Annotated in this window: 55 protein-coding genes and 3 pseudogenes (2 of these 58 cut by a window edge); 31 read left to right on the top strand and 27 right to left on the bottom strand. The window is 67.0% G+C overall.

Annotated elements, in window-relative coordinates; all coding sequences use genetic code 11:
* Positions 1-264, bottom strand: partial view of an MgtC/SapB family protein gene (locus H7K45_RS30205; RefSeq protein WP_263999880.1) — the beginning only. 453 nt of this gene lie to the left of the window's left edge; only the first 264 of its 717 coding nucleotides appear in the window; the start codon lies at positions 262-264; its stop codon lies off the left edge, out of view.
* 124 nt (positions 265-388) lie between these two features.
* Between H7K45_RS30205 and H7K45_RS30200 the strand changes: the two genes are divergently transcribed.
* Positions 389-1,825, top strand: coding sequence for a DHA2 family efflux MFS transporter permease subunit (locus H7K45_RS30200; RefSeq protein ID WP_263999879.1), 1,437 nt, complete (start codon positions 389-391; stop codon positions 1,823-1,825).
* On the opposite strand, the gene H7K45_RS30195 is transcribed toward H7K45_RS30200, so the two are convergent.
* A complete protein-coding gene (locus tag H7K45_RS30195) occupies positions 1,822-3,405 on the bottom strand; it encodes a Na+/H+ antiporter (protein WP_263999878.1) in 1,584 nt (527 codons plus the stop codon). The genes H7K45_RS30200 and H7K45_RS30195 overlap by 4 nt on opposite strands.
* A 553-nt stretch (positions 3,406-3,958) precedes the next feature.
* On the opposite strand from H7K45_RS30195, the gene H7K45_RS30190 reads away from it, so the two are divergent.
* From H7K45_RS30190 to H7K45_RS30180, 3 genes are all read left to right on the top strand, one after another.
* On the top strand, positions 3,959-4,087 hold the full coding sequence (locus H7K45_RS30190; protein ID WP_263999877.1) for a hypothetical protein: 129 nt from the start codon (positions 3,959-3,961) through the stop codon (positions 4,085-4,087).
* Between the two features lie 2 nt (positions 4,088-4,089).
* Positions 4,090-4,401: a putative quinol monooxygenase gene (locus tag H7K45_RS30185; protein ID WP_263999876.1), complete on the top strand. Its 312-nt coding sequence runs from the start codon at positions 4,090-4,092 to the stop codon at positions 4,399-4,401.
* 195 nt (positions 4,402-4,596) lie between these two features.
* Positions 4,597-5,526, top strand: a complete 930-nt coding sequence (locus tag H7K45_RS30180; protein WP_263999875.1) for a threonine/serine dehydratase — start codon at positions 4,597-4,599, stop codon at positions 5,524-5,526.
* 19 nt (positions 5,527-5,545) lie between these two features.
* Here the strand turns inward: H7K45_RS30180 and H7K45_RS30175 are convergent, their stop codons facing one another.
* The 6 genes from H7K45_RS30175 to H7K45_RS30150 form a co-directional block, all read right to left on the bottom strand.
* A complete protein-coding gene (locus tag H7K45_RS30175; protein ID WP_263999874.1) occupies positions 5,546-6,919 on the bottom strand; it encodes a hypothetical protein in 1,374 nt (457 codons plus the stop codon).
* Positions 6,916-7,515 carry a hypothetical protein gene (locus tag H7K45_RS30170; RefSeq protein WP_263999872.1) on the bottom strand — a complete coding sequence of 200 codons (600 nt, stop codon included), beginning with the start codon at positions 7,513-7,515 and terminating at the stop codon, positions 6,916-6,918. Before H7K45_RS30170 ends, H7K45_RS30175 begins: the two co-directional genes overlap by 4 nt.
* Positions 7,516-7,704: 189 nt before the next feature.
* Entirely contained in the window at positions 7,705-7,920 is a 216-nt protein-coding gene (locus H7K45_RS30165) for a hypothetical protein (protein WP_372512697.1), read from the bottom strand.
* A 49-nt stretch (positions 7,921-7,969) separates the two neighbouring features.
* Positions 7,970-8,416, bottom strand: coding sequence for a hypothetical protein (locus H7K45_RS30160; RefSeq protein ID WP_263999870.1), 447 nt, complete (start codon positions 8,414-8,416; stop codon positions 7,970-7,972).
* A gap of 142 nt (positions 8,417-8,558) precedes the next feature.
* Positions 8,559-9,584 carry a hypothetical protein gene (locus H7K45_RS30155; RefSeq protein ID WP_263999869.1) on the bottom strand — a complete coding sequence of 342 codons (1,026 nt, stop codon included), beginning with the start codon at positions 9,582-9,584 and terminating at the stop codon, positions 8,559-8,561.
* On the bottom strand, positions 9,581-9,796 hold the full coding sequence (locus tag H7K45_RS30150) for a hypothetical protein (protein WP_263999868.1): 216 nt from the start codon (positions 9,794-9,796) through the stop codon (positions 9,581-9,583). The genes H7K45_RS30155 and H7K45_RS30150 overlap by 4 nt, the downstream gene beginning before the upstream one ends.
* A gap of 194 nt (positions 9,797-9,990) precedes the next feature.
* Between H7K45_RS30150 and H7K45_RS30145 the strand changes: the two genes are divergently transcribed.
* Positions 9,991-10,395, top strand: a complete 405-nt coding sequence (locus H7K45_RS30145; protein ID WP_263999867.1) for a TOBE domain-containing protein — start codon at positions 9,991-9,993, stop codon at positions 10,393-10,395.
* A complete protein-coding gene (modA, locus tag H7K45_RS30140; protein WP_372512696.1) occupies positions 10,392-11,195 on the top strand; it encodes a molybdate ABC transporter substrate-binding protein in 804 nt (267 codons plus the stop codon). Before H7K45_RS30145 ends, modA begins: the two co-directional genes overlap by 4 nt.
* Before the next feature lie 103 nt (positions 11,196-11,298).
* On the opposite strand, the gene H7K45_RS30135 is transcribed toward modA, so the two are convergent.
* The 4 genes from H7K45_RS30135 to H7K45_RS30120 form a co-directional block, all read right to left on the bottom strand.
* Positions 11,299-11,595, bottom strand: a complete 297-nt coding sequence (locus tag H7K45_RS30135) for a DUF732 domain-containing protein (RefSeq protein WP_263999866.1) — start codon at positions 11,593-11,595, stop codon at positions 11,299-11,301.
* A gap of 71 nt (positions 11,596-11,666) precedes the next feature.
* Positions 11,667-12,332, bottom strand: coding sequence for an SH3 domain-containing protein (locus H7K45_RS30130; RefSeq protein ID WP_263999865.1), 666 nt, complete (start codon positions 12,330-12,332; stop codon positions 11,667-11,669).
* Between the two features lie 202 nt (positions 12,333-12,534).
* Entirely contained in the window at positions 12,535-15,282 is a 2,748-nt protein-coding gene (locus H7K45_RS30125) for a helix-turn-helix transcriptional regulator (RefSeq protein WP_263999864.1), read from the bottom strand.
* Between the two features lie 120 nt (positions 15,283-15,402).
* Entirely contained in the window at positions 15,403-16,281 is an 879-nt protein-coding gene (locus tag H7K45_RS30120; protein WP_372512695.1) for a cutinase family protein, read from the bottom strand.
* Between the two features lie 149 nt (positions 16,282-16,430).
* On the opposite strand from H7K45_RS30120, the gene H7K45_RS30115 reads away from it, so the two are divergent.
* The 3 genes from H7K45_RS30115 to H7K45_RS30105 all read left to right on the top strand — a co-directional run bounded on the left by H7K45_RS30115 (position 16,431) and on the right by H7K45_RS30105 (position 19,364).
* The gene (locus H7K45_RS30115; RefSeq protein ID WP_263999862.1) at positions 16,431-17,378 is read left to right on the top strand and encodes an alpha/beta fold hydrolase; all 948 of its coding nucleotides are present in this window, start codon (positions 16,431-16,433) and stop codon (positions 17,376-17,378) included.
* A 52-nt stretch (positions 17,379-17,430) separates the two neighbouring features.
* On the top strand, positions 17,431-18,075 hold the full coding sequence (locus H7K45_RS30110) for a CYTH domain-containing protein (protein ID WP_263999861.1): 645 nt from the start codon (positions 17,431-17,433) through the stop codon (positions 18,073-18,075).
* A 188-nt stretch (positions 18,076-18,263) separates the two neighbouring features.
* A complete protein-coding gene (locus H7K45_RS30105; RefSeq protein ID WP_263999860.1) occupies positions 18,264-19,364 on the top strand; it encodes a CaiB/BaiF CoA transferase family protein in 1,101 nt (366 codons plus the stop codon).
* Here H7K45_RS30105 and H7K45_RS30100 read toward each other — a convergent pair.
* Positions 19,361-20,365 carry an AraC family transcriptional regulator gene (locus H7K45_RS30100; protein ID WP_264000072.1) on the bottom strand — a complete coding sequence of 335 codons (1,005 nt, stop codon included), beginning with the start codon at positions 20,363-20,365 and terminating at the stop codon, positions 19,361-19,363. The two genes, H7K45_RS30105 and H7K45_RS30100, sit on opposite strands and share 4 nt — an antisense overlap.
* A gap of 109 nt (positions 20,366-20,474) precedes the next feature.
* On the opposite strand from H7K45_RS30100, the gene H7K45_RS30095 reads away from it, so the two are divergent.
* The 10 genes from H7K45_RS30095 (at position 20,475) to H7K45_RS30050 (ending at position 31,177) form a co-directional block, all read left to right on the top strand.
* The gene (locus tag H7K45_RS30095) at positions 20,475-21,326 is read left to right on the top strand and encodes a MaoC/PaaZ C-terminal domain-containing protein (RefSeq protein ID WP_263999859.1); all 852 of its coding nucleotides are present in this window, start codon (positions 20,475-20,477) and stop codon (positions 21,324-21,326) included.
* Positions 21,327-21,355: 29 nt separating this feature from the next.
* Positions 21,356-22,564: a lipid-transfer protein gene (locus H7K45_RS30090; protein WP_263999858.1), complete on the top strand. Its 1,209-nt coding sequence runs from the start codon at positions 21,356-21,358 to the stop codon at positions 22,562-22,564.
* 25 nt (positions 22,565-22,589) lie between these two features.
* Entirely contained in the window at positions 22,590-23,021 is a 432-nt protein-coding gene (locus tag H7K45_RS30085; RefSeq protein ID WP_263999857.1) for a type II toxin-antitoxin system Rv0910 family toxin, read from the top strand.
* Positions 23,018-23,905, top strand: coding sequence for an SDR family oxidoreductase (locus tag H7K45_RS30080; RefSeq protein WP_263999856.1), 888 nt, complete (start codon positions 23,018-23,020; stop codon positions 23,903-23,905). The genes H7K45_RS30085 and H7K45_RS30080 overlap by 4 nt, the downstream gene beginning before the upstream one ends.
* A gap of 9 nt (positions 23,906-23,914) precedes the next feature.
* Positions 23,915-24,763 carry an alpha/beta fold hydrolase gene (locus tag H7K45_RS30075; protein WP_263999855.1) on the top strand — a complete coding sequence of 283 codons (849 nt, stop codon included), beginning with the start codon at positions 23,915-23,917 and terminating at the stop codon, positions 24,761-24,763.
* Positions 24,760-26,946 carry an acyl-CoA dehydrogenase family protein gene (locus tag H7K45_RS30070; protein WP_263999854.1) on the top strand — a complete coding sequence of 729 codons (2,187 nt, stop codon included), beginning with the start codon at positions 24,760-24,762 and terminating at the stop codon, positions 26,944-26,946. Before H7K45_RS30075 ends, H7K45_RS30070 begins: the two co-directional genes overlap by 4 nt.
* Before the next feature lie 136 nt (positions 26,947-27,082).
* Complete coding sequence (locus H7K45_RS30065; RefSeq protein ID WP_263999852.1) at positions 27,083-28,387, top strand: NAD(P)/FAD-dependent oxidoreductase; 1,305 nt, start codon at positions 27,083-27,085, stop codon at positions 28,385-28,387.
* A complete protein-coding gene (locus H7K45_RS30060; protein ID WP_263999851.1) occupies positions 28,384-29,127 on the top strand; it encodes a DUF1365 domain-containing protein in 744 nt (247 codons plus the stop codon). Before H7K45_RS30065 ends, H7K45_RS30060 begins: the two co-directional genes overlap by 4 nt.
* Complete coding sequence (locus H7K45_RS30055) at positions 29,124-30,395, top strand: class I SAM-dependent methyltransferase (RefSeq protein WP_263999849.1); 1,272 nt, start codon at positions 29,124-29,126, stop codon at positions 30,393-30,395. Before H7K45_RS30060 ends, H7K45_RS30055 begins: the two co-directional genes overlap by 4 nt.
* Entirely contained in the window at positions 30,392-31,177 is a 786-nt protein-coding gene (locus tag H7K45_RS30050) for a DUF1295 domain-containing protein (protein WP_263999848.1), read from the top strand. The genes H7K45_RS30055 and H7K45_RS30050 overlap by 4 nt, the downstream gene beginning before the upstream one ends.
* Here H7K45_RS30050 and H7K45_RS30045 read toward each other — a convergent pair.
* Entirely contained in the window at positions 31,174-32,463 is a 1,290-nt protein-coding gene (locus tag H7K45_RS30045; protein WP_372512694.1) for a class I SAM-dependent methyltransferase, read from the bottom strand. The genes H7K45_RS30050 and H7K45_RS30045 overlap by 4 nt on opposite strands.
* Before the next feature lie 101 nt (positions 32,464-32,564).
* On the opposite strand from H7K45_RS30045, the gene H7K45_RS30040 reads away from it, so the two are divergent.
* A complete protein-coding gene (locus tag H7K45_RS30040) occupies positions 32,565-33,209 on the top strand; it encodes an alpha/beta hydrolase (RefSeq protein WP_308206449.1) in 645 nt (214 codons plus the stop codon).
* Between the two features lie 8 nt (positions 33,210-33,217).
* Positions 33,218-33,679, top strand: coding sequence for an SRPBCC family protein (locus tag H7K45_RS30035; protein WP_263999846.1), 462 nt, complete (start codon positions 33,218-33,220; stop codon positions 33,677-33,679).
* A 78-nt stretch (positions 33,680-33,757) separates the two neighbouring features.
* On the opposite strand, the pseudogene H7K45_RS30030 reads toward H7K45_RS30035, so the two are convergent.
* From H7K45_RS30030 to H7K45_RS30020, 3 genes and pseudogenes are all read right to left on the bottom strand, one after another.
* Positions 33,758-34,427: pseudogene (locus H7K45_RS30030) on the bottom strand (arsenate reductase ArsC).
* Positions 34,428-34,435: 8 nt separating this feature from the next.
* Positions 34,436-35,530: pseudogene (gene arsB / locus H7K45_RS30025) on the bottom strand (ACR3 family arsenite efflux transporter); the annotation flags it as partial.
* The gene (locus H7K45_RS30020) at positions 35,527-35,976 is read right to left on the bottom strand and encodes an ArsI/CadI family heavy metal resistance metalloenzyme (RefSeq protein WP_263999845.1); all 450 of its coding nucleotides are present in this window, start codon (positions 35,974-35,976) and stop codon (positions 35,527-35,529) included. The pseudogene arsB and the gene H7K45_RS30020, both read right to left, overlap by 4 nt.
* A gap of 98 nt (positions 35,977-36,074) precedes the next feature.
* On the opposite strand from H7K45_RS30020, the gene H7K45_RS30015 reads away from it, so the two are divergent.
* The 7 genes and pseudogenes from H7K45_RS30015 to H7K45_RS29985 all read left to right on the top strand — a co-directional run bounded on the left by H7K45_RS30015 (position 36,075) and on the right by H7K45_RS29985 (position 41,701).
* Positions 36,075-36,431: an Rv2640c family ArsR-like transcriptional regulator gene (locus H7K45_RS30015; RefSeq protein WP_263999844.1), complete on the top strand. Its 357-nt coding sequence runs from the start codon at positions 36,075-36,077 to the stop codon at positions 36,429-36,431.
* Positions 36,432-37,026: 595 nt separating this feature from the next.
* Positions 37,027-37,494 (top strand): MarR family winged helix-turn-helix transcriptional regulator, encoded by a 468-nt coding sequence (locus H7K45_RS30010; RefSeq protein WP_263999843.1) that lies wholly within the window; start codon positions 37,027-37,029, stop codon positions 37,492-37,494.
* 23 nt (positions 37,495-37,517) lie between these two features.
* Positions 37,518-38,264 (top strand): NADPH-dependent F420 reductase, encoded by a 747-nt coding sequence (locus H7K45_RS30005; RefSeq protein WP_263999842.1) that lies wholly within the window; start codon positions 37,518-37,520, stop codon positions 38,262-38,264.
* A 34-nt stretch (positions 38,265-38,298) separates the two neighbouring features.
* Positions 38,299-39,198: a TIGR03620 family F420-dependent LLM class oxidoreductase gene (locus tag H7K45_RS30000; protein ID WP_263999841.1), complete on the top strand. Its 900-nt coding sequence runs from the start codon at positions 38,299-38,301 to the stop codon at positions 39,196-39,198.
* Positions 39,198-40,059 (top strand): annotated as a pseudogene (locus tag H7K45_RS29995) (LLM class F420-dependent oxidoreductase). The gene H7K45_RS30000 and the pseudogene H7K45_RS29995 overlap by 1 nt, the downstream one beginning before the upstream one ends.
* Positions 40,060-40,093: 34 nt before the next feature.
* Positions 40,094-41,008 carry an NmrA family NAD(P)-binding protein gene (locus H7K45_RS29990; protein WP_263999840.1) on the top strand — a complete coding sequence of 305 codons (915 nt, stop codon included), beginning with the start codon at positions 40,094-40,096 and terminating at the stop codon, positions 41,006-41,008.
* A gap of 45 nt (positions 41,009-41,053) precedes the next feature.
* Complete coding sequence (locus H7K45_RS29985; RefSeq protein WP_263999839.1) at positions 41,054-41,701, top strand: nitroreductase family protein; 648 nt, start codon at positions 41,054-41,056, stop codon at positions 41,699-41,701.
* 154 nt (positions 41,702-41,855) lie between these two features.
* Here the strand turns inward: H7K45_RS29985 and H7K45_RS29980 are convergent, their stop codons facing one another.
* The 5 genes from H7K45_RS29980 to H7K45_RS29960 form a co-directional block, all read right to left on the bottom strand.
* A complete protein-coding gene (locus H7K45_RS29980; protein WP_263999838.1) occupies positions 41,856-43,004 on the bottom strand; it encodes an MFS transporter in 1,149 nt (382 codons plus the stop codon).
* A complete protein-coding gene (gene ribB, locus H7K45_RS29975) occupies positions 43,004-44,182 on the bottom strand; it encodes a 3,4-dihydroxy-2-butanone-4-phosphate synthase (protein WP_263999837.1) in 1,179 nt (392 codons plus the stop codon). The genes H7K45_RS29980 and ribB overlap by 1 nt, the downstream gene beginning before the upstream one ends.
* Before the next feature lie 2 nt (positions 44,183-44,184).
* Positions 44,185-45,483 carry an NtaA/DmoA family FMN-dependent monooxygenase gene (locus H7K45_RS29970; protein WP_263999836.1) on the bottom strand — a complete coding sequence of 433 codons (1,299 nt, stop codon included), beginning with the start codon at positions 45,481-45,483 and terminating at the stop codon, positions 44,185-44,187.
* A gap of 369 nt (positions 45,484-45,852) precedes the next feature.
* Positions 45,853-46,347: a flavin reductase family protein gene (locus H7K45_RS29965; protein WP_264000070.1), complete on the bottom strand. Its 495-nt coding sequence runs from the start codon at positions 46,345-46,347 to the stop codon at positions 45,853-45,855.
* A complete protein-coding gene (locus tag H7K45_RS29960) occupies positions 46,347-46,832 on the bottom strand; it encodes an NADPH-dependent FMN reductase (RefSeq protein ID WP_264000069.1) in 486 nt (161 codons plus the stop codon). Before H7K45_RS29960 ends, H7K45_RS29965 begins: the two co-directional genes overlap by 1 nt.
* 291 nt (positions 46,833-47,123) lie before the next feature.
* Between H7K45_RS29960 and H7K45_RS29955 the strand changes: the two genes are divergently transcribed.
* From H7K45_RS29955 to H7K45_RS29945, 3 genes are all read left to right on the top strand, one after another.
* On the top strand, positions 47,124-49,109 hold the full coding sequence (locus tag H7K45_RS29955; RefSeq protein WP_263999835.1) for a dipeptide ABC transporter ATP-binding protein: 1,986 nt from the start codon (positions 47,124-47,126) through the stop codon (positions 49,107-49,109).
* Positions 49,110-49,245: 136 nt separating this feature from the next.
* On the top strand, positions 49,246-50,124 hold the full coding sequence (locus H7K45_RS29950) for an ABC transporter permease (RefSeq protein WP_263999834.1): 879 nt from the start codon (positions 49,246-49,248) through the stop codon (positions 50,122-50,124).
* The gene (locus H7K45_RS29945) at positions 50,124-51,119 is read left to right on the top strand and encodes an ABC transporter permease (protein WP_263999833.1); all 996 of its coding nucleotides are present in this window, start codon (positions 50,124-50,126) and stop codon (positions 51,117-51,119) included. Before H7K45_RS29950 ends, H7K45_RS29945 begins: the two co-directional genes overlap by 1 nt.
* A gap of 124 nt (positions 51,120-51,243) precedes the next feature.
* On the opposite strand, the gene H7K45_RS29940 is transcribed toward H7K45_RS29945, so the two are convergent.
* From H7K45_RS29940 to H7K45_RS29920, 5 genes are all read right to left on the bottom strand, one after another.
* Positions 51,244-51,903, bottom strand: a complete 660-nt coding sequence (locus tag H7K45_RS29940; RefSeq protein WP_263999832.1) for a GntR family transcriptional regulator — start codon at positions 51,901-51,903, stop codon at positions 51,244-51,246.
* A 1,031-nt stretch (positions 51,904-52,934) separates the two neighbouring features.
* Positions 52,935-53,699 carry a Rieske (2Fe-2S) protein gene (locus H7K45_RS29935; protein ID WP_263999831.1) on the bottom strand — a complete coding sequence of 255 codons (765 nt, stop codon included), beginning with the start codon at positions 53,697-53,699 and terminating at the stop codon, positions 52,935-52,937.
* Between the two features lie 4 nt (positions 53,700-53,703).
* Entirely contained in the window at positions 53,704-56,133 is a 2,430-nt protein-coding gene (locus H7K45_RS29930; protein WP_263999830.1) for a N,N-dimethylformamidase beta subunit family domain-containing protein, read from the bottom strand.
* Positions 56,130-56,573, bottom strand: coding sequence for a N,N-dimethylformamidase alpha subunit family protein (locus tag H7K45_RS29925; protein WP_263999829.1), 444 nt, complete (start codon positions 56,571-56,573; stop codon positions 56,130-56,132). The genes H7K45_RS29930 and H7K45_RS29925 overlap by 4 nt, the downstream gene beginning before the upstream one ends.
* A gap of 25 nt (positions 56,574-56,598) precedes the next feature.
* Positions 56,599-57,391 carry the 3' portion of an NtaA/DmoA family FMN-dependent monooxygenase gene (locus H7K45_RS29920; RefSeq protein WP_264000068.1) on the bottom strand. 500 nt of this gene lie beyond the right edge of the window, so the window shows 793 of its 1,293 coding nt (coding positions 501-1,293); its start codon lies off the right edge, out of view; its stop codon occupies positions 56,599-56,601.

Raw genomic sequence — 57,391 nt, 5'->3', positions numbered from 1 at the left:
TCCCGTCACCGACAGCCCCTGTTTCATGATCACTCCGGCGCCGAGAAAGCCCACCCCCGAGACGATTTGAGCCGCGACGCGGAGCCGGTCGCCGGTCTGGTCGAAGCTGTAGGCGCTGAGGATCAAGAACAACGCGGACCCCATGCTGACCAACGCCATCGTCTGCAGACCGGCCATCCGCGAGCGCCACTGCCGTTCGAAACCGATCGCGACGCCGAGCACCGTCGCCAATCCCACCCTGGTCAGCAAGTCGACGGCCAACATGCGTCGAATTCTGCACCCCCGGCGACCGATCGACTGATCGGACACGCACGGCGGTCGATTCGGCCCTTAGGCCTGGTGACGCCTACCCTCAGTAGTCAGGCTAACCAACCCCGAGGAGTGTGCCGTGAGTACCCGAGAACGATCGCAGGCCGCGCCGAAGGCACTGCCCGGTGCGGGCGTCGTCATCGGGCTGCTGGTGTTCTCCGCGTTCGTCATGATCCTCAACGAGACGATCATGAGCGTCGCGCTGCCCGTGTTGATCGTCGACCTGGACATCGCCGCCCGCACCGCGCAATGGCTGACCAGTGGCTTCCTGTTGACGATGGCCGTGGTGATCCCGATGTCGGGATCGCTGCTGCAGCGCTTCCCGGTCCGGGCCATCTTCATCGCGTCGATGTCGTCGTTCTGCGCGGGCACCCTTATCTCGGCGCTGGCGCCCGGGTTCGCCGTGCTCCTGGCCGGGCGCATCGTGCAGGCCTGCGGTACCGCCGTCATGGTGCCGCTGCTGATGACGACGGTCATGAAACTGATTCCGGCCGAGCGCCGTGGGCAGACGATGGGCACCATCTCGATCGTCATCGCCGTCGCGCCTGCCGTGGGACCCACCCTGTCCGGTGTCATCCTCGGGTCGCTGGACTGGCGGTGGATGTTCTGGATCGTGCTGCCCATCGCGGTGCTCGCGCTCGTCGCGGGTGTGGTGTGGCTGCGCGTCGCCGACGAGCGGGAGCAGCCCACCCGCATCGACCCCGTCTCGGTACCCCTGTCGGCAATCGCGTTCGCGGGCTTGGTGTTCGGTCTCTCGGAGCTGGGGGCCTCCGGCAGCGCCGGTGCAACCGTGCCCGCGTGGGTGCCGCTGTGCGTCGGAGCGGCGGCCATGGGACTCTTCGGTGCGCGGCAGCTGCGGTTGCAGCGCGAGGATCGCGCGTTCCTCGATCTGCGACCCTTCACCCACCGCCGTTTCTCGGTGTCGGTCGCCTTGGTGGTCATCGGATTCACCGGACTGTTCGGCGCGATCATCATGGTGCCGCTCTACGTGCAGGACGTGCTGGGCAAGAGCGCGCTGGTCGCGGGACTCACCAGCCTGCCCGGCGGACTGCTGATGGGTCTGGCGGGACCGCTGGTCGGACGGGCATACGACCGTCACGGCGCCCGGCGCCTCGTCGTACCCGGCTCGATCCTGCTGTTCGGTTCGCTCTGCGGATTCGCGACGATGTCGGCCCGCACTCCGATCTGGGAACTCGTCGCGCTGCAGACGGTCATGATGCTGGGGCTGTCGACGATGTTCACGCCGTTGATGACCGACGCGCTCAGCGCGCTGCCCGACCGCCTGTACTCACACGGCAGCGCCATCATGACCACGTTGCAGCAAGTCGCCGGCGCAGCGGGCACCGCCTTGTTCGTCACGGTGATGACCACGGCGTCGGCCTCGGGTGGCGCGCCGGACATGCCCGGCGTGCACGCCGCCTTCGTCACCGCGGCCCTGATCGGCGCCGTCGCCGTGGTGCTGGCGTTCTTCACCGCGACCCGACCGCTGCCGGCAGGCGGCACCCCGACTCACTAGGTCGCCTCCAGGCGCGACTCCTCGAGGTCGAGATCACGCAGGATCCGGTTGAGGATCTCGTTGGACAGGCGGCCCTCCCGCCGCATGTCGACCAGTGCTTGCCGCTGCGCCTGAAGCACCAGTCGCACCATCTCCTGGTAGGCCTGCGAACGATCCTCGTAGCCCTCGTCCTCGACCTTGCCCAGCCGGGCGGCGAAGCGGCGGGCGCGGTAGTCGTACTGACCTCGCATCCGTTCGGCGGTGTCACCCCGCGTCCACTCCTCGGCGTCCAGCGCGTCGATCTCGGCCAGCGCGGCCTTGGCCGCGACCAGGCGGGCCCGGATCTCCTCGTCGGTGTCCTCGTCGTCGTCGGAGTCGAGGCGGCGGACCAAGGCTGGCAACGTCAGTCCCTGCACCACGAGGGTGAAGAAGATGACGACGAAGGTGAGGAACACGACGAGATCGCGCTGTGGGAAGGCCGATCCGTCCCCGACGGCGAGCGGCAGGGCGAGTGCCACCGCGAGCGAGACCGCGCCGCGCATGCCGCTCCACGCCATGATCAGCCGCCACGACGCGCTCAGGCGCCGCGGTGGGCGGCCCGACCGGCGGTCGACGAAGTCGGTCAGCGAGGGGACGGCGAAGAACCAGGCCAGCCGGATGAGCACGACGGCCGCGGTCACGACGACGGCGTACCCGGCGAGCGCAGCCGGCGAGTAGTCGTCGAGGCCCCCGACGATGGCGCGCAGCTGCAATCCGGTCATGACGAAGAGTGTTGCGTTGATCAAGAAGTCGACGATGTCCCACACGAAGTAGCCCTGCAGGCGGGGGCGTGCGTCGAGGACCTCCGGACTGCGGATCGCCATGACGATGCCCGCCGCGACCGTGGCCAGCACGCCGGACGCGTCGACGGCCTGGGCGGGCAGGAAGGCCGCGTACCCGGTGAGCAGCGAGATGGTGACGCTGATCTGCGGGTCGCTGATGTGCCGGCGCACCCAGGCCGACATCAGTCCCACGGCGACGCCGATGCCCAGGCCGGCGAGCACCCCGAACACGAACCGGAGACCGGCGTCGGCGAGCGAGAAGGCCCCGGCCACCGTCGCCGCGACGGCCACTCGGTAGGCCACCAGTGCGGTGGCGTCGTTGAACAACCCCTCGCCCTCGATGCCGCTGACCAACCGCCGGGGCGCGCCGAGGCGGTGCATGATCGTGGCGGCGGCCACCGGGTCGGTCGGAGAAAGGATGGCGCCCAACACGAATGCCGTCTGCCACGACATGCCGGGGATCACCGCGTGGGCCGCCGCGGCGACGCCGGCCATGGTGACCAACACCAACACCACCGTGCTCAGCGTCAGACCGCGCAGGTTGGTCCGGAAGTCGTCGAAGTTGGCGTAGATCGCCGACTTGTACAGCAGCGGCGGCAAGAACAGGGCGAGGACCAGTTCGGGTTCGAGCCGCACCTCGGGCAGCCCGGGGATGAAACCGAACGCCGCACCGCCTAAGACGAGCATGATGGGGTACGGCACCGAGAGCCGGCAGGCCAGCGCCCCCAGCGCGGCTACCGCCAGCAGTAGGCCGGTGACCAACACCTCGACGTGGTTCATGACAAGCCCCTCTCCCCGACGGCCCGGCACCGGTGCGCGTGCGATCATCCTCCCCCGCAGCGTCTGGCGCACTAGACATCCCCCGGCGTGCGATGGTCGCGCCCCCACGTGCGATGACAGTCTCGATTCGTCACCCGCTCGCTACGGAGAAGTCGACGATCAATGTCGCTGCACGACAACGATTCACCACCCCACAGGAGAGCACCATGAAGATGCGGGCCGCGCGCATGCACGACTACGACGAACCGCTGCAGATCGAGGAGGTCGACGTTCCCGACGTGGGCCGAAATGCTCAGACCCCAACGTAGGCTCCGCCAAGCACATGCTCACCCCCGACGACCACGTCATCTCCGTCGACGGCCAGCCCAACGATTCGACTGTCGCGACGAAAAGTTCACCCTGGCAGGAGAATACGGTGCCCACGGCACCGTGAACGTGCGCGACGAGTCGGCCGACCCCCGAGGACGAGTTCGACGGCGACGACCCCGTGCAGGCGTCCTTCCGCGACGGCAAGGCGCACCGCCGCCCGTCCCGCAGCCGTAAACTCTCTGAGGTGAACATGCTGGACTACGACGCCGTGTTCCTCTGTGGTGGCCTTGGCCCGATGGTCGACATCACGGGCAATCCGGAGGTGCAGGCCGTCGGAGAGTCCTTGGCCGACGCTCTGCGAGCGAGGGTGTGAGCGTGGTGCCGGAAGTCGTGGTGATAGTTGCGCACTGGCAGACCAGCGCGGACGACCTGGATACGGTGCTCGGCTTCGTCGCCGAACTCACACCGCGGTCGCTCGCCGAGCCGGGGTGCCTCGGTTACGAAGCGCTCCAAGACGCTGACGACCCGACCCGCCTCGTCCTTGTCGAACGGTATCGCGACCGCGCCGCACTCGAGGCCCACCTTGCCTCCCCTCACTACCAGGAGCTGGTGGTGGGAGGAGTCCGGCCGCTGCTGACCGACCGGCGGGTGTCGACCCTCGGCGTGGTCGACATCGCCACGACCTGAGTGCCTCGTCCCCGTCGCAGCTAGCCCATTCCTGGCACCTCACGGGTCGAACACCTCGAGCAGAATCTCGCAGCTGCCCGATCACCCTGAGCGACGAAGAATTCGACGCCGTCGGCGCCGCTGCCGACACCACGCGAGCGATCACCCTCCGCGGGTCCTCGACGTCGGGCACTCGGCATCGGCTTGAATGAACCGGTGATCGACGACTCGGACGTCAGGCAGGCGGCGCGCCGGTTGACGGGCCTCGTCCGACGGACACCGATGGTCGACGTCGCCTCGGGAGCCACCCCGCTGTGGCTGAAGTGCGAATTCATGCAATACACCGGGTCGTTCAAGGCGCGTGGCGCGCTGAACCGCGTCCTCTCGGCTCGGGAGGACGGCGAGCTGGACCCCGGCGTCGGCATCGTGGTGGCCTCGGGCGGCAATGCGGGACTGGCCAACGCCTACGCCGCCGCCCACGTCGGAGTGCCTGCCACGGTGTTCGTGCCCGAGTCGGCGCCCATCGTCAAGGTCGACCGGATCCGCCGGTACGGCGCCGACGTGCGGCGGGTGGGCACCGAGTACGCCCACGCCTACGACGCGGCCGTCCGCCACGCCGAGGACGTGGGGGCGGTGTTCTGCCACGCCTACGACCAGCCGGCCATCGCCGCGGGCGCCGGAACGCTGGCGCTGGAGGTGCTCGAGGATCGACCGTCGGTCGACGTCGTGGTGGTCGCCGTCGGCGGAGGTGGTCTGCTCGCCGGCGTGCTGGCCGGTCTCGAGGGTCGCGCCAGAGTGGTGGCCGTCGAGCCTCAGACCATCCCGACGCTGAATGCCGCACTAGCTCAAGGGTATCCGGTGGACGTCGCGGTGTCGGGCGTCGCCGCCGACTCCCTCGGCGCTCGACGGGTCGGCGACATCTGCTGGGACGTGGTGAGCCGCTTTCCGGTGACCAGCGTCCTGGTGTCCGACGACGACGTCGTGGCGGCCCGCGCCGCGTTGTGGGACGACTATCGCATCGCCGCCGAGTATGGCGGTGCGACGGCGTTCGCCGCGTTGCACTCGGGGAGTTACGTGCCCGCCGCGGGCGAACGCGTCGCGGTGGTCGTGTGCGGGGCGAACACCGATCCCGCCACGCTGACCTGAGTCGACGTCGCCCGGCGATCTAGTCGTAGAGCCCCTGGGCCCGCAGGTCGGCCAGCATCGCGGTCACCGCCTCGATGATGTCGGCGTCGGGACTTCGGTACCGCGTCCCCAGCCGTAGCACCGCGGCGTCGACGCGTTGAAGCAACGCCCGGAAGGCGTCCCCCGCGGCGACCGCATAGGTGGTTGCCGCCTCGGCCTGTTCGTGGTCGGCGTACCGCGTGGGTAGCACCGCCAGCTCGCGCGTGACCTCCTTGGCCTGCTCCTGAACCTTCCAAATCAAGTTGAGGGTGAAGTCGCGGTCGGGGACGAACGAGGACTTCACGTCGGCCAGTGCGACCTCCAGCACGTGGTCGATCTGATACAGCGTGTCGATCGTGCTCTCGACGGACCCCGTGCGCGCTCGCACCTGGAACGGCGGGACGGGAATCGTCAGCAGCTGCGTCGCCACCTCCGCCCGTGCCCATCGCTCCATTTCCCTGGCGTGGCTCTCCCAACGGGCGACCTCGGCGGCCGCGGCGTCCTGGGCGGCCGTGACCTCGGCGGCGGCAGCGGCGTGGGCGGCGGCCACGTCGGCGGCGGCCGTGCCCTGGGCAGCGGCCACCTCCGCTGCCGCGTCCGCCCGGACCTTCTCCAGCTCCCGGCGCACCCGCTGCACGTCTTCCTCGACCGTCGCGCGCTCGGCCGCCCGTTCCGAGCTGCGGTCCTCGGCGCGGGCCTGGGCCGCGAGGGCCTTCTGCTCGGCAGCGGCGACCTCGGCCGCTGCGTCGGCGCGGATGCGCTCGATCTCGGCCTGCAGGTGCTGCACGGTCTGCTCTGCCGCCGCACGGTCGGCCGCCCGCTCGGCGTTGCGCTCCTCGGCGCGTGCTTGCGCCGCGCGCACCTTCTCCGCCGCAGCAGCAGCCTCCGCCGCCGCCTCCGCACTGATCCGTTCGACGTCGGCCTGCGCCTGCTGCAGCGACGTCAGGTCAGCCGCACGCTCGGCCCGGCGTTCGGCGTCCTTGCGCGCAGAGTCGGCCTCCACGGCGCGGATCCGCTCACCGGCCGCATCCGCCGCACGGGCCGACTCCTCGGCCGCGCTGCGCGCCAAGGAGGCTGCGGCCTCGGCGTCCAGCCTGCCCTGGTGTGCGATGCGCGCTCGCTCCTCGGCCGCGCTACGAAGATGGTCGGCCTCGACGACCTGCATCGCCAGCGACCGCCGTGGCACGGGTGGGCCGTTGTGGTGCCGGTGCTGGGCCAGTTCCTGCTCGGACATCCCGGCCAAGGCGACCGTCTCGGTGCGCGGCTCCAGACCCAGCCGCTCGGCGGTGGCGACGGCGTCGGCCGCGGCGCGCTTGGTCAACGCCGCCCACCGGTCGACGTCGAGATCCTCGATGTGCTGGCGGGTGGTGGTCACCGGCGTCGCCGCCCGCCACTGCTCTCCTTCACCTCGGTGGAAGGTGTTGCGAAGGCAGCTGTTTTGGGCTCCGTCAAGTCGTCGGCCGAACCCTCGTCGGCGGTCGCGACGTCGGCGATGCGTCGCCTGCGAGGCTGGCGCGTGGGCGTCGCGACGTCGGACACCGGACCAGCCTGCTGAGCCAGCACGAGGAGCAGCTGTTCCTGGTGTACCGCCACGGCCCTGGCAAGACTGTCGTCGCCGAGGCGCTCGGCGTCGCGCAGGAGCCCACTCAGCAGTTCCAGCGCCACGGCCGGCCCTAGCCCGAGCGTGGCGTTCTCGCTGACGGCCGGTTCGATCCCGGCGGTGTCGACGACCCACTGCCACCGCTCCCAAAGCAAGGCCTTCTCGGCGTCGCCGCGAGCCCGGTCGTGGCGTCGTTCGTCCTCCACGCGCTGCACCTCGGACCGCTGGCGGGCTCGTCGCGACGCGTACAGCACCGCACCCGCGGTGACGATCGCCGCCGCCAGCGCGGCGACGCCGGCGAAGCCGGGTGAGACCACGAAATCCCGCGCCGGTAGATCACCGAGGACGCCGAGAGGAGGTAGCTGCTGCACCGTCACAGTCTCGCACTGCCGCCCACCCTGCGGGGGCGGCAATCCGGACGGGAATCGGTCGTCGATGCTGTCACGCGACACCGCCCCCACCCGTGCGCGGAGCGCGTGGGCGGGGGCGGTTCGGTGTGCGCCAATGTGCGGGGCGCGACGGTGTCGATCCTACGTGCCGGGCGGCAGACCCGGCCCAGATCAGAGCTGGCCGAGCGGTCGGCACACGTTGGACAGCGCGTTCCAGTAATCGCCGGGCGCGCAGTTGTCGGCCGGGCGCGGTGTCTGACAGGTGTTGGTGATCGGATCCCAGAACTGCCCGTTCACGCAGTTGAGCGGATCAGCCGAACCGGTCCCGGCAGTCAGCAGCGACAGCGCGACGACGGGTGCGGCGACGACGGTCGTACGGAGGGTCACTCTTCGCATGCTGGCGATTAGCCGGGAACCACAGCCGTCAAACGCCGAATCAGGGCTTGGGCGCACCGGTGTAGGGCGGCACGTAGTACGGGTTGTCCGAACGCGTGACGTTGGTGCGTGGGCGTGACCGGGTGGTGGGCGCCGCGCTGGGCGAGGGGGTGGCAGACGTCGACGGGGCCGGTGCCGCGGGTGTCTCGCTGACCGCCGGCGGCGGGACGTAGGTCGGGGTGTAGGTCGGCGTGTACGTCTGGGCCGGAGCGGCGGGCGGGGCCTCGGCGGCCGAGGTGGACGACGGAGCGGGCGGCGGTTCGGCGACCGGTGGAGCCGCTGGAGCCGGTGGCGTGATCGCCGGTGCCGGCGTGGGCTCCGGCGCGACGGGCGCCTCGGACGTCGCGGCGGGCGGGTACTTCTCGTCCGGCGCGTCGGTCGGCACGCTGCGCGGATACCAGATGGTCACCGCCACGACGACCGCCGTCGCGACGATCAAGGCGGTCATCAGCAGTCCCCTGGCCGATACGTAATCCCGCCATTTCCGATTTCCCATCCGCACGCGGCTGAAGGTTACCCGTGCGTCGGAGAACCCGCGGACACGTCGCCCAGCGACTCGGCAGGGACCTGCCAGGTCTCAGCACGGGTGATCAGCGCAGGGCGGCCGCCGCGACCAGCAGGTTCGACGCCTCTGCCCCGAGCTGGCCGGCCGCCCCTGCCGCCTGCAGCCGGGAGAACGCATCGGCCCCGACGGCGCCGAGCGCGGTGACCAGTCGACCACGGCCTCGGTCGTCGAGTCCGGTGACGAGGTGGTCGAAGTTCGCCCACGAGTCACCGGAGTCGACCGCGGACACCACCCCGACGAGGTGGTCATCGGTGGCGCGATCCACGGCGGCGGAGAGCATCTCAGATGTGATCACGCCGGAGAATCCGACCATCGCCGCGTACTCGCCGTCGTCGAGCAGCGCGATCGCGATGTCGGCGACCGTGTCGACCGGCACGGCGGTGACGATGGGGCCGAACCGGTGCGGGTCGAGGGCCAGGGCCAGTTCGGCCAGTTCACCGGCGTCGAGTTCCTCGGCGATCTGGTGGATCTGAGGCTCGGGGAGCTCGGCGATCACGCGATCGAGGTTGTCGTTCCACGTCAGCAGGGGCACGACGGCGAGCAGGTCGTGGGGCGCCGCGACGCCGAGCGCCGCGAACAGCGCGTCCACCTCGACGGCCCCCACGAACCGCGCCATGGCCGCATACTCCTTGCGGCTGAACAACTCCCGGGAGACCTCACCCACCCGCTCAGCTGGTATCGCCCGCACGACGTCCTGTGCGCGCACCGGATCCAGCGCGATCGCCAGGTCGCCCAGGTAAGTCACCGACACCCGGTCGACGAGATCGCGGGCCTTGGCCGGCTCGAGCAGTTCGGCGACGAGCGCCGCCCCTGCCGGCGGCAGGAACTTCTCGGCCAGCCGCCCGGCGATCGGACCCGGGATCGACTTCGAGAGGGCGGCCACCCGCCCGAACCTGTGGCGCTTGTCCTCGGAGAGGCGATGGGCGATCTGGTCGTGCAGCTCGCGGAGATCGTCGTCTGACACGCCGTCCAGACCGTGCACGTCGTCGACCTCGACCCCGAGCAGGCGGGCGATCGACGCCAGCTCGGGGCGCGACGTCGTGGCCGTCATCCGAGCAACGCCTTTCGGACCATCCCGCGCAGCGGCAGCGGGACGCCCTTGAGCGCGGTCTTGACCCCGGCCTCCATCGCCGCGGCCTGGCGGGCGCTGGCGTCCTCGATTTGCGCGGCCAGCCGGGCCGACACCTCGGCCGGGAGCGCTGCGACCGCGGCGGGCGGCTCCGCGCCGAGTGCTGCGGCAAGCTCTGAAGTCGTGTCCGTCACGCCCACTTCCTACCATCGGGACCGTCGACGTCAGATCACCGCCCAGACGTCGCCGGTTCGACCTCACCGGGCCGACGGACAAGACGCCTGGGACACGCGTCTGCGTATACTCTTTTTCGATTCGACCTCAGAAGCAGAGCAATTCGAGGAATTTCTCCGCATCCGCGGTTCATGACGGGTAGGGATGGTGGGCCGTGCAGGCCATTCGGATCAGGGACGCGGCCGTGCTGCTCGGTGTCAGCGACGACACGGTGCGCCGCTGGATCGACAGCGGCAGCCTCACCGCCGAGAAGGACGGCGCCGGTCGCATGGTGATCGCCGGCGACGTCTTGGCCGAGTTCGCCCGCGATCACGCGGTACCCCCACCCGACCCGCATGGCGCCTCGAGCTCCGCGCGCAACCGGTTCGTCGGCCTGGTCACCAAGGTCACCGTCGACCGGGTGATGGCCGAGGTGCAGATGCAGTGCGGGCCGTTCACCGTCGTCTCGCTTATGAGCAGCTCGTCGGCCACCGAACTCGGGCTCGAGCCGGGAGTCGTCGCGGTGGCCGTCGTCAAGGCGACGAACGTCGTCGTCGAAACCGTGGGAGGAACCGCGTGACATCGTTTCTGGGCGTCGCCGTCGCCGCGTTGAGTGCCGCGGCCCTGGTGGCCGGGTGCTCGTCGTCGCAGACTGACACTGCGGCGCCGACGGCGGGCAGCACCGCGCCGTCCTCCTCGACCGTCGCCGGTGACATCACGGTCTTCGCTGCCGCCTCGTTGAAGTCCACCTTCACCGAGCTGGGTGAACGATTCAAGACCGACAACCCCGGTACGAACGTCACGTTCAGCTTCGCCGGCTCGTCGGACTTGGTCACCCAGCTAACCGGCGGGGCGCCCGCGGACGTGTTCGCCTCCGCCGACGAGAAGAACATGACCAAGGCCAAGGACGCGGGCCTGGTCGCGGGCACGCCGGTCGACTTCGCCTCCAACACGCTGACGATCGTCACACCGCCGGGAAATCCCAAGGGCATCAAGACGTTTGCGGACCTGGCTCAACCCGACACTGCGGTGGTGGTGTGCGCGCCGCAGGTTCCGTGCGGTTCGGCGACCAAGACGGTCGAGCAGGCGACCGGCGTGACGTTGGCGCCGGTGAGTGAGGAATCTGCCGTCACCGACGTACTCGGGAAGATCATCTCCAGCCAGGCCGACGCGGGTCTGGTGTACGTCACCGACGCCGCTGCGGCCGGCGGCAAGGTCACCGCGGTGCCCTTCCCGGAATCAAGCGGGGCCGTCAACACCTACCCGATCGCGCTGTTGAAGGACTCGAAGAACACCGCCACCGCGCAGAAGTTCCTCGACCTGGTCACCGGCCCAGATGGCCAAAAGGTCTTGAAGGCAGCGGGTTTCGCGGCACCGTGACGGACCGCCGGTGGCGAAGCCCTTCACGCCCAGACCGGCGACCCACCCGGTCGTCCCGATTTTCTGCCCTCGAAGTGGCCTGCGCTAGTGCTGCAGTCGAACCTCAACCGGCGAAGTCAGGGCATAGGTTGGTGGTGGCGGCGCTGACGAAGAGCGTGCCTTGCCCCGGCGACAGTCGGAAGTCCCGTTCCGCGGCGTCCATAGCGTCGAGCACGGTGACACCGTGGCGCAGCGAGTCGCAGGTGTAGTAGCCCGCCTGCATGGTGTCGGTCTGCGTTGCGCCCGGCAGGATCACGTTCAACGTAGCCAACTCGTCGAGGAAGTCGTCGCGTGGTTCCGCCATCGCCGAGGGCGCGCAGGAGAGCCCTGCGACGATTGCCGCCAACGAGATCGCAGCCATGAGAGCATGTTCGAGTTTCATCGTCACTCCTGGGTGGTGGTGTTCGGTATCGGCGCGTGGGCGGGTGAGGGTCAGCTGATGAAGTCGCCCCACACCCAGCCGTCGCCGCCGGGCACGCTCGCGCCGGTGACGTGACACCAGTTGTCGGGACGGCGCTCCACGAGTTGCACCGACCGACCTTGACGCAGTGTGCCGGTGACGTTCCCGCCGCCTCCCGGCGCGTCGTAGACGTCGACGTCTCCGGTCGCAGTGGCGGACGTACCCGCCGGAGGAGGCGGCGTGGCCGACGAGGAGGACGGGGGCGGTGGCGGTGGCGGTGGCGGTGGCGGAGCCGGGGTGACGCACGTGAACTTGGCCAGCGAATACCAGGAATTGCTTGTCCCCAAATTGTTCACGGTGCTGCCCCTGGCGACCAGGTCGTCGCCGATTTGACCGGTGTAGTGGTTGCTAAAGCCGTTGCTCCAGTTGACGGAGATGTCGATGCTGCGGCCGGTCCGTCGTCCCGTCGAGATGCCTGTCACGTCGGGCTTGCCGGGGACCGTATAGCTGGCGCCGCCGCCGTCGAATCGATCGCCGTTGTCGTTGATCGCGACGAGGATGCCGTTGTCCTGCATCAGCTCGAAGCTGGACGGATAGACGTAGTCGGTGCATGTGGGCGCCAGGGGAAGCGGCGGGAGCGCCCACGCCGTGGGGACTCCGTCGACGGCCGTCGCGGCGGCCAGCGCGACGAAGACCACGCCGGCGACTGCACGCCGGTGATGGTGTCGGGGGCTGTCCGGCGTCGTGGCACGACGACGGAAACGGCGATTTTGGTGCACGGACTGCATGACTTCCCCTTACAGGCTCTTGCCGGGTTCCCGACCTAGAGGCAAGTTAGCTGCGACGGATCCGTCGTGAAATAGGGCGTCTCCCCTATGTTCTCCGGGTGGCAGGCGGCCGTCAGGGTGCGCCGGGCTCCGTCATGACCCTGGCGAGTTCGGATCGCGAGCGCACCCCCAGCTTTCGGTAGACGCGGCCGAGATGGACGTCGACGGTCTTGTGGCTGATGAACAGCTCAGCGGCAATGGCCTTGTTCGACAGCCCGTTGGCCGCGAGCTCGGCGACGCGGCTCTCCGACCGGGTCAGGTTCGACACGTCCCGGGGTCCGGCCATCCGGTCCAGTTCGATTCGAGTCCTGTTGGCCCACAGCGGAGCACCGAGCTGCTCGAAAGTCGTCGACGCGTGTCGCAGCGTTCGCTCTGCGGCGTCGCGCCGGCGATGTCGACGAAGCAACTGCCCCACGAGCAACTGAGTGCGCGCCTGTTCAAGCGGCATAGGCAGCCGAGCATGGTGCTTCATCGCCAACTCAGCTGTCGTCAGCGCGCTGTCGAGGTCGCCGTTCTTGGCGTGCCACATGGCGCGGCATCGGGCTCCCATCGCGAGCATCCAGGGTCGGTCGTTTCGCTCACCGTTGGTCTCCAGCAGGCGGATGAAGGTCACAGCCTCGTCCTGACGGTCGAGATGGATCAGCGCTTCGACACCGTCGGGAACGCACAGCGAGGTGACGATCTCGGTCCCCAGCGGCACCATGCGTCCGCCGAAGAGGGACGGCGCGGCCGCGGCCAATGCCAATTCGTGATTCCCCAGCGAGATCTCCATGGCGGCGATGAAGGCCCGGGTCCCGTCGTCGACGGTTTGCAGTCCCCGTCGATCCGCCGCGGCGGCCACCGCCTTGGCCAAGTTGCGGGCTTCGTCTACGTGCCCGCGCACGGACTCGAGGCCGCACCGCATTGCCTTAGCGGCGATGAGCGCGATCTCACCGTCGAGGAGCTGCGCCCGCGCCGTCATGTCGTCGACGCTCGCCTGCGCGGCCGGATAGTCGCCGCGCCAGAGCTGGGCCATGAACATCTGCAGTGTGACGTGTTGGATGTCAGTTTCGTGACCCCGGTCGACACAGGTCAGTCGGATGAGGTCGTACTCGGCGAGGGCTTCTTCGAAATATCCTGTCCAGCAGGCGAGTTGAGCACGGTGCATAGTGGCACGAAGTGGAATCGGGGTTTGCGCGGCACGGTCCTGCAAATCGATCGACCGTCGAAGGACCTCCTCGTCGACACCCCTGCCCATGGCGAAGTTCATCAGGACCAGCATTCCAAGAGCGCCACTCAACGTCCCCGGGTCGTCCAACTCGTCCGCGTCCTTCGCGGCCCGCTCGACCTTCCCGGCACCCGCTGCGTAGTCGCCCGCGTTGTAGTGCGCGAAGGCCGCTGACAGCGATGCACTGACCCCGAGCGCAACGTCGTCCCTGGCAAGCCCGTAGGCCTCCTCGAACAACGCCACGGCGGCAATCATGTTGTCGTCGAGCATGCGCACCGATCCGAGCAGCGCCACCGCGTGCCCCCGAAGAGGGCTTGGCGGCAACTCCGCCAGCAGATCCTCGAGAAGACTTCGGGCACGCGGTGCGTCACCTGATGCAAACCGTATGCTCGCCAGCTGTATCCGTCGCTCGGGAGTGTCGCCGCCGTGCTGGATGGCGAGCTCCAACAGCTCAGAGGCGGCCGCAGGGGCTCCGCGCCTCACGGCCGACATCGCTGCCACCTCGAGGGCGGTCACGACGGCGGGGTCGCCCACCGTCGCGGCGAGCGCGAGATGCCGAGCGTGCGACTCCGGCTCCGGCACCAGCGTTGCCAACCGACGATGAACCTCACGGCGCTCGGCGTCCGTTGCCTGTTCGTAGACACCCATGGCGAGCAGGGGGTGGGCGAAGACGACGACGTTGCCATCCAGCCGAGCAATCCCCGCGGATGCGGCGGCGTTGACGAAGTGCACCACGCGTGCAGGGTCGGTGTTCAATACTGCGGACACCAGCTCGACCGTTGGCGTGGTCGCAGCGGCCGCAATCAGCAGCGCACGTCTCGCGTCGTGGTCGATTCCGTCGATGTGAGCGCGGACGAGTTCGGTCAACGACTGCGACAGAACCAGCTCTCCGCGCCGCCCGCGCGCTCGCGCGAGTTCGACTGCGTAGAAGGCGTTTCCGCCGGAGATCTGGTGAACACGCATGACGTCGGGGACCGAGAGCCGCACACCCAACTCATCGGAGATCACCAACTGCAGGTCCGTCGCGGGCAGCGGGGCCAGCGTGTGACGACGGAGCGCAGTGGGGTCGAACAGCTGAAGCCACGCGGTCGACCGGCTGTCCGGTGTCCTGATTCGCGTGGTGCCCAGGACCGCGACCGGCCCCCGCAGTCGCCGAACGGCAAACGCAATCGCGGTACGACTGGAGCTGTCCATCCATTGCAGGTCGTCGAGCGCTAGGAGCACCGGCGCCTGACGTGCACAGCGGTTGAGGATGCTCAGCACCGCGGCGCCGACCGCATAGAGGTCGGTGGCTCCGTTGCCGTTCGTCCTCGCTAGCACCTGTGCGATCGCATCCCGCTGCGGCACCGGCAGATCGGCCCCGAGATCACCGACGTCGATCAGCAGGTCACAGAGCGAAGCATAGGCAAACACCGACTCCGCTTGGCTCGCCCGAGCGGTCAGAACCGTGAATCCGCGCGCGGCGGCGGCGTCCCGGGCGTGTAGCCACACCGTCGTCTTGCCAATCCCTGGCTCGCCGTCGAGGACGAGCCCCGCGGGGGTGTGCATCGCCGTGTCGAGCAGCGTCGCGACGGCGCGAGCTTCTGCCGCGCGGCCCACCATGCTGGTCGCCATACCTCGCAGCATCTCACTGCGACGTCGAACACGCCCGGCCTGGCGCGCGACCGGCTGCAGTCGATCACTCAACCGACGGGCCAACGGGTTCCTAGAATCCGGGCCAGGCGAAGAGGAACGTCACGGCAGGCCGCCCACGAAGGAGGGGTCGGGCGCAGACGGGACGTAGCCGGGCGGCATGTGGTCCGAGCCCTGCGGCTGCGACGCGTAGACCGGGGTTGGCGTGCCGTACCCGGGCAGGGTCGGGTCGTACCCCGGCAGCTGTCCAGGAACCGTGGGTGGCGTGAACCCCGGCACGGCCACGCTCGACCCGGCCATCAGCGTCGACGCCACGAAGACCGCAGCCTGCGTGGTGTACACCGGCACGTAGCCGTCGGTGTGCCCGCTCCACGCGTTGCCCTCACCCGCGTGACAGATCGGATCCGTCGGGTTGCACAGATCGATGGCCTTGCCGGTGAACATCGCCGACTGGGACGGCAGCTTGGTACCCGAGCGGTTGGCGACGTTGCCGAAGGTCGCCACCGCCGCGACATTTCCTGCGAACGCCGACGGAAGCGCTGGCCCCCAAGCGATTCCGACGATGGGATTGCCGGCGACGATGTTGACGACGTCCGCCCCCTGGGAGTAGCCACCCAACACGATCTTGGTGTCGGGGCACGACTCAGCCATGGATTTGATGTGCTTGATCGCATCCTTGGCGCCGTCCCCGCTGCCCAGCTGGAGCTTGCCCGCGTCGTAATCCACCCCGTATGTCGCGATGTTCATGCCGACGGCCTGCTCGCGCAGCGAGTCGACGAAGGCAGAGCCGACCTTGCCGATGCCCTTCGGCTCGTCCGTCCCACGCGCGAAGACCACTTCGGCGTCGGCGCAGTCGGCGGCGGAGGCACGCGGCACGGCAACGGGAATCCACTGCTGTGCCGCTATCACCAGCGCCGCGGCGCCAGCACCGGCCAACCGGGCCTTCGTCGTCAGCGAGCTACGCCCGCGATGGTGTCGCACCCGGCAGATGTTACCCCCTGTCAGCGCAAACGCGACATCGTCGACATTTGACGCGCTTCTCAGCGAACCCGTGACACCCCACCCAACTGGACCTTCGGCAAGACGCTGCTAGGGTCGCCGCGTGCCATCACTCGACGCGATCGACGGTCATGACGGAACGCGAGTCTGACCGGACCTCGGCGTCGGCCCCGGTGGGTGCGATACCCCCACTCGACGTCGTCGGCTCCGAGATCCTTCCTCCGGTCGCCGACGACGTCCGCAGGCGTTTCCGCATTCTGGAACGGCTTGCACCCGCAGTGGGCTCGCGGTGGGCGGTGGAGTTGTGGTGTACACCGCCCGTCATGGAATCCGCTCTGCGGCTGCCGCCGGGCGTGCCACCGGGCAAGCCGCTCGAGGCCTTCTGGGATGGGCACCGGGTCGTCGGCGAGGAATGGGGCGAGGGACCGCCGGTATATCTGGTTCACGGCTGGGGCGGCCGACGTCCGCACCTGGCGATGTTCATCAAGCCACTCGTCGCAGCCGGGTACCGCGTCATCGCGTTCGACCTGCCCAGTCACAACGAGTCCGACCACGGCGAGTTGGCCCCGGGACGGACCACGTCCGTCGAGTGCGCGGCGGCGATCAAGGCGATGATCGAGGCACACGGGCCGGCCCATGCGGTGGTCGCCCATTCGCTCGGCGGAAATGCCACGGTGTGCGCGGCGGCCGAAGGTGCCTCCGTCGGGCGGTTGGTTCTGCTGTCGCCGATGGGTGACTTCCCCCTGTACCTGGACTTGTTCGCCGCACGGCACGACTTCGGCCGCCGAATTCGGGCCGGGCTGCAGCGCCGTCTCGAGAAGCGAATCGGAATGCCGCTGCACGAGACCAACATGGAGCACGTCGGCCGCCTTGCCGGGTACCCGCCGCTTCTCGTCATTCACGATCCGGACGACCCCGATGCGCCGTACTTGGCCAGCCAGCGGCTCGCTGCGACGTGGCCGGGCGCGCGACTGCTGACGACGAAGGGACTCGGGCGGCTGGCTCACTACCGGATCCTTCGCCACCGACCGGCGATCACCGCCGGTGTGGAATTCGTCGGTGTGCCGACGGCAACCTGACTCGAGGCGTTGCCTACCAGCGATTACGGTGTCCAGGCGTTACCGTCGCAAGATGTCTGACTCCGATTTCGGCGATTTCGAGTTCGAGCGGAAGTTCTACGTCCGCGAGATGCCCGCTGTGACTGCCCTCGACCCACAGCCCGAATTGATCGTGCAGGCTTACCTGTTCGCCGCCGACGGGTACGCGGTTCGCGTTCGACTGCAGGGCCCCGCCCCCGTCGACTTCGATGCTTCTCCGAACAGTCGCGTCGACGTCACGAGCCTTGCTGACGCCGACGCGATCGGAACCATGACCGCCAAGGGCCCGGCCGCGGGCGGCACCCGCTACGAAGCCGAACGCGAACTCGACCCGGTCGTCGCCGGTCAGATCGTCTCTCGCGCAGACCATGTCATCACCAAAATTCGCTACTCGGCGTGGCTCGGCGAGGACGGCTGGATCGTCGACCGGTTCCTCGGCCGCAACGCACCCCTCTTACTGGCCGAGGTCGAACGCAACACTCCGGTCGTCGATCTGACGATCCCCGCGTTCTGCGTCACCGAGGTGTCCGAGGACGACCGGTTCCGCAACGAGTATCTGGCCCATCACCCGTTCGTCGACTGGGCCGCCAACTACCGTGACGAGCTGTCGAAGACCGGGCCCCGTTTCGTTCAACACCTGGGCACGAACGAAGTCGAAGGCCGCCAGCCCAGGCCGTGACGACGGCCGGTCGCCGTCAGAGTCGCGACTACGGCCCATGGGGGCACGGGCGCTTGCTGAGTGGTTCCATGTCGCCCCCACATGAGCGTTTCACCTGATGCCTCCGTGGCGCAGTGAGCGATTGGGTCAAGGATCCTGTGCGGTCGGGCCATGGCCGCGGCTCGTCGACCACATCTAGCGTCGACGCCATGGGACCGCTTCGAGGAGTCAGAGTCGTCGAGATGGCAGGCTTGGCGCCCGCCCCGTTCGGATGCATGGTGCTCGCCGACCTCGGGGCGCAAGTGGTGCGGATCGAACGCGGCGGCGCGCCGGGCGACGGCCTCGTCCCGCCCGACGGCCCGCTCGACCGCGGCAAGTACAGCGTGGCGTTGAACCTGAAGGACGCCGACGACCTCGAACGACTGCGCGCGATCGTCGAGAACGCCGACGTGTTCGTCGAGGGGTTCCGTCCCGGTGTAGCCGAGCGGCTCGGCATCGGGCCCGAGAACCTGCTCGGCCGCAATCCGCGGCTGGTCTACGGACGCATGACGGGGTGGGGTCAGGATGGCCCGCTGGCCCCGACCGCCGGTCACGACATCAACTACATCGCAGTCTCCGGCGCGCTGGACCTGGTGGGCCGCGCAGGGCAGCGTCCGGTACCGCCGGCCAACATCGTCGGCGACTTCGCCGGTGGCGGAATGCTTCTCGCGATGGGCGTCGTGGCCGCCCTCTACGAGCGGACGACCTCCGGGAAGGGTCAGGTGATCGACGCCGCGATGCTCGACGGATCGGCGCTCTACACCGCGTTCATGCACGGCCTGCACGACGTCGGATTGTGGAACGAGCCGCGTGGGGAGAACATGCTCGACGGCGCTGCGCCGTTCTACGACACCTACGAATGTGGCGACGGCCAATTCGTCGCCGTGGGATGCGTGGAGATCCCGTTCTTCCTCCAGATGCTGGCCCTGCTGGGCATCGACGACCCCGAGCTGCCCTTCCAACTCGACCGGACCGGCTGGGCCACGCTGCGGGGTGTGATCACCGCCCGATTCAAGGAACGGTCCCGCGACGAGTGGACGGAGGTGTTCGCCTCCTCCGACGCGTGCGTGACACCGGTGCTGTCGCCGTGGGAAGCTCACGAGCACCCACACAACCGCGCCCGCGGCACCTTCGTCGACGTCGGCGGTCTGCGGCAGCCGGCACCAGCGCCCCGGTTCAGCAGAACACCACTGCCGGTCCCCGCGGCGCATACGAAGGACGCCACATCGGTGCGCGACGTGCTGGCGGCGTGGGGCCTGCCCGCCCCTTAGGACGAACGGTAGGAACCCGGGGGGCTGCCGGTCCAGCGACGGAACGCGCGGGCGAACGCGCTGACCTCAGAGAAACCGAGCCTGTCGGCGAGCTCCGCGATGGTCTCGTGCCCATTGGTCAACGCAGCGATCGCCTCGTCACGCAGCACCTGATCGCGGATGTCTCGCAGCGACGTTCCCTCCTCGCGCAGCCTGCGCCGGACGGTCTGTTCGCTCATCGACAGCCGGACGGCCACCTCGTCCATCGCCGGAAGTCGTTGCCCCCGACCTGGTTTGATCATGTGGCGGACCTGGTTGGCCACCGAGGTGCCGTAGTCCCGCCGGGACAGCAGATCACCCGGGGCGTTGCGGACGAACTCCTCCAGTTCGGCTTCGGAGCGCACCAGCGGCGCGGTCAGCACACCGGTGCCACACACCAGCATGGCCGTCGGGGCGTCGAACACCACCGGGGCGCCGAAGATCAGGTCGTAGTCGTCGACGCCGGGTGGTCGTGGATAGGGCACCTCGACGCGGTGGAGCGCGATCTGACGACCGATCGCCCAACCGATGAACCGGTGCAGCGACGCCAGTAGTGCATCGACCAGCAGGTCCACCGGGTCGCCGCCCAGGCCACTTAGATCCACCGAGATTCGCAGCTCCTCGCCCACCGTGGACACCGCGGCCGGCGGAACCGCGGGAAGCGCCCGACTGAACTGTCGATAGCGCTCCAACGCCGAGGCCAGGTCGGGCGCGGACACCAGCGCGTAGATCATCATGCGAAACGACCCGCGCGGCATGCTGGTCGCGCCGAGCCCCAGCAATTCGTCGTCGGTGGCCGACCACAGCGCTTGAACCAGCGCGGCGACCTGATCGTCGGTGACACGGGCGCGGTTCTCGGCCAGCAACAGCGGGGAGATGCCCGCACGCTGCAACATCTCCTCGACGTTCCACCCCTGACGCAGACCCAGCCCGACGAAGGCCTGCACACGGCCGATCGGAATCGTGTAGCCCGTCGGGCTCATCTCAGCCACGGCACTGAAACTACCAAGCGAGCCCGCCGAGCGTTCCGGTCAACGATTGCGTACGTTGCGGTCCTCGTCTTCGACCGGCGCGGACCATAGCGTCGCAGACATGCAATCAGACGGTTTTCACCTCGAACTTCTCGACAAGTGGGGCGTGGAACGCGATTTCAAGGTCGACCCCGAACAGTGCGTGGCCTACGCCCTGGCGACGAATGATCCGATCGCCGCACACCTCGACGGCGTCTACGCACCACCGGTATTCGCCGTGGTGCCGGTGACCGTCATGATGGCCGACGCGACCATGTCGTTGGTCCCCGATGAGCTGATGATGCGAATCCTGCACGGTGAGCACGATTTCAGGTTTCATCGGCCCATCGAGCCCGGCGAGGTCCTCACCGTCCGCGCCAAGCCCGTCGGCATCGAGGGCAAGGAGTCCGGGGTGGTGGTGACGACTCTGATCGAAACCCGGGACACTCAGGGCGAACTCGTCAATGAGCAGTACTTCGTCGGCTTCTTTCGCGGCGGTGAGTTCGACGGCTCGGCTGGCGTGAGAAGCCCCGGACACACCTTCCCCGACCACCTACGTGCCGAAGAGCCGGCCGTCACCGTGACCGCTCGGTTCGACGACGACCAGACGTTTCGGTACTCACCGGCCTCGGGTGACCCGATGCCGATTCATCTAGACGACGACTTCGCCAAGCAGATGGGTCTGCCCGGCATCATCATCCACGGCTTGTGCACCATTGCCTTCACCTCCCACGCCCTCATCGCCACCGTGTGTCCCGAGGATCCCGCGCGGCTCGAGCGCCTGGCGGTACGGATGTCGAAACCGGCGTTTCCCGGCGAGACCATCACCACCTCGGCATGGCACGCGACCGACGGAACCTACCGCTTCGAGACGCGGGGCGACGAAGAGCCCGACAAGTACGTCATCACCGATGGCCTTGCCGAGTTCCGCTAGAGCCGAAACCGTTAGGAGACCAAAAGCACGTGAGCAACTCATCCAACAGGGTGTTCGTCGTCGGCGTCGGCATGACGAAGTTCGAGAAGCCCGGGCGCCGTGAGGCGTGGGACTACCCGGCGATGGCCCAGGAATCTGGCGGCAACGCGCTGTCGGATGCCGGCATCGAGTATGGCGCCGTCGAACAGGCCTACACCGGCTTCTGCTATGGCGAGTCGTGCTCGGGCCACCGGGCCGTCTACGGGCTCGGACTGACCGGCATCCCGGTGTTCAACGTCAACAGCAACTGCTCCACCGGATCGAGCGCGCTGTTCCTGGCCGCGCAGGCGATTCGCGGCGGAATCGCCGATTGCACACTGGCTCTGGGCTTCGAGAAGATGCAGGCCGGTTCCCTGGGAACCACATATGACGACCGCGAACAACCAATGCAGCAGCACCTGCTGGCGATGGCCGAACTGCGCGAGATCTACTTCCCGCCGGCCCCCTGGATGTTCGGTGCCGCCGGGATCGAACACAACGAGAAATATGGCTCGTCACCCGACCACTACGTCAAGATCGCCGTCAAGAACCACCGCCATTCGGCGAAGAACCCGAAGGCGCAGTTTCAGCAGGAGTACAGCACCGAGCAGATCGCCGGCGACAAGATGGTCTATCCGGCCGCAGGGCTCACGCGCTCGATGTGCTCGCCGACCTCCGACGGGTCCGGGGCCGCGATCCTGGCCTCGGAGCGCTTCGTCGACGAGCACGACCTCGGCGACCGAGCCGTCGAGATCGTCGGTCAAGCACTCGTCACCGACGTCGCGGGCACGTTCGAATCGGGCAGCCTGGCCACCCTGGTGGGTGCCGACATGACTCGCACCGCGGCACGGAAGGTGTACGAGCAGGCCGGAATCGGTCCGGCCGACGTCGACGTCATCGAACTGCACGACTGCTTCGCTCCCAACGAACTGTTGACCTACGAGGCTCTCGAACTCTGCGGCGAAGGCGAGGGACACCACCTCGTCGACGGCGATGACACCACCTACGGCGGGCGTTGGGTCGTGAACCCCTCCGGCGGGCTGATCTCCAAGGGCCACCCCCTCGGAGCGACCGGGTTGGCCCAGTGCGCCGAACTCACCTGGCAACTGCGCGGCGAAGCTCAGGGTCGCCAGGTCGACGGTGCACGAATTGCGTTGCAGCACAACATCGGCCTCGGCGGATCCGCCGTGGTAACCGCCTACCGGCCAGCCAACCGCTGACCGTCGTCGAGAAGGAGAAGCACTCATGGCAGGAACCAACGTCGACCGCGTCGTCAACGCCCCCGCGGAGAAGGTGTGGGCCGTGCTCACCGACCTTGCCCGCTGGGAGGAGTGGAACACCCTGTTCACCAAGTGGAAGGGCGAGGTTCCCGACACCGTGGCGCAGGGAAGCCAGATGACCGCAGTGCTGACCATCATGGGCATGGCCAACACGATCACCCTCACCGCCGACGAGTTCGAGCCCCCGACCCTGGTCAAACTCAGCGGAACCGGGATGGCGGGCGCGAAGATCAGTCTCACCTTGTCCGTCGAACCGGACGACGAGGCCGCTCGCGTGACGGCACAGGCCGACTTCGTGAGCCAGATGATGGTCGGGGCCATCGGCAAGGCCATCGAGCGCTCTGCCAAGAAGGAACTCGACGCGTCCCTCGAGAAGCTGGCGGCGATCGTCGAATGAGTACGGGCACACTCGCGGGCCGCGTCGCCGTCGTCACGGGAGCCGGCCGCGGGATCGGACGTTCACACGCTCTGCTGTTCGCCGCCCAAGGCGCCATGGTCGTCGTCAACGACGCCGGCGGGTCCAATACCGGTGAAGGCGGCGACACCGGACCTGCGCAGCAGGTCGTCGACGAGATACGCGCCGCTGGCGGCACTGCGGTCGCCAACACCTCCAGCGTCGCCGACTTCGCCGCGGCGGCAGGCATCGTCGAGCAGGCAGTCGCCGAATTCGGTGGACTCGACGTGGTGGTCAACAACGCGGGCATCCTGCGCGACGCGTTCCTGCCGGGCATGGAGGAAGGGCAGTGGGACAGCGTGATCGGCGTGCACCTCAAAGGCCACTTCAACGTGCTGCACCACGCCGCGGCGTATTGGAAGGCCCGATCCAAGGCCGGCGACCAACCCAACGCCGCCGTCGTCAACACCGCGTCGGCATCGGGCACGTTCTCGGTGATTCCGGGCCAGGCCAACTACGGCGCGGCGAAGGCCGGGATCGCGGCCATGACCCTGGTCGCCGCCGAGGAACTCGAACGCTACGGCGTCCGCGTCAACGCGATCGCGCCCGTCGCCCGCACCCGACTCACGCTCGCCACCCCCGGCATGGGGGCCATCTTCGCCGAAGAGGTTCCCGACGGAGAGTTCGATGCCTTCAGCCCGGACAACATCTCGCCCGTCGTCGCCTACCTCGGGAGCGAGAAGTGCCCTCTGACCGGGCAGGTGCTCGCGGTTCAGGGCGGGGCGGTGTCGCGACTACGGGGCTGGACGATCGTCGACGACGTCGAAGTCGACGGCCCCTGGGTGCTCGACGAGCTGCCGTCCCAATTGGACGGCTGGGCTAACTGACCCGCGCCGATGATCAACGAACACCCGGGCGTGCGGTACGCGGGCTACCGCACGCGCGAACTGGGCGTCGACGGAGACGGCCCGACCATCGTGCTGTTGCATGGGTTCGGCCACCCCGCCGACTGTTGGCGCCCGGTGCTGCAACGGCTGGGCCAGGCAGGCAGGTCGGCGATCGCCGTCGACCTGCCCGGCTTCGGCCATGCCGATGACACCCGCCCCGGACCGGGGCTCCCGCAACTCGACGCCTTCGTCGACGGCCTGGTCGACCACCACGGCAGCTCGGCACCCGTCGTATTGGTGGGCAATTCGCTCGGCGCCCTGGCTGCTCTGCGCGCGGCCGGCCGCAGGACGCCCGTCGCCGCCGTGCTGGCAACGGCCGCAGCGGGTTTTGGGTGGACACCGGCCATCCGGGTCGGCACGATGGGCGACCTGCGCTGCGTGGCACTGCTCGCAGAGGTGCCCGCACCCCGCGCGATCCGACGTCCCGTCGTGGACGCCGTCGCCCGCCTGCTGCTCTACGGTCGACGAACCGACGCCGACCCCGACATGATCGCGCTCGTCACCGCGCAGCTGTCGAACCGCACGGCATCGCGTCGGCTGATGCGCTCGGCGGTCGCCTATGCCGGCGAGGTGTCCACCCGTCAGCGCGTCGGACCAATCGACTGCCCCGTGACCTTGGTGCATGGACGTCGCGATCACATCGTGTCCCTGACCGCCAGCCGGCGCCTTCACATCTCGCTGCCCGGCAGCACCCTCGTCGTGCTCGACGACGCCGGACACTGCCCGCACCTCGACGCCCCCGACGACATCGCCGCCATGGCAGCACGACTCACCACCACAGACAAGGAGTCAGAATGAGCACCGACTATCGACTAAGCCTCGGCCTCACCGACGAGCAGCGCGAATTGTCCCGAGCCGTGGACGGACTCGCCCGCCGTCACCTCACCCCCGACGTCCTACGTGGTGCGGTCGAAGCCCCCGAGGTCATCCCCGACTTCTGGCCCCTGCTGTCAGAACAGGGCGTCCTCGGGTTGCACGTCGCGGAGCGGCACGGCGGACAAGGTGCCGGACTGCTCGAGCTCGCCGTGGCGCTCGAAGCCCTCGGACGCACCTGCGCGCCCGGACCGCTCGTCGCGACCGTGCTCGCCGCGGCCGTGCTCGGCACCGACGACGGCAAGGCGGCCACCGCCCTGCTCCCCGGTCTCGTCGACGGTTCGAGCCGCGGCGCCGTCGGCCTCGCCGACGGCTTGACTGGCAGCCGGGACGCCACCGACGCGCTGGTCGTCACCGGCCACACGGCCGTGCTGGGCGCCGGTCTGGCCGAGGTCCTCATCGTGCCGGTCGACGTGAACGGCGAACGCGTCTTCGTCGCGTTGGACGCCGTCGACGTCACCCTGTCGCCCACCGAGGCCGTCGACGTCACCCGCAAGATCCCTATCGTCGTCGCCGATGAGATCAACGTGCCCGCGGACCGCATTCTCGGGATCACCAGCGCTTCCGTCGACCACCTCGCGACGATCGTGCTGGGCGCCGAGGCGGTGGGACTCGCGTCCTGGTGCGTGTCCACCGCCGCCGAATACGCCAAGGTCCGCGTTCAGTTCGGTAGGCCGATCGGGCAATTCCAGGGCGTCAAGCACCGCTGCGCCGGGGCCGCCGTCGTCCTCGAACAGGCCAGGGCTGCCGTCTGGGACGCCGCCCGGGCGTGGGACTCGCGTGACGCGGCCGTGGGCTTCGCCACCGCGGTCGCGCGGTTGGTGGCACCGGACGCCGCGGTGTCGGCTGCCCGCGACTGCATTCAGGTGCTCGGCGGCATCGGTTTCACCTGGGAACACGACGCGCACCTCTACTATCGGCGTGCTCTCACCGCGCGGGCGCTGCTCGGCCGCAGCCGGGACTGCGCCGAAACCGTCGCCGCCGCGGCGCTGGAGGGTCCGTGTCGCACCTTCGACTACGAATTCCCCGCCGGCGCAGACGAATATCGTGCCGCCGTGCGCACCGAGCTCGCACAACTCGCAGCCCTCGGCGACGACGCGCAGCTCATCGGACTGGCCGACGGCGGCTGGGTGATGCCGTTCCTGAGGGCGCCCCACGGACGAGGGGCCGGCCCCGTCGAACAGGTGGTCATCGCCGAAGAACTCGAGCGTGCCGGACTGGTCACCCCCGAACTCGGTTTGGCCGCCTGGCTCATGCCGTCGATCGCCGTCCACGGCACCGACGAGCAGCGTCGGAATCTACTCCTGCCGACTCTGCGCGGTGAGGTGCTGTGGTGCCAGATGTTCAGTGAACCCGAGGCTGGCTCCGACCTCGCAGCGCTGCGCACCGAGGCGGCCAAAGTCGACGGCGGATGGCGCGTCAACGGTCAAAAGATTTGGACGTCACTGGGTTTCGCCGCCGAGTGGGGCGTGCTGCTGGCCCGCACCAATCCAACCGCTGCAAAACATGCGGGCATCACCTACTTCGTCGTGGACATGAGCACCCCCGGCATCCAGACGAACGCTCTTCGCGAAGCCAGCGGCGGAACGCTGTTCTCCGAGGTCTTCTTCGACGACGTCTTCATTCCCGACTCCGGCGTGATCGGAGCCGTCGACGACGGCTGGCGGGTCGCCCGAGGCACCCTCGGCCACGAACGCGTGGCGCTCGGCAAGGGCCTGGCGCTCAACGCCAACGTCGACGACCTCGTCGCCTTCGCCAAGAGCCGTGAGGTGCCGTCGACCCGGCTCGGCGAACTCCTTGCCGAGAACCAGACCATGACGCTGATGAACGGCCGCACATTACTGGCCCAGCTGTACGGCGTCGACCCCGGCGCGGCACCCAACATCTCCAAGTATCTGTCCATGCGATTCGGCCAACAGGTCGCCGACTTCTGCCACGCCGAACTCGGCGCAGCCGGCAGTCACGAGGAGGCGGACCCGCAGTCGCGCAACTGGATCGAGAAGACCCTGTCCTCACGTGCCATGACCATCTACGGCGGAACCAGTGAAGTCCAGCTCAACGTGATCGGCGAACGGGTGCTGGGACTTCCCCGCGACCGGGAAGTGTGACCACGCCCACCGTCGAATTCGTGCCTGGTGGCCTCCATGGAGCCGCAACGATCGACGAACTGCCTGCTCACAAGGGTGGAACTACGTTCAATTGATTCGAGCAATCCGCGGGCCAGACTGCACCGAATGACTATGCGTGGAACGGGCCAACCCAAGTCAGCGCGCGATCGCCGTGATCGGGAGCGGAGTGGCAGGGCTCACCGCAGCACACGTGCTGAGCGAGCGCAACCGAGTGACGCTGTTCGAGGCGGACACTCGGCTAGGTGGGCATGCGCACACTCACCACCTAGATCGCGGTGACGGCACTACGGTCGGAGTCGATTCGGCGTTTCTGGTGCACAACGACCGCACCTATCCCACGCTGTGCCGGCTGTTCGCCGACCTCGGCATCGAAACCGTCGAGACGGAGATGTCGATGTCCGTGCGCGACGACGGCGTCGGGCTCGAATATGCAGGTGCCCGCGGCATCGGCGGGTTGTTCCCCTCGTGGGCCTCTATGACCCGACCGCGCTACGTGAAGATGCTCGCCGAGGTGAAGCGCTTTCACCGGGTCGCCACCCGCTTGCTCGCCACCGACGACACCGGCGACGTGGAGACGCTGGGATCGTTCTTGTCGCGGCACGGGTTCTCGGCCTTCTTCGTCAAATGCTTCATGACGCCGCTGGTATCGGCGGTCTGGTCCTGTGCGCCGGGTGTGGCGATGGAGTACCCCGCTCGCTACCTCTTCGTCTTCCTCGAACATCACGGCATGCTTTCAGTCAGGCGTTCACCGACGTGGCGGACCGTGCGGGGCGGTTCGGCAACCTACGTGAATGCCATCCTGAAAGATGTCGCCGAAGTCCGGTCCGGCGCGCCGGTTCGCTCGGTGCACAGAATCGACGGCGGCGTAATCGTCACTGCCGACGGCGAACCGCGCCGATTCGACGCCGCCGTCATCGCGACCCATCCGCATCAGGCCCTGTCGATGCTCGACGAACCGACCCAAGCCGAGCGTTCCGTGCTTGGGTCGATTACCTACTCGACCAATCCTGCGCTCCTGCACGGTGACGTATCCGTGTTGCCGCGACGCCGGCGCGCTCGGGCCTCGTGGAACTACCTGAAACCCGTTGACCGTGAACAGGTTCTGATCACATACGACGTCACACGGCTCATGCGGCTCGACGGAGCGCGGCGCTTCCTGGTCACCCTGGGTGGCCAGGATCTCATCGATCCGTCGCTGGTCCTAGCGGAGATGACCTACGAGCATCCGTTGTACACAGCGGAATCCGTTGCTGCGCAACGACTGTTGCCATCACTAGACGACGATCAGATCACCTTTGCAGGCGCTTATCACGGGTGGGGATTCCACGAGGACGGTTGCGCCTCCGGGTTGCGGGCGGCCCGACGGCTCGGCGCGGACTGGCCTCACATCGGTCGGTGGCGAACAGCGGTTCCCGCATGACGGCGCCGGCGCTCTACCGAACCACGATCAGGCACCGCAGGCAGGCCCCTGTTCACCACGAGTTCGAATTCCGCAGCTACAGCTGGTACGTCGACGTCGACGAGTTACCGAAACTGCCATGGTGGCTGCGACCGTTCGCTCGGTTCGAGGCCGTAGACCACTTCAATGACGGGCCTGCGGACTCGCTTCGACAGCGCGTCGGCGCGTGTCTGGCCGCGCACGACGTCGACCTCGGCGGCGGCACGGTGACCGCTGCCCTCCAACCCAGGGTCCTGGGATACGTGTTCAATCCGCTCAGCCTGTACTGGTGCCACGATACGACAGGCGAATTGCGCTGTGTCATCGCCGAGGTGCACAACACCTACGGCGACAGACACGCATATGTGATTCCAGCGCAGCAGAATCGATCGGTGATGATTCCGAAGGAGATGTACGTCTCGCCGTTCAACGGCGTCGACGGGCACTACCGAATTTCGGCGCCGCTTCCCGGGGCCGTTCTCGACGTCGTCGTATCGCTGCATCGGGAGGGTCATCCCCCGTTCGTCGCGACGGTGCACGGCGAACGACGGCAATTCACACCGCGGCAGGTCCTCGTGCTCCAACTCGTCGCGCCACTGGCACCGCTGATGGGTACCCTGGCAATCCGTTTCCATGGAATTCTGTTGTGGCTGCGAGGTCTTACGGTGGTGCCGCGGCGGCACGGCGGCGAGATCGACGTCGAAGGGGCGAAACCACGGTGACTGCCGATACGGAAACCACCGCAGGTCCAGTCGACCGAGCTCGGTGGCCTGCGCTCGCCCGCGTGCCACGCGGACCGATGGCCGTACTGTCGGCCCGGATAGCCTCGCAACTCCTGCGTGACGCGGCGCGCAAACTTCCGCTGCGGCTGGTCTATCCGGACGGCTCAGTGGTGGGTGCGGCCGACCCCGCAGCGCCGACACTCACACTACGGCAACCGGATCGGCTGGCTCGCCGCGTCGGGCATACCGGTCTGATCGGCTTCGGTGAGTCCTACATGGCCGGGGAGTGGGAATCCGACGACCTCGTCGGCGTGCTCACCGTGTTCGCAACCTCGCTTGCCGACTTGGTGCCGCGCTACCTGCAGACACTGCGACCGATTGCCTTGGTGCGGCAACCGCGTTCCCAGCACAACAACCTAGATCAAGCCCGGCGCAACATCGGTGAGCACTACGACCTCTCCAATCAGATGTTCGCGCAGTTCCTCGACGAGACGATGACGTACTCGAGCGCGTTGTTCCCCGCTCTGCCGGCATCTTGGGATGACCTCGCCGGTGCTCAATGCCGCAAGATCGACCGACTGCTCGACGCGGCGAGAGTCGGGCCGGGCAGCACGGTGCTCGAAATCGGCACCGGCTGGGGCGAATTGTCCGTCCGGGCTGCCACCCGCGGTGCCCGGGTGCGTTCGATCACCCTGTCATCCGAGCAGCAGCGCGCGGCGCGTCAACGAGTCGCGGCCGCTGGCCTGTCGGACCGCGTCGACGTCGAACTCTGCGATTATCGCGACGTGTCGGGTCGCTACGACGCCGTCGTCTCCGTGGAGATGATCGAGGCTGTCGGTTACTCGTTCTGGCCCACCTACTTCCGCGCCCTCGACCGGCTCGTGAACCCGGGCGGTAGGGTCGCCATTCAGGCGATCCTGATGCCGCACTCGCGGATGCTTGCCAGTCGCAACACCCACACCTGGATCCAGAAGTACATCTTCCCAGGCGGTCTGCTGCCATCCAGGCAGGCAATACTCGGCATCACCGAGCGGCACACCAGCCTGCGCACCGAGGACATGGTGTCTCTGCAGCCGCACTATGCGGAGACGTTGAAGCTGTGGCGGGAGCGATTCGTGGCGAACCGGGACGCGGTATTGGCGTTGGGATTCGACGACGTCTTCGCCCGTATGTGGGAGTTGTACCTCGCGTACTCGGAGGCCGGTTTCCGGTCCGGTTATCTCGACGTGTGTCAGTGGACGTTCGCCCCGTCCGGAGGCCGCTGGTGAACTTCGTGGTGGTGAGCGCCGCGTCCTTCGTGGCCGTCGCCGTCGTTCACACGGTGACCTTTCTCGTCGGTCGGGTCATCGGCCGCTACAACGTCGTCGACGTCAGCTGGGGCATCGGCTTCACCGCGATCGCCGCGGTGGCCGCGGTGCTTGGCAGCGGCGATGTGTTCCGACGGATCCTCCTCCTGGTGCTGACGGCGCTGTGGGGTCTTCGGTTGGCGTGGCACCTGTTTCGCAAGACCAAGGGGAATGGTGAAGATCCGCGCTACCGAAGACTGCTGAACGACGACTTCTCGGCCGGCCATGTCATCCGCCGGATCTTCCTCGTCCAGTCCGCTGCGACCTGGTTCATCGCGCTTCCCATACAGCTGTCGGCCACCCTCGGACCGACACCGTCGCTCCTGTTGGCGGCCATGGCCGTAGGCGTCGTCGGTTGGGCCGTGGGCATCACGTTCGAGGCCGTGGGCGACCATCAGTTGAAGGCGTTCAAGGCCGATCTGGCCAACGAGGGCGCCATCATGGACCGCGGGCTGTGGGCGTGGACGCGGCACCCGAACTATTTCGGCGACGCCGCTGTGTGGTGGGGACTGTGGCTGATCAGCGTTGCCGAGTGGAGTTCTCTGGCGACGGTGTTGTCCCCGGTGCTGATGACCTACTTCCTGGTGTACGCAACCGGTGGCCGGCTGACCGAGAAGCACATGATGGGCCGGCCGGGGTTCGAGGAATATTGTTCGCGCACGCCGTTCTTTCTGCCGCGGCCCCCCAAGAAGCGGCCCGCCTAATCGGTTGCCGCCGCGGCCCAAGGCCGGGTGTGCGGCATCTCGGCCCTACCGTCCACGGTGGGTTTGACGGCCAGAATCTGGTCTACGCCCATGCGCCCCTCGGCGAAGGCCAGTCCACCGCCGACCAGGTAGAGCCGCCACACGCGGGCGACTTCGTCGCCCTGCAGTGCGACGAATTCGTCGTTGCGGCGATCGAACGTTTCGAGCCAATGGTCCACGGTGCGCACATAGTGTTCGCGCATTGCCTCCACGTCGCGGATCTCGAATCCGGATGATTGCAGGAGGTCGACCGTGTGGGCGAGTGGGCGCATGTGCATGTCGGGCGCGATGTATGACTCGATGAATGCACCGCCGCCCGGAGCGGCACCCACCCGGCGCGACATCTGTTGCAGCAGTAAGCGTCCCGTCGGTTTGAGTGCGTCGTACATTATCTGCGCGTATTGCCCGTAGTGCTCTTCACCGACGTGTTCGCCCATCTCGATCGACCCGACGGCGTCGAACTGGGCGTCCGCCTCGGGGAGCGAACCGAATTCGCGGTAGTCCTGTAGGCGCACCTCGACCCGATCGGCGAGGTCAGTGCCAGCGGTGCGCTCGGAGACGAACGCACGTTGTTCGGCCGAGAGCGTGATACCCGTCGCGGTGACACCGTAGTGCCGCGCGGCGTGGATGATCAGCGATCCCCAGCCGCAGCCGACGTCGAGTAGTTTCATCCCCGGCTTGAGGCCGAGCTTGCGGCAGACGAGGTCCAACTTTGCAGTTTGTGCGTCGTGCAGGGTCTGGCCGTCATGGGTGAAGTACGCCGACGAATAGGCCATGTGCTCGTCGAGCAGCAGCCGGTAGAAGTCGTTGGACAGGTCGTAATGGTGGGAGATCGCCGCGACGTCGCGATGCCGCGTATGCCGTCTGCCCGTCAGCCGCGCTTCGGAGGCGGGTGGACGGGGCGGCGCACCCACGACGCCCAGCCGCGCGGCGACCACCGCTGCCTGCGCGAGGTCGCGGGCTCGCAGAGATCGGCTCGCCGGCCGGGCGCGGGACTGCTGCCACACCCGGCGGAATCCCTCGGCCAAGTCACCGTCGACGTCGATGTCACCGCTCACGTACGCCCGCGCAAGACCGAGTTCTCCCGGCGCCCAGAGCAAACGGCGCAGCGCCCGTCGCGACCTGATGACCATGACGGGGCCGCCACTAGGACCCGCCTCACTGTCGTCCCAGGCGCGTATGCGCACCGGCAGTTCGGCACCGGTGACGTCGCGGACGAGTCGGGCAAGGCGGTGGGCAACGCTCACGAGAATATTCTCCATCGCTTCTTGGACAGCAGTACCCCCACTGTGCCTGGCAGCACACGCTCCTGTCCCATCCTTGGCGGGCGTGACTACGAACTCACATCGTGACGGTGCGAACCCAAGTGCGCGGATGTGTGGTGGTGCTTCCAGGTGGAAGGGTGCACAGCGACCGTCCCTCGCGGCCGTGGCAGCTGGCAAACGTCAGGATGATGTTGCTCGCCAGCACCCTGCGGCGGCGGTTGGGCCCGCAGGTCGAGGTACGGCGTCTGCGCTACCGTCTGCGCGGGTGGAACGACCCACGGCGTGATCCCCTGCGGGACGCCGAGAAGTTGCTCGACGAGGTCCGCGGCAGGTTCGAGCCGCGCGACATCGCGGTGGTCGGTCATTCGATGGGCGGCCGCGTTGCTGCCCATTTGGCTGCTCGGGGCGTCGTAGGAACCGTGGTGGCCCTTGCCCCGTGGTGGGTGGGCGACGACGGAGACCTGATCCCGGCCGGGACTCGGCTGCTCGTCGTGCATGGCACCGCCGATACGTGGACCGACCCGCGCCGATCGCGAGCGCAGACGGAGCGGGCCCGCCTGCGGGGAGTGGATGCAGAGTGGGTGGGCCTCGAGGGCGCTGATCACTTCATGCTCAGGCGGTGGCGGGATTGGCACCGCCTGCCCGCCGAGTTCGTGGCGAATCAACTGGTGGGTGCCAACCGCACAGCGGTGCGACGCTCTCCGAATTCATCGGGCGAGAAAGGGTAAACAGCAACATGCCTACCGTGTCGAGAACGTTTTCGGTCGACCTGCCGCCGGACCGGGTCACCGAGTACCTGAAGGACTTCGCCAACGCGCAGGAGTGGGATCCCGGCACCCAGTCCTGCACGCGCAGGGATGACGGTCCGCTGGCCGAGGGAGCCGAATGGCACAACGTGTCGAAGATCTTCGGAGTGACGGCCGAATTGACGTACGTGTTGCAGAGGGCCACCGGCAGAACGTTGGTGTTCGTTGGCCGCAACAAGTCCTCGACGTCGACCGACAACATAACCGTCGACGCCTCCGGCACCGGTTCGACCTTGACCTACCGCGCCGACCTCGAGATGCATGGCGTAGCCAAGCTGCTCAGTCCGGTGATGAAGGTGGTGTTCGAGAAACTGGCGAACGACACCCAGTCGCAGATGACGACGGTTCTCAACGGTCTTGCCGCCGGTGGCGGGACGCAACCGCACAGCTGACTACCGCTGCCGTCAATCGCTCGTCGTTCGAGTGTTGTGCCGATCTTCCAACGACAACTGTCGTCGAACCCTTGGCGCTCACCTGACTGGCGTGATGTGGAGTTCGGCCAGGAGACGACGCACGCGGCCCTCGATGTCGTCACGGATCGGTCGCACCACGTCAACCCCCTGCCCGGCGGGGTCGGTCAAATCCCAGTTCTCGTAACGCTTGCCGGGGAAGAACGGGCAGGCGTCACCGCAACCCATCGTCACGACGACGTCGGCGGCTTGCACGATCTCATCGGTCCAGGGCTTTGGGAACTCGCGGGTGATGTCGATGCCGACCTCGGCCATCGCTTGCACGGCGGCGGGGTTGATCTCGTTGCCGGGCTCGGAACCGCCGGACCAGGCGACGCCCTGGTCGCCCGCGAGGTGGTTGAAATAGCCGAGGGCCATCTGTGACCGGCCCGCGTTGTGCGTGCAGAGGAAGAACACGGTGGGCTTGGTGTCGGTGACCTTGCCCTCGACGCGCGCCAGCGCCGTGAGGCGTTGACGGGCCCACCGTTCGGCCAGCAACGGCAGGAAGTTGGGAACGGTCGCGCGCCCAGCGACTTGGTCATAGGAGGAGTGCAGGAACCGTTCGATTGTCTCCAGAGCGAAGTGGTCTGCGAAGTCGTCGTGCAAGCGCGTCGCGGCTGTTCTCAGCGCGAGCTGCTGGTCAATCGAGATGTCGTACATGCGCGGCTACGGATGCGGGGCTGTCGGTCATGGTGTGTTCCGGTCGGCCGTTGGAATCGAGTCGGGGGTGGACGATGTGAAGTGTCGCCGCAGCGCGAGTGACACGTACACCAGGGCGACCAGAACAGGCACCTCGATGAGCGGGCCGACCACCCCGGCGAGCGCCTGGCCCGACGTCGCGCCGTATGTGGCGATGGCCACCGCGATGGCCAATTCGAAGTTGTTTCCGGCGGCGGTGAACGCGAGCGTCGTGGTGCGCTGATACCCGAGACCGAGCGCCGCACCGAGGATGTATCCGCCGCCCCACATGATGGCGAAGTAGACCAGCAGCGGTAGGGCAATACGAACGACATCGAGGGGACGCGAGGTGATCTGAGCCCCTTGCAGGGCGAACAGAATCACGATGGTGAACAGCAACCCGTAGAGCGCCCACGGCCCGATCTTGGGGACGAATCGGTCCTCGTACCAGTCGCGGCCCTTGGTGCGCTCACCGACGCGGCGTGAGAGGTAGCCGAGCACTAGCGGAACGCCGAGGAAGATGAGCACCGACTTGGCGATCTGCCACGGCGACACGCTGATTGACGTTCGGTCGAGGCCGAGCCAGCCGGGCAGCACCGACAGGTAGAACCAGCCCAGTACCGCGAACATGACCACCTGAAAGACCGAGTTGAGCGCCACCAGCACGGCGGCGGCTTCGCGGTCACCGCAGGCGAGGTCATTCCAGATGACGACCATGGCGATGCACCGCGCCAGTCCGACGATGATCAGGCCGGTGCGATACTCGGGCAGGTCGGGCAACAACAGCCACGCCAGCGCGAACATCAGCGCCGGGCCGATCACCCAATTGAGCACCAGAGACGCCGCCATCAACTTGCGGTCGCCGGTCACGGTGTCGAGGCGGTCATAACGCACCTTGGCCAGCACCGGGTACATCATCACCAGGAGCCCGATGGCGATGGGCAACGAGATGCCGTCCAGCTGAACGGCACTGAGCGCCCGGTCGAGGCCGGGCACGGCGGAGCCCAGCAGCAGACCGGCCACCATTGCGGCGCCGATCCACACGGGTAGGAGCCGGTCGAGCGTGGACAGCCGACCGATGACCGGCTCGTAGTCGGCGGGCGTCGGTGTGCTCAATCGCCGACCTTCGGGCCGCAGTCGCACGCGCAAGCGTCGCCGTCGGCGGTCTCTTGCGCCGGGTCGGACGCGCCGAACGTCTCCGCGTCAGCGAGCTTGGTGTAAACCTCCCACTTCTCGTCATCAGGGGCGGTCACCCACACTTTGTCCTGGGTCGCGAAGCAACAGGTGGTGTTCATCTCCTCCTCGGTGAACAGGCCGGCTCCGGCGAGGCGCGCGATTTCCGAGTGCACCGCCTCGGTCGAGTTGACCTCGACACCTAGGTGATTGATCGACCCACCCTTGCCGGCGTTCTCGATCAGGACGAGCTTGAGCGGCGGTTGGGCGACGGCGAAGTTCGCGTAGCCGGGCTTGACCTTGGCAGGCTTGGTGCCGAACAGCGTCGAGTAGAACTCGATGGACGCGGCGAGATCGTCGACGTTGAGAGCGAGTTGAACGCGGGACATGGGAGCCTCCGAGGTGTGCGACATATGCCGAAAGGGTTGTCGGATATTGGTCTACCGACCTTTTTGACTTATGTCAACAGCCTCGGCATAGTGAGAACGTGCCCAAGACACTGCCCGTCATCGACATGTCCGAGCCGGTGTGCTGCGCGCCGGTCGCGGCCGGACCAGCTGATGACGCCGCGGCGCTCGACGTCGCAATGCGGCTCAAGGCACTGGCCGACCCGGCGCGCGTCAAGCTCATGTCGCTGTTGTTCACGGCCTCCGAGCAGTGCACTACAGGTTCACTCGCCGCAGCCGTCGGGCTATCGGAATCGACTGTGAGCCACCACCTAAGTCAGCTGCGCACAGCGGGGTTCGTCACCTCCGAGCGCCAGGGGATGAGTGTGCATCACAGCGCCCGCCGCGACGCACTAACGGCTCTGTGTCGGGTACTCGACCCAAGCTGTTGCACCTAAGACGCTGCCTTGGTCGCCACGCCTAGGGCGTCGCGTTGAATACACCCCGCACACGAGAAACCCGCCCCGACCAATGGTCGGAGCGGGTTTCCAAGGGTGGAGCTAAGGGGATTCGAACCCCTGACCCCCACACTGCCAGGAGCGTGCAGAGAACCTGAACAGGCTGTTTAGCAGGCGATCTGGTCCGTAGCCGACGTGGTTCAACAAGCGATTGTCGTCAGCGTTGTCGTCAAGAATGTCGTCACTAACGACGGTTCCGTTGGTGCTACCGGGCGGCGTGCATCCGACGTGTCGCTACGAGACCGAGGTGACACGTCTTGGCACCCTTGGCACACAAAGGGGCTCTTGGGAGAATAGGCGTTTGCGCTCTAACAGCAGCCCTGCGCGTCAGATGACTGCGCTTGCCGCGGTGGCATTGAACTGCAGTTCCCGATGCGGGACGGGGGCCGCACTGAAGGGCGCGCTTTGGTTGATTAGCGGTTGAGCAACAGTCGGAGCCGGCAACGAAACGTCGTACCGCTCCCCGTCGTGTCCGCGAGTTCGACCACCGATCCCATCGCCCCTAGTCATCTCGAGTGCTATTGTCTAGTGCACTATGGAATCACGTACTGGAGATTCACCTGAGGCAACGGCATCGGGCTCGAACTACAGCCTGGGCGAGCAACTGTCGTTCGCGCTCTACGGTGCTGCGAACCGGATGGTTCGCCTGCACAAGCCATTTCTTGAGCCGTTGGGACTGACCTTCCCCCAGTACCTGGTCATCCTGGCGTTGCTCGACGGAGCACCCCAGACCGTCGGTGCGCTTGGTGCCCGTTTGGACATGGACACGGGAACGATCACGCCACTGGTCAAGCGATTGGAAGCCGCCGGAATGGTGTCGCGCGTGCGTGATCGCACCGACGAGCGGCGGGTCCTGGTCGATCTGACCGAAGCGGGTCGCGCACTCGAAGCAGAGGTCCGGGGCGTCACCGACAAGATCAAGTCAGCGTGCCAGCTCGACGACGCCGGCCTGCAGGACCTTCGTCGGACGCTCGAGGGCCTCGCGTACCCGGCCGCCGACTGACAAACAATCATTAGGGAGCAAGAATGAAGATAGGCATCATTGGCGCCGGCAACATCGGCAAGACCTTGAGTCGCACGTTGAGTGCAGCCGGGCATGAGGTCAAGATCGCCAATTCTCGCGGCCCGGCGACGATCGACCCCGAGGCGTTGTCCACCGGTGCCCGCGCCGTCGACGCGGCTGACGCGGTACGTGATGTCGAGGTCGTCATCCTGTCGATCCCCTTCAATCGCATGCCGTCCTTCGCATCGGTGCTCTCCGCGGCGCCGGCCGACGCCGTCGTCGTCGACACGTCGAATTACTACCCCCTCCGCGATGACCGAATCGACGCCGTCGACGGTGGCGAGGTCGAAAGCGTGTGGTTGTCCGAGCAGATCGGACGGCCGATCGTCAAGGCGTGGAACGCCATCGGGTCGGCGTCATTCGCCGAGAAGGGGGTACCCGCGGGAACTCCTGGTCGCATCGCGATCCCGGTTGCCGCCGACGACCCCGACGCCCGCGGGCTCGGAATGGCGTTGGTCGATCAGACCGGATTCGACGGTTTCGACGCCGGCCCGCTGTCGGAGTCGTGGAGACAGCAACCCGGTGCTCCGTGCTACTGCACGGACCTCACCAGCGACGACATGGGTGCCGCCCTGGCCACGGCCGAGAAGGATCGACTGCCCAAGCGCCGCGACATCTCCATCGCCGCCATCGCCGAACGAGTCGGCGACGGCACGACGAACCCCGACTCGGACTACGCCGTCCGACTGGTGCGCGCCATCTTCATGTGAGCGTGCGCCCCATCCGCGAAGCGAAGGTATTCACATGACGAATAAGCCTGGCCTCATTGACTTCCCGTCAAAGATCGGCGTGTTCTGGAACAGCGAGCCCTGGCCGATCCGCGACGCGCAGAACATAGCCCGCGAGATCGAGGACCTCGGATACGGATCGTTGTTCATGCCCGAGGGCGGCGGCAAAGACGTGCTCGTCGAATCCGCAGCCTTCCTCGGTGCCACCGAGCGCCTGGTGGTCGGGACCGGCATCGCGAACATCCACGTCCGAATACCCACGATGGCCGAAAGTGGCGCCCGGATGCTGACCGCCCTCTACCCGGGACGGTTCATCCTGGGCCTGGGCGTCAGCCACGCCCCGTTCGTCGTAGGTTCGCTCGGCGGTGCCTACCGCAAGCCGCTGGCGATGATGCGCTCCTATCTGGACGGCATGGACTCGGTGCCGGCCGAACTTGAGTCCGGTACCCGGCCGACGCGTCTGCTGGCGGCGCTGGGACCCAGGATGATCGGACTCTCCGGCGAGCGCGCCGATGGCGCACATCCGTATCTGGTGCTGCCCGAGCAGACGCGGACCACCCGCGCCATCCTCGGAGAGGACCGGTGGATCGTCACCGAACAAGCCATCGCCATCGGCGGCAGCGCCGAGGACCAGCTGCGTCGCGCCCACAACCACTTGGATCTCTACTCTCGGCTGGACAACTATCGAAACTCCTGGCTGCGGCAGGGTTTCGACGAGACCGATGTTGTGATTGGTGGGTCGGAACGGCTGGCGCGTGCACTGGTCGGCATGGGAACGGCCGAGGAGGCGGCCGCCTCGGTGACCGCGCATCTGGATGCCGGCGCCGACCACGTCGTCGTGCAGGTCGCCGTCGACGCGCCGACCGAGGACCCGCTGCCCGACCTGCGCGCGCTCGCCGCGGCCTTGGTCCTGTGATGCGCGTCGGAGTAACCTATCCGCAGACCGAATTGGGCGGAGACCCCGGCGCAATCCGCGCCTACGGACAGCGCGTCGAGGAGCTCGGGTACACCCACATCCTGGCCTACGACCACGTCGTCGGCGCCGACCCAGAAGTCCACACCGGCTGGGACCGGGCCTACGACGTGCACACGACGTTCAGCGAGCCGCTGGTCATGTTCGGCTACCTCGCCGCGGTCACCCAGACGGTGGAACTGGTCACAGGCGTGATCATCCTGCCGCAACGTCAGACCGTCCTGGTGGCCAAGCAGGCAGCCGAGGTCGACCTGCTCAGCAGCGGCCGGCTGCGACTCGGTGTCGGTGTGGGCTGGAATGCCGTCGAATTCGAAGCGCTTCGGACAGGATTTCACCAGCCGCGGTGAACGTTCGGACGAGCAGATCACGCTGCTGCGCCGCCTGTGGTGTGAGCAGAGCGTGACCTTCGTCGGCGAGTATCACCGCATCACTGGTGCCGGCATCGCTCCCCTGCCGGTGCAACGCCCGATCCCGATCTGGATCGGCGCGGCATCGGCACCGGGTTATCGGCGGGCCGGCCGAATCGCCGACGGCTGGTTCCCGCTGATCGAACCCGGACCCAAACTCGACGACGCGCGCGGCGTCGTCGCTCAGGCCGCCCTCGACGCCGGCCGCGACCCCTCGACCATCGGAATGGAGGGCCGGACCATCTACACGGGCGACCTCGACACCGTGGCGCGCGACCTGTCGGCGTGGAAAGACGCTGGCGCGACGCATGTTTCGATCAGCACCATGGACGCGGGCCTGGCGACCGTCGACGACCACCTCACCGTCCTGACCTCAGTGGCCGAGTCGCTGCTCTGACGTCTGGCACATCTCCAACGGAAAGATTGACCTCATGGCAACGCAAATCGATTCCACGAAACCCCTCGTGCTCGTCATCGGGACGACCGGCCAGGTGGGCACGCTCATCATGGCGGAGTTCGAACGCGACCCGGGCGACGTCCGGGTCCGCTACGGCGCACGCAAACCCACCCAGGTCGACGAACTGCGCGCAGCAGGACGCGACGCGGTACGCCTCGACTTGGACGATCCGAGCACCTTCGCCCACGCACTGCACGGCGTGGACAGGGTCTACCTGCTGACCGGCTACACCGTGGCCATGCTGACCCAGAGCAAGACCCTCGTCGACGCCGCGGTCAAAGCCGGCGTCGGCCACATCGTGCACCAGGGAGTATTCGCCAACTGGGACGTCACCGACCCGCACTTCGTCTGGCACCAGATGATCGAACGCTACATCGAAGGAAGCGGCGTGGCGTGGACGCACTTGCACCCCAACGTGTTCATGGAGGGGCTGGCGTCCATGACGCCGGTCGATGATGGTGCGTTCAGTGTCTATTGGGGTGACCGCCGGGTCGGATGGATCGCCGCGCGTGACATCGCCGCCGTGGCCGCCACCGTGTTGCGGCAGGGACCTTCTCGACATGGCGGTAAGGAGTACTGGCTGTCCACCGAGGTGGCCTCGGGACCCGAGGTGGCTACTATCCTCTCTGACGTCCTCGGCCAGGAGATTCGCTGCGACATCCGAGGGCCAGAGGAGTTCAAGGCATCCATCGCCAACGGCAGCACCACCGTCGAGTCGTGGTACGCCGACGCGGGCGTGGAATTCACCCGCCAAGTCATCGACGGGCGGATGGGCTACATCGGCACCGTCCGCGACGACGTCGAATTCGTCACCGGTCGCCCCTCGACCTCGCTGCGACAGTGGGCGATCGAGAACCGCGACCGTCTCACCGCGGGCTCGCAGACCTAACGTTCGGGTCCGTGTCCGGGATTCGTCCAGAGAAGGAGTTCGGCAATGAGTCTCGACCTTTCCGTCGACGAGGTTCTCAGCACCACCCGGTCGGTCCGCAAACGGCTCGATCTGGATCGACCGGTACCACGCGAGGTCGTCCTCGAGTGTCTCGAGTTGGCGCTGCAAGCGCCGACGGGGGGCAACGCCCAAGAGTGGCGCTGGCTGTTCGTGGAGAACCCGGAGAAGAAGCGGGCTATTGCAGAGGTGTACCGGACCCAGCAGAAGTCATTGCTGACCGGCAACTTCGCCCGCCATGGTGACATTCGGGACGGTCAGATGAACGCGATGCTCGGGTCAGCCCTCTACCTGAACGAACACCTGCACGAGGTACCGGTCCTGTTGATCCCCTGTGTAGCCGGTCGCCCCGACGGTGGCCCACCAAACGCCTCCGCCGGATTTTGGGGATCGCTGCTGCCGGCGGCGTGGAGTTTCATGCTCGCGTTGCGGTCCCGAGGCCTCGGGTCGGCATGGACCAGCGCGCACCTCATCGGCGACGGCGAGCGGCACGTCGCAGACATTCTCGGTATCCCTACCGACGGTTGGGCTCAAGGCGGGCTATTCCCGATCGCCTACACCAAGGGAACCAACTTCAAGAAGGCGATGAGACTACCCGCCGAAGAGGTCTCCAGCTGGGACTCCTGGCGCTGGTAGGGATTTGGGCTCAACCCCTCCAATCGGGTGCCGCGTGCCAGCCTCCATGGTATTTGCGGTCATCTCTTGACACGGCCCAGTCCTTCCGTGCCCACCCAGGAGCCACCTGAAGGAGGAATTGTCTTTCGCTTTGAACCCGGTTGACACGTCTCAGTTACGTTGGCGCCGTATGCCTTCCCACAACCCGCGCCAACTGTGCGCTGGCCAGCAACATGACGGCAATGAAAGCAAAGAGCGCGGCGACGCCGAGCTGAGCGCCGACGACCGCGCATCCGACCATCCCCGCCAGCAGGCCGACGCCCGCCGAAACCCGGAACTTCGCCAGTCCGGCAGAGGACTCCCCGACCTGGGCCACCACCAAGACGGGCAGGCTCACCGTGGCCCCGGCCAGACTCACACCGAACAGTGCGGCCGCCACCAGGTACACGGTCTCGTTTGCCGCCACGGTCAGCAGCGCCGCGCACACCACGCCCAGCGCGAACGAGGCCATCAAAATGGCCACCACCCCGTCGCTTTGCACGAAGCGGTAGGCGATCAGCAACACGACGATCTCCACCCCTGACATGAGCGCGATCGCAACGGAGATCGTCAGGTTCGAGTACCCAAGGGCGGCACCGGCCAACGGAAGCGCGGTGAAGAGCACACCGCCGCGCAGGAAGTCACCACTCATCGCCAACACCAGCGCCGGGAGACTGCCGGAGTTCTGGCCGAAATTCGGCAGCCCGATCCGCGGCGACGGAACCCCCGGCGGTGCAAGAAGACGCGGTAGCGCCAATGTCACGGCGGTGGCCACGATCAACGACAACGCCCCCGTGCCAACGAACGCCGCCTGGTAGCCGAGCCGACCGTCGACGAACCCCGCGACCAGCAACCCACCCGGCGCACCGATGGCACCCCCGAACAAGAATGCCGCATTGAACCGGCCGACCGACTGCGCGACGTCTCCCGCGATCGAACGGACCCGCACGGCGGCCTGCAATCCGGCGCCGAGCACCACTCCGCCACCGATGCCCTGAAGGACCCGCGAAACCATCATCACGACGCCGCCGGTCGCCAACCCGATCCCGATGCATGCCACCCCGAACACGGCCAACCCCACGGCGAGCATCATCCTGGCGTCGAGCCCTGGGATGAATCGGGTGCCGAACACGTCGACGGCGATCACGCCCAGGGATGCGCTGAGCATGAAGCTACCGATGAACAGTCCGGTATGCCAGAACTCGCGGACGAAGACCACTTCGAGAGGTGCGGTGAGGCTCATCACCACGCCGCCGGCCGCCATCAGCGGCAGGAACCAACGCATCAGTAGTGGCTACACTCATTCTGCAGATTGGCGAGGCCGCACGGGCCTGAGCTCACCGGCAGGGGCACAGTGGCGCCGACTTCGAGACCGTACGCCTCCAATCCGATTACCTTCACCGCACTGTTGGTGAGCAGTCGCATGCGGTGGACCCCGAGGTCGGCGAGGATCTGCGCGCCGACGCCGTAGTCCCGCTGATTACCCTGCTCGCCCTCCTCCCTTCGCGGGGCGTTGCATCGACTCTCGTGCCCGCGTAGATACACCACGACACCGTGACCCTCGTCCGCGACCATCTGCATCGACCGTTCGAATTTCGTCCCGCAGTCGCATGAGCCAGATCCGAAGACGTTGCCCAACAGACACTCTGAATGAACCCGGACGAGCGTTGGTAACCCATTCACACGAGGTAGGTCACCCATGACCAACGCGATGTGCTCTTGGTCGTCGAGCACGGATCGGAAGCCGTGGGCGCGAAACTCGCCGTGGTGGGTCGGTAGACGACTGGACGCCTTGAACTCCACCAGCCGCTCGGTGCGACGTCGGTAGGCGATCAGCTCCGCCATCGTGACGATGGGCAAACCGTGTGCCGCAGCGAATGCACGGAGGCGATCTCCGCGCGCCACCACGCCGTCGTCGTCGACCACCTCTCCGGTCACGCCGACGGGCGGTAACTTGGCCATGCGCAGCATGTCGACGGCCGCCTCGGTGTGACCGGCTCTGCGCAACACGCCGCCGTCAACCGCTCGCAGCGGGAACACGTTGCCAGGCCGACTCAGGTCGCCCGGTCGTGTGTCGGCGCTGGCAAGCAACGAGATCGTGCGAGCACGGTCGGCCGCCGAGATTCCCGTGGTGATTCCAGCCCGGGCATTGACCGACACCGTGTACCCCACACCCCGCGGATCTTCGTTGACCGCCACCATGGGCGGTAGATGCAGCCGATCCAAGTCGTCCGCCGGCATCGGGACGCAGAGGATGCCCCCGGTGTGCCGCATCATGAATGCCAACCGCTGGGGCGTGGCGTGCGCGGCGGCCAGTACGAGATGGCCGTCGTCATCCGGGTTCTGGGCGTCGACCACGATCACCATGCGGCCCGCGTGCAAGGTGTCGACAGCGGCGTCGACCGATGGAGATGCGGCCGCGCTGGCGCCCGGCGCGCGACATCTGGTGCCGATCACGGTCATCCTCAGAACTCGCGCAACGTGTCTCGCACTATCGTGGTGGTGTACTCCGTCCGGGTAAGGCCGAGCTTCTGCAGCTCCGGTACCAAGCCGTCGGTGATCTCGGTGTCGTAGCGGCGGTTGAGCCGCATCACCGGGCTGGTGATCAGGAACCCGTCGCCGCCGACCTGTTCCATCAGCTCGCCCATCTCCCCGGCCACCTTGGCGGGCGTGCCCACGAGCGAGATGTTGGCGGTAAGGCCGCTGCCGGTGACGATTTCACGCAGCATCTTGCCCTCGCCGCTGGACACGGAGCTCTCCAGTGACCCGCGCTCGCCGTTCGTCGACAGTTCGCCAAGCGGCTTGTCCAGATCGAACTGAGAGAAGTCGATCTCGGTGATGGACGAGATCTCAGCCAGCATGTACTCGATGTAGGACGGTGTGTCGAACCACCGGTCTTGCTTGGCCACCGCCTCGTCGTAGGTGTCGGCCACGATGGGTGACACGACGTAGAGCACCTTGCAGTGCGAGGGGTCACGGCCATTGGCCATCATCCGCTCGTGGATGTCGTCGCGGTATGCCTCCATCGCCTCGGCGCCGTCGGCCGGCGCGACGATCGTGTCGGCGTGCTGTGCGGCCAACTCCCGCCCGGGGTGCGACGCGCCCGCTTGGGCGATCGTGGGCCGGTACTGCGGGGAGGGCGCAGTGTTCAGCGGCCCGCGACACTGGTAGTACTTGCCTTCGAAGTCAATGGTGTTGACCTTCTGGTAATTTGCGTACGTTCCGGTCGCGTGGTCGCGCTCGATGGCGTCCGGCTCCCAGGATTGCCAGAGCTTGCTGACCACTGCCACGTACTCGCTCGCCATCGCGTATCGCTCGTCGTGCTCGTAAAGCTGGTCCATGCCGAAGTTCTGCGCGGAGCGATCTTCACCGGAGGTCACCACGTTCCAGCCGAAGCGGCCGCGTGCGATGTGGTCGATCGCGCTGCACGACCGGGCCAGCAGGAACGGGGGGTAGAAGCTGGTCGACATCGTTGGGATTACGCCGATGTGACTGGTCGCCGCCGCGATCAGCACGGCTAGTGGGACCGGGTCATGCTTGGGATTGATGCCGTGTTCGAGGTCGTGCTCCATGGTTCCGCCGAACGCGGTGGAAACCATCAGCTTGTCCTCGATCAGGATGTAGTCGAATTTGGCACGCTCGAAGTCGCGGGCGACGTCGACGTAGAAGTCGCCGGTGACGTCACGGCCGCCGTCACCCCAGCTGCCGCTCCATTCGTCGGCAACGAATTTCAGGAACCATCCCAGGTGGACCTTGTCGGTCATGGCTTCTCCCCTCCTCTGCCCGGGCTAAAGACAAACAGTCGTGCGTTACTCCGGGGTAACTCCGCGATGGCTCCGACATTGCGCTGTCGATCTCATTGGTGCGGCTCGTCACACCAAGCCCGACGGAATACGCTCGGAGGCATACGGCATTGGGGCAGCGGCATGCGTGGCGGCACGTCACCGCCATGGCCCATGGCTGGTGTCTGCCCTACCGGACGTCAGGTTGACGAGATTTCGAGACGGCCGTGGTCACGACCCGCCGCGCTCCGTTACAGTCGTGGCGAATGCTTGAACAGGAGCCGCCACAGCACGTATTCGGACGTCACGTTCCGTGAGAACCAGAACTCGTGAGCCGAGGGGCGCCTTCGGTCAAGCCGTGGCGATCCCGTGAAACTTGCTGCCGTGAAAGATCATCGGGGCGGCGTCGGGGTAGACGGCAAGCGCGACGATCTGCAGCACCACGATTTCGTGATCCCCGGCTTCGATGCGTTTGAACGGTGCGCACTCCAGCCAGAGCGTCGACCCGTGCACGAACACCGCCCCGGTGTCGGTGGCGGTCCAGTCGACACCGGCGAACCGGTCGCCGGTCTTCGACGCCAACGATCGTGCCACGGGCGCGTGTTCTCCGGCGAGCACGCTGAGCCCGAGCCGGTCCAGCGGTGCCAGCTTCGGCCACGTGGCGGAGGTGTTGGCCACGCACACCGACACCAGCGGCGGGTCGAGGGAGACCGAGGTGAACGAGCTGGCCGCCATACCCTCGGGCACCCCGTCGATGAGACCGCAGAACGCCGTGACGCCGCTAGGGAAGGCCCCGAAGGCCTGCCGTAGGAGGGCTTGGTCGAACTTGCCGTTGGTCGCGGTGATCACGACGCCGCCTGCGGGGCGAAGCGACGAGCGAGCTCGAGCCACTTCGGCAGTTCCGGCGAGGTGTGGTACTCGGAGTCCAGAAGGTAAAGGCTTGGTGCCGGGCAGCTGGCACCGATCTCGACAAGCACGGGGCGCAGCGTCAGCTCGGGGGCCATTGCATGAGCCAACGAACCACCAAGCATGAGCGGGAACGTCGTAATCTGCCCCAGTTCGCCTGCCCCGAACTGGTCGAGGAACAGTTTGAGCAATCCGGTGTAGGTGGCCTTGTACGTCGGAGACGCCACCACCAGACAGTCAGCGGACTTCACGATGTCCTTGGCCTCGGCGACCTTGGGGTCTCCCCAGCCGAACAAGGCCGCACCCAGGTCGACGACGTCGATGACGTGTTGAGGGGCAGCGCCGGTCAACTCTTCGGCCACCAGTTCGGCGGCGGCCCGTGTCTTGGACATTGGTTTGGGATTTCCCACGATCACGACGGTCATCGACATCCTCTCCGAGAATCCGGCATCAGGGGTAGGCATGAGCACATTCCCCTAGTGAACAAGGGGCCGACGTCCTCGCTTCCGCCCTGGGGTAAACCTTGCATTGCGCCGCGAATCGGCCACCGTCGCGTTACGCGGCGCAATGGGATGGACATCGACGCGTCCCGATCCCGTTACGCAGCGCGGCTTTGCTTTCACTTACCTAGATTGGACGTTCCGCGCCAGCGCCGACTGCGGTTCCACTCCATCCGATTCGGAATGCCCCACCCGGAAACCGAAGGGCTTCAATCAATGCGCATCGACGCGACAGACATCGCCCCTGAACGGGCGCCTGACCAAAAGGCGCCACGGGCCCGGGTCCGCGACCTGAACGTCACCTTCTCCCGACGTGGGATGCCGTTGCACGCCCTGCGCGGGGTGAGCCTCGACGTCCAGCCCGGTGAAGTGCTGGCGCTGGTCGGCGAATCCGGGTCGGGCAAGAGCGTCCTGGGCATGGCGTTGCTCGGTCTGCTCGACGGTGAACCCGCGCCCATCATCTCCGGGTCGGCCGAGGTCTGCGGCCTTGACATGGTCGCCGCCGATCCGGGCGAGCGGCGCCGCGTGCGCAAAGCCCACCTCGGGGCGGTGTTCCAGGACCCGATGACGTCGTTGGACCCCACCATGAGGGTCGGCAAGCAAATCAACGAACTGACCCAGGATCCCGACGAGGCACGGCGTCTGCTGGAAATGGTGGGCGTGCCCGACCCGATCCGGCGGATGAAGGCGTTCCCCCACGAACTGTCCGGAGGGCTGCGCCAGCGCGTCATGATCGCGATGGCAGTCGCCGGCAAACCGGACCTGGTCATCGCCGACGAGCCGACGACGGCTCTGGACGTCACCGTGCAGGCACAAGTCCTGGCCCTGCTACGCGATCTGTGTAGCGAGTTGGGGACGTCGTTCATCGTGGTGACCCACGACATCGGGGTCGCCTCGCAGATCGCGGACCGCATCGCAGTGCTCTACGGCGGTCGACTCGCCGAACTGGGCACGATGGACGAGGTGCTGCAGGCGCCGTCGCATCCCTACACCTACGGGCTGCTGAACTCTCGGCTCGATCTGGACCTGCCGCTCGGCCACGCGATCAGTGCCCTGCCGGGTCAGCCACCGGACCCGCGGAGCCACCCCCGGGGATGCACCTTCTCTCCGCGCTGCCCGGCGGTGACCGTTGCGTGCTCGGAGGTGCTGCCAGATCCGACGCCGGCCAGGACTCATTCGGGTGTCGCGGCCTGCATCGTGCCGAACGCGACCGCCCAATCACAGGCCCGACAGGACACTCCCCCGTTCCCGGCGATGAGGGAACTCGACCAGGTTCTGCCTGCGCTTCAAATCAACGGAGTCGACAAACACTTCAGGGTGCGGCGCGGGCTGTTCGGTCACGACGACCTACATGCCCTCCGGCACGTCATCCTCGACGTCGCCCCCGGCGAATCCATCGCCGTGGTCGGCGAATCCGGCTCGGGCAAGTCGACGCTGCTGCGGGTGGTGGCCGAGCTCATGGAGCCTGATGGCGGCACCGTGAGCTACGTCGGCGAACGACCCCAGATGGTGTTCCAGGACGCGGGCGCCTCCCTGACCCCCTGGATGTCAGTGGGCGAGATCGTCGGCGAGCGGCTGCTCAAGACGACCACTCGGACCAAACGCCGCGAACGAGTCGATGCCGCGCTGCGTCAAGTTGGCCTGCCGCCCGACGTGGCCGACATCAAGGCCTCCAGCCTCTCCGGCGGCCAACGCCAACGAGTGGCCTTCGCACGCGCGATCATCGTGCCGCCCCGTCTACTGCTGTGTGACGAGCCGACCTCCGCTCTCGACGCCTCCCTGGCGGCCTCGGTGCTGAACCTGCTTCAGGAGCTGCGCCGCGAGCTCGGCATGGCCGTCATGTTCGTCACCCACGACCTGGCCGCCGCACGATTCGTCGCCGACCGGATCGCCGTCATGTACCTTGGCCAGATAGTCGAGCTGGCGCCCACCGAAGCCCTCATCACCAACCCACAACACCCCTACACCAAGGCGTTGCTGGCCTCGGTGCCCAGCCCAGGCAAAGCGCCGGTGCGACTACCCGGCGAACCAGCCAGCCCCCTGTCGGTGCCGTCTGGGTGCGCATTCCACCCGCGCTGCATCGAACGGGTCGCACGCTGCGACAGCGTGGTTCCGAAGCTGTTGTCCACCCCCGACTCCACTCGGCACCTGGCGTCGTGTCTGTTGACCAACGATGAGCTGACCCCGCCGCTGATGGGGTGACCTCGGCTACCCACGAAGGCGCAATTTCCCGGCAACGTAGCCGAACCGCGGGTGACATCGAAGGCGCGTCTACTCGCAGGCAATGTGCAGCGCCGGCAGCGCCGCTGATCTGCCTGATCGACACGAGGAGCACCAATTGGCCATCGCAGAGTTCTACGTACCGACAGAACTGAGGCGTAGCCGCAGCCGCCTGGCTCTGGCCTCACGGCAGTACTTCCAAGGCGCATCGGTGCCGACCTACGTCGCCTTCGGTGCGTTGGCACTGCTCTTCCTAGTCGCAATCTTCGCGCGCCAGCTCGCACCGTTCGACCCATTGATCGCGGTGGACAAGCCGATGACCGCACCCGGCGGCGCCCACTTAATGGGCACCGACACCGTCGGACGCGATGTCCTCAGCCGGGTGCTGTGCGGGATGCAGACCAGTTGGTTCGGCGCCCTGGCGGTGGTCGGGTTCTCGGTGGTCTTCGGCGGCCTCATCGGGCTGATCGCGGGGGCGGCCGGTGGCTGGTTCGACGCCGTCCTGATGAGGATGACCGATGCCTTCCTGGCCCTACCTGGACCCATCCTGGCGCTCGCGGTGGTGGCCGCTCTCGGCCGGTCCTACACCCACACGCTGATCGGTGTCGCGATCGTCTGGTGGCCGCTCTACACCCGCATCGTCCGGTCCGAGGTGCGCAAACTTCGGGTTTCGCCGCACATGGAGGCGGCGCGAATCGGTGGGGTGGGTTGGTGGCGTCTACTGCGGAGACACCTGTTGCCCGGGGCGATACCCGTGACGATCGTGACCGCGAGCCTGGACATCGCTGCGTTGGTCCTGATGTTGTCCAGTTTGTCGTTCCTTGGCCTTGGAGCTCCTCAACCTGCGCCCGAGCTGGGGTCCATGAGCGCCCAGGGCATCACCTACATCTTCAGCGCATGGTGGATCCCCATCATGCCGGCTGTTGCGGTGGCGATCATCGCGATCATCGCCAATTTCGCTGGCGACGCGCTCCGTGATCGAATCCGGGACCGCTGATGCTGACCATCCTGCCCCGACGCCTCCTCGGCGCAATTCCCGTGCTGCTCATTCTCATCGTGGCGGTATTCACCCTGCAGAAGGTGGCGCCGGTTGACCCGGTTGCGGCGCTGGTCGGCGCCAAGGCGTCACCGGAGGTATACGCCGCCGCGCGGCATCAGCTCGGGTACGACCTGCCATTGCCGATGCAGTTCCTGCACTACCTGGTGAATGCGCTGCAGGGAGACCTCGGACAATCCAGCTTGACCCGCACCCCGGTGCTCTCCGACATCGCGAAGTTCCTGCCGGTGACGCTGGAACTGCTGTTCCTCGCCATGGTGTTCACCGTGCTCGTCGGCGCCTTCCTCGGCCTGGCCACGGCGCAGCGTTGGCGCGGGTCCGGGGTCCTGCGCGTGGTGATGATTTCCGGCGCGTCCATACCGGTGTTTCTCGCCTGCCTGCTCGGCATGCTGTTGTTCTATCGCTACCTGAACATCCTGCCGGTCACCGGCACGACCGCCTACTACGACGCCCCGACGGGTCCAACGCACTTCCTCCTCGTCGACAGCCTTCTAGCCGGGCGGCCCGAGGTGTTCTTCGACGATCTACTTCACCTGATCCTTCCGGCGTTCTGCATCGCGCTGACGCCCGCGGTCTCCGTCGGCCGAGTGCTGCGCAGCAGCCTCGAGACGACGATGCACGGCGACCACATTCGCACGGTGCGGGCAAAGGGATTGAGCGAGAACAGAATTCTGTTGATGCACACCGCGCGAAACTCTCTCGGACCCGTGCTCGCGTTGATGGGTCTGCAGCTCGCGGTGATGATCGGCAACTGCATCCTCGTCGAGTTGATCTTCGCCCGTCCAGGTATCGGCCTGTACATCGCACGAGCCATCGACAAGGCCGACTTCAACGCCATTGCCGGGGTGACTCTGGTGGTCGGCGCGTTATACGTCGTCACCAACGTCGTCGTCGACGCACTCCAGTCGCTTGCTGATCCACGAGTCGCACTGTGACGCATGGATTCCCGCCAGAGCCGGAGCCGTTCAGGAGCCCGGCCGTCCACGAACACCACGCCGGGAGTCCGCTGCGGCCCCGGGGCAAACGAACGTGGCTAGAGCACGCTTGGCGCCATCGGGGTCACGATGATTCTGTAGGCACCCAGGGAGGCGGTGCCGCAGGACCTCGCCCCCCATCTGGCCTACCCTGTGCGGAAAGCACTGCCGTCAACGCGATTCGGTCTCCCCGGACTCGGATATGGGAAAGCGCGCGCGGCTGCCCGTCCTGATCCACGATGACGTCGTCGACGCAGATCATCGGCGCGCCGAGCTCCACGCCGACCAACGCGGCGGTCTGCTCGTCCGCAGCGACGGCGCTGATGGTGCAATCGCTGCCTCTGATGCACACGCCCAGATGTCGCTCGAGGATCTGGATGACGTCCGAGTCGTCGACGTGGATGTCTTCGGACTGTTCCTCGCCGAGCGCGAGATAGTTGACCTGAATGCCCAGCGGCAGATCATTCTGCAATAGCAGGCTTTCCACCATCAACACGGTCCAGCCGGCCGGCAGATGCAACCGATCGCGCATCAGAGGCGGGCAACCCAACGAGCGGCACTCGAGAAGGCGTGCCTCGAATGGGTAGAACTCCTCGACGGGCACCAGGAGCAGATCCGTGGCTCGCGTCCCGTTCTTGGTCTCGCGCGTGACGAAGCCTTCACGGGCGAGTTGTTGTAGCACCGCCCTGACCGTGTTACGGCTGGCCGAGAGCCCCTCGACCAAGTCGCGCTCCTCGAGCACCATGCTTCTACCGTTACGGACCAACGTCGAGCGAAGTAGATCGTATGTCCGGCGCGCCGAGTTGTTCAGCCGATCTGGGGTCTGACGCTGTCGCTGGAAGAGCACCTCGGGACGGACTCTTCCCGCAGGTTGCGAACGCTCTCGACGGCCCGCATCCATACGGGGGGTGGGTTCAGGTGTTGGCACCGAAGAACACTCCTCTTATCTTGTTTGCGATCATCAACATTCGCCGCCGTTCGGCATGTGACCACACAGAAATAAGCAAATGCGACTCCAGTCTGAACTAGGGTCTGTATCAGGCCCACTGTTTGGGTAACCATCTCGTTAACACGGCCGACCGCGTGTGGAGCGGCCTCGTCCCCACTGGTCGAGAGAAAAGCCGGTTGCCACCGCGTTCACCCGCATGCCGAGCGGAGACCATTCCACACCGGGGATGCGAATCACCTTGGGTCACACCGGCGTTGGAGCGGGCATATGCGACGTTCAATCGGGACATGCCGCGACGAATGCCCCAATATTGACACGTTCACGATGCTACCGCGCCGTCGCCGGCCATGAACGTGCCAAAGCCCCGGCCGCACCGGAACCGCCGAACGGCCGGCAGATCTCCGGCACCGCTGCCGGGACACGTGATCACGGCGACGTGGCCCGCGAGGCGTGGTCCGTCCACGGCGTCTCGGGCCGTTCTAGGCTACCGAGGGCGGCGTGGAGATACTCGGCCAGCAGGGTGGAACCCGAACCCAACGCGACGAGAGAAGTCTCGGTCGATCATGTCGTAGCATCACTGCACGCCGACCTCCGCAGCAGGGAAGCCTGCAGGCTGCCGACGCCGGCACGGCCGCACATCGGGCGGCGATCGACCGCAGCGTGGACCGACGAGGGCTCGCACGAACACCGCCGTTTGCCGATCCCTCCAATCTCCTCGGCCCAGATGATCTGGACGGCAGCCCACTCCAAGCACGAACCAAACGCAGGTCGGCTTCCGCTCGACACCGGACAGCCCCGTGACCCGCCCGGTCCTCAAAGGCTCTGCCTCACCACCGAAGTCGGTCGATCGACTGCGGGTCGATCGCCGTGCTGGTCGCGGCCCGACTGAGTAGTCCGCAGAGCACGGTGCTGCGGGTGTAGCCGGCCGGACGACTGATCGCCACCAAGACGTCGGAACCGAGGCGCGCGACGGCGAGGTTTGGCGCCACCGTCGTGACATCGATGGTCGTGCCGCCGGGGCTCAGGGCCGTGACGACGGCCGACACCGCCCGCAGCGGTGTGTCCAACCAATTCCCTGAGGTCAGCCGCCGAGCGGAGGCAAGCACCTCCATGTCGTCGAGGGACAACCCCCCGGGGATCGAAAGCGGTGAGGGACTGGACATGGTGACGTTCACGAACAACAACGGACCCCATTGCGCCACGGGGAATCTCACGACCCGGCGGCCATCGCCGAGGAACCCGACCCTGGCTGCACCCGTCGGATCGGTCGTACCGTCGAGTACGCCACCGTCCTCGCTAAACGCACACGCTCGCTGCGGACACCTGACGTTCCGGGTGCTTCCACAATGCACCGGGATCGAGACACAACCACCGAAAGGTCGAGCGTTGAGCGCGGCCTGCAGACCATCCTCGGTGCGCCGCACGTGTACGGCGTGATGTCCGATCGTCGCGGGGAGCACCGCCCCGACCTCGGTCAGCTCTGACGCCAAGCCGACGCCCACCCACTTTTGCGTCCAGTCTTCGAAGTCCGCCGACGGATGTTGCCCCGTGGACGACGACCGCAGCACCAGGTCGCCGATCACCACGCTCATCTTCTCAGCCCCCGACTTCCTCGGGCAGGTGGTAATTCAGCGCCGGCGTGGACTCGAACCGACCGCGGGGACGAATCTCGGAGGGATCCGGCGTCGGCAGTGGCCCGTCCCGCATGAAGTGGTCGAGCACGTTGCCCGTCAGCCTCGAGATGTTGTTGTCATAACCGTTGTGGGACAGACTGCCGCAGTATGAAATCGAACTGAACGACCACACCGCACCGCCGTGGGGCGTCTCGTGGAACGCCATGTCGGCGCGGATTCTGGGATTCTGTGTACCGGTGTGTCCAGGGGAGTTGGTCAAGATCAGCTCCGTCACCGTCAGGTACGCATCGGTGTGCAGCCCGGCAGACGTCGCAACCAGCAGGGTGTGCGGCGGCGAACCGAGCGTGGTGTCCACGTTGTCCACTTCCGCACCGGCCGCGCCACCGCCGACCAGACCGAAGTCGCCGAGTCGTTCGCCGTAATCGATGCCCTCGAAGGCCCAGGCCACCCGGGGGTCGTCGCTCTCGGGGGTGCGCTTGAAGTACGTCGAGGCGTCAAAGCCCTGCGCCACCATCGACGTGCCACTGACCGCGGCCATGTCGCGGCCGAGGAACCGCCACATGCCGCCGAGCTTGCCGTCACTCTGGTGGTAGTACTCGCCGGGCTGCGCCTGCCACGGCCGTATACCCGACTCACAGCGACGCATCTCGGTGATCTCGCCCCGCCCGTACGCGGGATGGAAGGTGTGCCGCCAATAGAAGCCGTCACCGCCCATGTACATGAACCTGCCGCCCCGGTCCTTGTAGCCGTGGATGGCATCGAGGTAGTGGCCGTCCTTGTGCTCGGGGTGCGTTCCGGTGATCAGGACGTTGTAGCTCTCGATCCGCTCCAGGCCGTCATAGCTGATGTCCTCGTCGGTGATGACGTCGAATTCGTACCCCATCTCGGTCAGCCAGTCGATCAGGTGCAGGTCCGCGTTGAACTGCCATGGTGCTTGCATGGTGGGCGAGTCGCACTTGGGCCGGAAGTTGAGGATCGGCCGTAGCCGCGACGACAGGTGGACCCCGGATCCGTCGCTGTGGGTGTCATACGTCGAGTAGCCGTACTCTCGGTGCACGCTCAGGAAGACGTGCTGCGGCGCCATGATCGGCGTGCGGTACATCAACGCCTCCATGCTCCCGCCGTTGCTGGCCAGATGTTCGTTCGCGTAGGCCAGGTAGTCGGTGGTCGACATGATGACGGCAATTTTGGACTGCGGCGCACCGAGCGGCGTACGGACCATGAAGGGGACGTAGTCCTCGTCATCGGCATCGGTGGTGAGCTTCATCGCGTAGACCGCACTGGGCAGGTCATCTGGAACCGCCAGGGTGAAGTCGACGGCCCAGCGCGCGTCGTCGACGTCGTCGTCGTGGAAGTGGATCGCGCCGTACTCGCGATGGTCGGCGCTCCACGAGGTCTGCGCGCCGTTCCAGTCGTGCCCCGTCATCCCGCGGGAGGGCAGTCCCACCAGTTCCCCGTCGAGTCGGTACGGGCCGACGTCGACGATGGTGCGGGTCGGTATCTCCAAGCCGAAGTCCCAGGCGGCCACCATCGCCGCACCCAGCTCCGCCGACGGTCCGAGGCCCCGCCGCTCGTCCATCCCCGGTGCGGCACCGAGCTTCATGGTCTCGATCTCCAGGCGCGTCAGCACCCGCGAGCACAACCGGGCGGCATCGATCTTCCCGTTGAAGTAATCGGTCATCACCCAGCCGTGGGGCTGGCGGGAGGCGCCGTCGGGCTGCGTGTGCACCGGGTGCGCGGCGAACGTGAACGGCACGGCGGTGTGGACGGGGGGTTCGACGAACACCGACTCGACGACCCCGGCTTCGGGGTCGAGCGCGTAGCGGATCTGCGGCTCGGAATACACTGCGACACCGCCGTTTTCGGCATCGTAGGTCGCTGCGACGAAGAGCCAGGCCCGATCGCGTGCCGGTTGTGGAGCGGTGAGGGTCTGGTCGTTGATTCTTAGACACACCCGACCCTCGAGGTCGACGAACAGGCCGTAACCACGGTTCTCGGCCCATTTGCCCATGATCATCTGCTCGCCGGGCGCCCAGTAGCCCGCCACCTTGATGGGCATCGTCGGCCAGATCCAGCACTGCATGGTGAAGCTGCTCACCCGCAGCGGACCGCGATCGGTCACCATGCCGTAGGAACCGGCGTGAATGGTCTGGAGGCGGCCCTCATAGGTGCCGTTGACCGGTGAATCAAGGATTTCCTCCTTGAACCCCGGCCCGGTCGGGTGGGTATCGCCGTGGATCAGCTTGACCAGTTCGGCACGGTAGGAGGCAGGGCCCTCGCAGCTCACGTGAAAGTCGACGCTGTCCCCCTGCTCGACGGACCACTTGCTGCCATACCCGGTCAGCCGCAGCAGGTCTGGGTAGGCTCCCGCGCCCGGTTCGGTATCGGTCACGAGCTCCAGTTCTCCCCTCTGGCCTTCCACGCCGGTGCGTAGTGCTCGGGCATCCCGTCCTCGGCGGGGTACTGATCGAGTCGCATCGCAAAGATCTCGGCCTGTGCGGCCTGTTCGTCGGTGAACACCCGGTCATCGGCGAATCTTGGTGAGATGCCGCGGATCCCGGACAGCCGGGCGATCCGCCACTCCTTCTCGGGCTTGGTGCAGACGATGATCAGCTTCCCGCCGAATGCCGCCGTCGGCTGCATCCGCATCCGGGTCAGCACCCGATCGAGTTGGACGTCGTCCTGGATGCCGCCGTGCACGCCGATCGCACTGCCCGGCCGCTCCGTTCGCAAAACGGAGAACGCAGCCACTCCGTGAAAGTCCTCGACGCTCGCCTCGATCTCGCTCTGCATCTTCTGCTGAGTGGCGTCGTCCTGGGGGATGGGGATCATCTCGGGGCCTCTTCCGACGAAGGAATCAGAACTCGCGCAGGGTGTCGCGAAGCAGGGTGGTGGTGTACTCCGAGCGGGTCAGGCCGAGCCTTTGCAGTTCGGGTATCAGGCCGTCGGTGATCTCGGTGACGTAGCGGCGGTTGAGCCGCATCACCGGGCTGGTGATGAGGAAGCCGTCGCCGCCGACCTCTTCCATCATCTCGCCCATTTCCCTGGCTACCTGAGCAGGAGTACCGACGAGCTCGACACTGCTGGATACCCCACTGCCGGAGATGATCTCGCGCAGCGTCTTGCCCTTGCCTCGGGAGACGAAGTCCTCCAGCGAGCCCCGCTCACCGTTGGTCGTCAGTCCCTCGGGCAGCGGCTCGTCCAACGCGAACTGGGCGAAGTCGATCTCGGTGACCGAGGAGATCTCGGCCAGCATGTACTCGATGTAGGACGGATCGCGCAACCACCGGTCCTGCTTGGCCAAGGCCTCATCACGGGTGTCGGCCACGATGGGTGAGATTAAGTAGAGCAGCTTGCACTCTCCAGGGTGCCGGCCGTGGGTCTTCATCCGCGCGTGGATGTCGTCGCGGTAGGCCTTCATCGCCGCGGGCCCGTTGGCTGGCGCGACGATCGTGTCGGCGTGCTGTGCGGCAAGCTCACGTCCCGGCGGCGAGGCGCCGGCCTGCGCGATGGTCGGCCGATATTGCGGCGAGGGGGCGGTGTTGAGCGGGCCGCGGGACTTGTAGTACTTGCCCTCGAAGTCGATCGTGTGGACCTTCTCGTAGTCCGCGTACGTCCCGGTCTCGTAGTCGCGCACGACGGCATCGGGT

Origin of the sequence: Mycobacterium yunnanensis, assembly GCF_025823185.1 — a bacterium.
In the GTDB taxonomy this organism is placed as follows: Bacteria; Actinomycetota; Actinomycetes; order Mycobacteriales; family Mycobacteriaceae; genus Mycobacterium; species Mycobacterium yunnanensis.
The sequence above is the reverse complement of the archived record's forward strand: the minus strand, read 5'-3'. Positions and strand labels throughout refer to the sequence as shown.

Bases quoted from the DNA above. Each gene is read 5' to 3' on its own strand.
- H7K45_RS29935 (WP_263999831.1), bottom strand. From the start codon at position 53,699: ATGAGCGTGGTGATCGGCGACCTGGTGCTGCGGTCGTCGTCCACGGGG.
- H7K45_RS30125 (WP_263999864.1), bottom strand. From the start codon at position 15,282: ATGGCGACCAGCATGGTGGGCCGCGCGGCAGAAGCTCGCGCCGTCGCG.
- H7K45_RS30000 (WP_263999841.1), top strand. From the start codon at position 38,299: ATGACGAATAAGCCTGGCCTCATTGACTTCCCGTCAAAGATCGGCGTG.
- H7K45_RS30095 (WP_263999859.1), top strand. From the start codon at position 20,475: ATGCAATCAGACGGTTTTCACCTCGAACTTCTCGACAAGTGGGGCGTG.
- H7K45_RS29980 (WP_263999838.1), bottom strand. From the start codon at position 43,004: ATGCGTTGGTTCCTGCCGCTGATGGCGGCCGGCGGCGTGGTGATGAGC.
- H7K45_RS30115 (WP_263999862.1), top strand. From the start codon at position 16,431: ATGACGGAACGCGAGTCTGACCGGACCTCGGCGTCGGCCCCGGTGGGT.
- H7K45_RS30005 (WP_263999842.1), top strand. From the start codon at position 37,518: ATGAAGATAGGCATCATTGGCGCCGGCAACATCGGCAAGACCTTGAGT.
- H7K45_RS29955 (WP_263999835.1), top strand. From the start codon at position 47,124: ATGCGCATCGACGCGACAGACATCGCCCCTGAACGGGCGCCTGACCAA.
- H7K45_RS29960 (WP_264000069.1), bottom strand. From the start codon at position 46,832: ATGACCGTCGTGATCGTGGGAAATCCCAAACCAATGTCCAAGACACGG.
- H7K45_RS30010 (WP_263999843.1), top strand. From the start codon at position 37,027: ATGGAATCACGTACTGGAGATTCACCTGAGGCAACGGCATCGGGCTCG.
- ribB (WP_263999837.1), bottom strand. From the start codon at position 44,182: ATGACCGTGATCGGCACCAGATGTCGCGCGCCGGGCGCCAGCGCGGCC.
- H7K45_RS29940 (WP_263999832.1), bottom strand. From the start codon at position 51,903: ATGGTGCTCGAGGAGCGCGACTTGGTCGAGGGGCTCTCGGCCAGCCGT.
- H7K45_RS30105 (WP_263999860.1), top strand. From the start codon at position 18,264: ATGGGACCGCTTCGAGGAGTCAGAGTCGTCGAGATGGCAGGCTTGGCG.
- H7K45_RS30035 (WP_263999846.1), top strand. From the start codon at position 33,218: ATGCCTACCGTGTCGAGAACGTTTTCGGTCGACCTGCCGCCGGACCGG.
- H7K45_RS29925 (WP_263999829.1), bottom strand. From the start codon at position 56,573: ATGATCCCCATCCCCCAGGACGACGCCACTCAGCAGAAGATGCAGAGC.
- H7K45_RS30100 (WP_264000072.1), bottom strand. From the start codon at position 20,365: ATGAGCCCGACGGGCTACACGATTCCGATCGGCCGTGTGCAGGCCTTC.
- H7K45_RS30075 (WP_263999855.1), top strand. From the start codon at position 23,915: ATGATCAACGAACACCCGGGCGTGCGGTACGCGGGCTACCGCACGCGC.
- H7K45_RS29970 (WP_263999836.1), bottom strand. From the start codon at position 45,483: ATGACCGACAAGGTCCACCTGGGATGGTTCCTGAAATTCGTTGCCGAC.
- H7K45_RS29990 (WP_263999840.1), top strand. From the start codon at position 40,094: ATGGCAACGCAAATCGATTCCACGAAACCCCTCGTGCTCGTCATCGGG.
- H7K45_RS30155 (WP_263999869.1), bottom strand. From the start codon at position 9,584: ATGACGGCCACGACGTCGCGCCCCGAGCTGGCGTCGATCGCCCGCCTG.
- H7K45_RS30020 (WP_263999845.1), bottom strand. From the start codon at position 35,976: ATGTCCCGCGTTCAACTCGCTCTCAACGTCGACGATCTCGCCGCGTCC.
- H7K45_RS30080 (WP_263999856.1), top strand. From the start codon at position 23,018: ATGAGTACGGGCACACTCGCGGGCCGCGTCGCCGTCGTCACGGGAGCC.
- H7K45_RS29985 (WP_263999839.1), top strand. From the start codon at position 41,054: ATGAGTCTCGACCTTTCCGTCGACGAGGTTCTCAGCACCACCCGGTCG.
- H7K45_RS30135 (WP_263999866.1), bottom strand. From the start codon at position 11,595: ATGGCTGCGATCTCGTTGGCGGCAATCGTCGCAGGGCTCTCCTGCGCG.
- H7K45_RS30085 (WP_263999857.1), top strand. From the start codon at position 22,590: ATGGCAGGAACCAACGTCGACCGCGTCGTCAACGCCCCCGCGGAGAAG.
- H7K45_RS29945 (WP_263999833.1), top strand. From the start codon at position 50,124: ATGCTGACCATCCTGCCCCGACGCCTCCTCGGCGCAATTCCCGTGCTG.
- H7K45_RS30110 (WP_263999861.1), top strand. From the start codon at position 17,431: ATGTCTGACTCCGATTTCGGCGATTTCGAGTTCGAGCGGAAGTTCTAC.
- H7K45_RS30195 (WP_263999878.1), bottom strand. From the start codon at position 3,405: ATGAACCACGTCGAGGTGTTGGTCACCGGCCTACTGCTGGCGGTAGCC.
- H7K45_RS30070 (WP_263999854.1), top strand. From the start codon at position 24,760: ATGAGCACCGACTATCGACTAAGCCTCGGCCTCACCGACGAGCAGCGC.
- H7K45_RS30160 (WP_263999870.1), bottom strand. From the start codon at position 8,416: ATGACCGCCTTGATCGTCGCGACGGCGGTCGTCGTGGCGGTGACCATC.
- H7K45_RS30060 (WP_263999851.1), top strand. From the start codon at position 28,384: ATGACGGCGCCGGCGCTCTACCGAACCACGATCAGGCACCGCAGGCAG.